The organism is Halomonas sp. HG01 (assembly GCF_000968715.2).
In the GTDB taxonomy this organism is placed as follows: Bacteria; Pseudomonadota; Gammaproteobacteria; order Pseudomonadales; family Halomonadaceae; genus Halomonas; species Halomonas halophila.
The window spans coordinates 2,755,206-2,812,327 of record NZ_CP022134.1; the positions used below are offsets into that span (position 1 = coordinate 2,755,206).

Annotated in this window: 49 protein-coding genes and 5 pseudogenes; 14 read left to right on the plus strand and 40 right to left on the minus strand. The window is 67.1% G+C overall.

Annotated features, from left to right (window positions below):
• Positions 1–49: 49 nt before the first annotated feature.
• Positions 50–346, minus strand: a complete 297-nt coding sequence (locus UN84_RS13075) for a GIY-YIG nuclease family protein (RefSeq protein WP_082090805.1) — start codon at positions 344–346, stop codon at positions 50–52.
• Positions 347–348: 2 nt separating this feature from the next.
• Positions 349–1,047 (minus strand): ribulose-phosphate 3-epimerase, encoded by a 699-nt coding sequence (gene rpe, locus UN84_RS13080; protein ID WP_016853796.1) that lies wholly within the window; start codon positions 1,045–1,047, stop codon positions 349–351.
• Between the two features lie 186 nt (positions 1,048–1,233).
• Between rpe and ggt the strand changes: the two genes are divergently transcribed.
• From ggt to UN84_RS13095, 3 genes and pseudogenes are all read left to right on the plus strand, one after another.
• Complete coding sequence (gene ggt, locus UN84_RS13085; protein WP_173835012.1) at positions 1,234–3,009, plus strand: gamma-glutamyltransferase; 1,776 nt, start codon at positions 1,234–1,236, stop codon at positions 3,007–3,009.
• 361 nt (positions 3,010–3,370) lie between these two features.
• Positions 3,371–4,085, plus strand: a pseudogene (locus UN84_RS13090) (integrase core domain-containing protein); the annotation flags it as partial.
• A 40-nt stretch (positions 4,086–4,125) separates the two neighbouring features.
• On the plus strand, positions 4,126–4,716 hold the full coding sequence (locus UN84_RS13095; protein ID WP_046078965.1) for a YajG family lipoprotein: 591 nt from the start codon (positions 4,126–4,128) through the stop codon (positions 4,714–4,716).
• A gap of 71 nt (positions 4,717–4,787) precedes the next feature.
• On the opposite strand, the gene UN84_RS13100 is transcribed toward UN84_RS13095, so the two are convergent.
• Complete coding sequence (locus UN84_RS13100) at positions 4,788–5,429, minus strand: thiopurine S-methyltransferase (RefSeq protein WP_107181584.1); 642 nt, start codon at positions 5,427–5,429, stop codon at positions 4,788–4,790.
• A 9-nt stretch (positions 5,430–5,438) separates the two neighbouring features.
• Positions 5,439–6,080, minus strand: coding sequence for a TIGR04211 family SH3 domain-containing protein (locus tag UN84_RS13105; protein WP_035598875.1), 642 nt, complete (start codon positions 6,078–6,080; stop codon positions 5,439–5,441).
• Positions 6,081–6,475: 395 nt separating this feature from the next.
• Between UN84_RS13105 and miaB the strand changes: the two genes are divergently transcribed.
• From miaB to lnt, 5 genes are all read left to right on the plus strand, one after another.
• The gene (gene miaB, locus UN84_RS13110) at positions 6,476–7,819 is read left to right on the plus strand and encodes a tRNA (N6-isopentenyl adenosine(37)-C2)-methylthiotransferase MiaB (RefSeq protein ID WP_046078961.1); all 1,344 of its coding nucleotides are present in this window, start codon (positions 6,476–6,478) and stop codon (positions 7,817–7,819) included.
• Between the two features lie 250 nt (positions 7,820–8,069).
• Positions 8,070–9,158: a PhoH family protein gene (locus tag UN84_RS13115; RefSeq protein ID WP_046078960.1), complete on the plus strand. Its 1,089-nt coding sequence runs from the start codon at positions 8,070–8,072 to the stop codon at positions 9,156–9,158.
• Positions 9,155–9,667 carry an rRNA maturation RNase YbeY gene (gene ybeY, locus UN84_RS13120; RefSeq protein ID WP_046078959.1) on the plus strand — a complete coding sequence of 171 codons (513 nt, stop codon included), beginning with the start codon at positions 9,155–9,157 and terminating at the stop codon, positions 9,665–9,667. Before UN84_RS13115 ends, ybeY begins: the two co-directional genes overlap by 4 nt.
• Positions 9,664–10,533 (plus strand): HlyC/CorC family transporter, encoded by an 870-nt coding sequence (locus UN84_RS13125; protein ID WP_035598886.1) that lies wholly within the window; start codon positions 9,664–9,666, stop codon positions 10,531–10,533. Before ybeY ends, UN84_RS13125 begins: the two co-directional genes overlap by 4 nt.
• Positions 10,534–10,584: 51 nt before the next feature.
• Positions 10,585–12,042, plus strand: coding sequence for an apolipoprotein N-acyltransferase (gene lnt / locus UN84_RS13130; protein ID WP_046078958.1), 1,458 nt, complete (start codon positions 10,585–10,587; stop codon positions 12,040–12,042).
• A 162-nt stretch (positions 12,043–12,204) separates the two neighbouring features.
• Here lnt and phaC read toward each other — a convergent pair whose 3' ends face one another.
• The 5 genes from phaC to prmB form a co-directional block, all read right to left on the minus strand.
• A complete protein-coding gene (gene phaC, locus UN84_RS13135) occupies positions 12,205–14,034 on the minus strand; it encodes a class I poly(R)-hydroxyalkanoic acid synthase (RefSeq protein ID WP_046078957.1) in 1,830 nt (609 codons plus the stop codon).
• An 86-nt stretch (positions 14,035–14,120) separates the two neighbouring features.
• Complete coding sequence (locus UN84_RS13140) at positions 14,121–14,624, minus strand: phasin family protein (RefSeq protein WP_046078956.1); 504 nt, start codon at positions 14,622–14,624, stop codon at positions 14,121–14,123.
• 132 nt (positions 14,625–14,756) lie between these two features.
• Positions 14,757–15,155, minus strand: a complete 399-nt coding sequence (locus UN84_RS13145; RefSeq protein ID WP_046078955.1) for a DUF6489 family protein — start codon at positions 15,153–15,155, stop codon at positions 14,757–14,759.
• 55 nt (positions 15,156–15,210) lie between these two features.
• The gene (gene aroC / locus UN84_RS13150) at positions 15,211–16,296 is read right to left on the minus strand and encodes a chorismate synthase (RefSeq protein WP_173835013.1); all 1,086 of its coding nucleotides are present in this window, start codon (positions 16,294–16,296) and stop codon (positions 15,211–15,213) included.
• Positions 16,297–16,315: 19 nt separating this feature from the next.
• On the minus strand, positions 16,316–17,272 hold the full coding sequence (gene prmB / locus UN84_RS13155) for a 50S ribosomal protein L3 N(5)-glutamine methyltransferase (RefSeq protein ID WP_046078952.1): 957 nt from the start codon (positions 17,270–17,272) through the stop codon (positions 16,316–16,318).
• Positions 17,273–17,462: 190 nt separating this feature from the next.
• On the opposite strand from prmB, the gene UN84_RS13160 reads away from it, so the two are divergent.
• The gene (locus tag UN84_RS13160; protein WP_046078951.1) at positions 17,463–18,038 is read left to right on the plus strand and encodes a Smr/MutS family protein; all 576 of its coding nucleotides are present in this window, start codon (positions 17,463–17,465) and stop codon (positions 18,036–18,038) included.
• Between the two features lie 4 nt (positions 18,039–18,042).
• On the opposite strand, the gene UN84_RS13165 is transcribed toward UN84_RS13160, so the two are convergent.
• From UN84_RS13165 to UN84_RS13210, 10 genes are all read right to left on the minus strand, one after another.
• Entirely contained in the window at positions 18,043–19,095 is a 1,053-nt protein-coding gene (locus UN84_RS13165; protein WP_046078950.1) for a patatin-like phospholipase family protein, read from the minus strand.
• A gap of 13 nt (positions 19,096–19,108) precedes the next feature.
• Positions 19,109–19,969, minus strand: a complete 861-nt coding sequence (locus UN84_RS13170) for an alpha/beta fold hydrolase (protein WP_046078949.1) — start codon at positions 19,967–19,969, stop codon at positions 19,109–19,111.
• On the minus strand, positions 19,966–20,781 hold the full coding sequence (locus UN84_RS13175) for an alpha/beta fold hydrolase (RefSeq protein WP_046078948.1): 816 nt from the start codon (positions 20,779–20,781) through the stop codon (positions 19,966–19,968). Before UN84_RS13175 ends, UN84_RS13170 begins: the two co-directional genes overlap by 4 nt.
• A 248-nt stretch (positions 20,782–21,029) precedes the next feature.
• Positions 21,030–21,758, minus strand: coding sequence for a FadR/GntR family transcriptional regulator (locus UN84_RS13180; protein ID WP_046078947.1), 729 nt, complete (start codon positions 21,756–21,758; stop codon positions 21,030–21,032).
• A gap of 114 nt (positions 21,759–21,872) precedes the next feature.
• Complete coding sequence (locus UN84_RS13185) at positions 21,873–22,898, minus strand: Ldh family oxidoreductase (RefSeq protein ID WP_046078946.1); 1,026 nt, start codon at positions 22,896–22,898, stop codon at positions 21,873–21,875.
• A 108-nt stretch (positions 22,899–23,006) separates the two neighbouring features.
• Positions 23,007–23,804, minus strand: coding sequence for an NAD-dependent epimerase/dehydratase family protein (locus UN84_RS13190; protein WP_046078945.1), 798 nt, complete (start codon positions 23,802–23,804; stop codon positions 23,007–23,009).
• Between the two features lie 136 nt (positions 23,805–23,940).
• Positions 23,941–25,083, minus strand: coding sequence for a mandelate racemase/muconate lactonizing enzyme family protein (locus UN84_RS13195; protein ID WP_046078944.1), 1,143 nt, complete (start codon positions 25,081–25,083; stop codon positions 23,941–23,943).
• 28 nt (positions 25,084–25,111) lie between these two features.
• The gene (locus tag UN84_RS13200; protein WP_046078943.1) at positions 25,112–26,392 is read right to left on the minus strand and encodes a TRAP transporter large permease; all 1,281 of its coding nucleotides are present in this window, start codon (positions 26,390–26,392) and stop codon (positions 25,112–25,114) included.
• A gap of 3 nt (positions 26,393–26,395) precedes the next feature.
• The gene (locus UN84_RS13205) at positions 26,396–26,929 is read right to left on the minus strand and encodes a TRAP transporter small permease (RefSeq protein WP_046078942.1); all 534 of its coding nucleotides are present in this window, start codon (positions 26,927–26,929) and stop codon (positions 26,396–26,398) included.
• Positions 26,930–26,991: 62 nt separating this feature from the next.
• Positions 26,992–27,996 carry a TRAP transporter substrate-binding protein gene (locus UN84_RS13210; RefSeq protein WP_046078941.1) on the minus strand — a complete coding sequence of 335 codons (1,005 nt, stop codon included), beginning with the start codon at positions 27,994–27,996 and terminating at the stop codon, positions 26,992–26,994.
• 614 nt (positions 27,997–28,610) lie between these two features.
• Between UN84_RS13210 and UN84_RS13215 the strand changes: the two genes are divergently transcribed.
• A complete protein-coding gene (locus tag UN84_RS13215) occupies positions 28,611–29,552 on the plus strand; it encodes an AEC family transporter (RefSeq protein ID WP_046078940.1) in 942 nt (313 codons plus the stop codon).
• A 108-nt stretch (positions 29,553–29,660) separates the two neighbouring features.
• Here the strand turns inward: UN84_RS13215 and UN84_RS13220 are convergent, their stop codons facing one another.
• From UN84_RS13220 to UN84_RS13255, 8 genes and pseudogenes are all read right to left on the minus strand, one after another.
• Positions 29,661–31,238 (minus strand): aldehyde dehydrogenase (NADP(+)), encoded by a 1,578-nt coding sequence (locus tag UN84_RS13220; protein ID WP_173835014.1) that lies wholly within the window; start codon positions 31,236–31,238, stop codon positions 29,661–29,663.
• 158 nt (positions 31,239–31,396) lie between these two features.
• Positions 31,397–32,722 (minus strand): enolase C-terminal domain-like protein, encoded by a 1,326-nt coding sequence (locus tag UN84_RS13225; RefSeq protein WP_046078938.1) that lies wholly within the window; start codon positions 32,720–32,722, stop codon positions 31,397–31,399.
• A gap of 43 nt (positions 32,723–32,765) precedes the next feature.
• On the minus strand, positions 32,766–34,334 hold the full coding sequence (gene garD / locus UN84_RS13230) for a galactarate dehydratase (RefSeq protein ID WP_046080340.1): 1,569 nt from the start codon (positions 34,332–34,334) through the stop codon (positions 32,766–32,768).
• Positions 34,335–34,360: 26 nt separating this feature from the next.
• The gene (locus UN84_RS13235) at positions 34,361–35,872 is read right to left on the minus strand and encodes a tripartite tricarboxylate transporter permease (RefSeq protein WP_046078937.1); all 1,512 of its coding nucleotides are present in this window, start codon (positions 35,870–35,872) and stop codon (positions 34,361–34,363) included.
• A gap of 13 nt (positions 35,873–35,885) precedes the next feature.
• A complete protein-coding gene (locus UN84_RS13240) occupies positions 35,886–36,329 on the minus strand; it encodes a tripartite tricarboxylate transporter TctB family protein (RefSeq protein ID WP_035593085.1) in 444 nt (147 codons plus the stop codon).
• Positions 36,330–36,430: 101 nt separating this feature from the next.
• Entirely contained in the window at positions 36,431–37,483 is a 1,053-nt protein-coding gene (locus UN84_RS13245; RefSeq protein ID WP_046078936.1) for an ABC transporter substrate-binding protein, read from the minus strand.
• Between the two features lie 54 nt (positions 37,484–37,537).
• A pseudogene (locus tag UN84_RS13250) lies at positions 37,538–38,402 on the minus strand (5-dehydro-4-deoxyglucarate dehydratase).
• Positions 38,403–38,680: 278 nt separating this feature from the next.
• Entirely contained in the window at positions 38,681–39,643 is a 963-nt protein-coding gene (locus UN84_RS13255) for a 2-hydroxyacid dehydrogenase (RefSeq protein ID WP_046078932.1), read from the minus strand.
• Positions 39,644–40,031: 388 nt separating this feature from the next.
• On the opposite strand from UN84_RS13255, the gene UN84_RS13260 reads away from it, so the two are divergent.
• Positions 40,032–40,991 (plus strand): AEC family transporter, encoded by a 960-nt coding sequence (locus UN84_RS13260; RefSeq protein WP_046078931.1) that lies wholly within the window; start codon positions 40,032–40,034, stop codon positions 40,989–40,991.
• A 74-nt stretch (positions 40,992–41,065) separates the two neighbouring features.
• Here UN84_RS13260 and UN84_RS13265 read toward each other — a convergent pair whose 3' ends face one another.
• From UN84_RS13265 to UN84_RS13285, 5 genes are all read right to left on the minus strand, one after another.
• On the minus strand, positions 41,066–41,386 hold the full coding sequence (locus tag UN84_RS13265) for an antibiotic biosynthesis monooxygenase family protein (protein ID WP_046078930.1): 321 nt from the start codon (positions 41,384–41,386) through the stop codon (positions 41,066–41,068).
• Positions 41,387–41,406: 20 nt separating this feature from the next.
• Complete coding sequence (gene sixA / locus UN84_RS13270) at positions 41,407–41,889, minus strand: phosphohistidine phosphatase SixA (RefSeq protein ID WP_046078929.1); 483 nt, start codon at positions 41,887–41,889, stop codon at positions 41,407–41,409.
• Positions 41,882–42,982, minus strand: coding sequence for an NAD(P)H-dependent glycerol-3-phosphate dehydrogenase (locus UN84_RS13275; protein WP_046078928.1), 1,101 nt, complete (start codon positions 42,980–42,982; stop codon positions 41,882–41,884). The genes sixA and UN84_RS13275 overlap by 8 nt, the downstream gene beginning before the upstream one ends.
• Before the next feature lie 106 nt (positions 42,983–43,088).
• The gene (locus UN84_RS13280; protein ID WP_046078927.1) at positions 43,089–44,531 is read right to left on the minus strand and encodes an NAD(P)(+) transhydrogenase (Re/Si-specific) subunit beta; all 1,443 of its coding nucleotides are present in this window, start codon (positions 44,529–44,531) and stop codon (positions 43,089–43,091) included.
• 16 nt (positions 44,532–44,547) lie between these two features.
• Positions 44,548–46,119 (minus strand): Re/Si-specific NAD(P)(+) transhydrogenase subunit alpha, encoded by a 1,572-nt coding sequence (locus UN84_RS13285; RefSeq protein ID WP_046078926.1) that lies wholly within the window; start codon positions 46,117–46,119, stop codon positions 44,548–44,550.
• Between the two features lie 208 nt (positions 46,120–46,327).
• Here UN84_RS13285 and UN84_RS13290 point away from each other — a divergent pair, with 208 nt between their 5' ends.
• On the plus strand, positions 46,328–46,474 hold the full coding sequence (locus UN84_RS13290) for a hypothetical protein (RefSeq protein ID WP_161796804.1): 147 nt from the start codon (positions 46,328–46,330) through the stop codon (positions 46,472–46,474).
• Here the strand turns inward: UN84_RS13290 and htpG are convergent, their stop codons facing one another.
• Both htpG and UN84_RS13300 read right to left on the minus strand, forming a co-directional pair.
• The gene (gene htpG, locus UN84_RS13295) at positions 46,475–48,379 is read right to left on the minus strand and encodes a molecular chaperone HtpG (RefSeq protein ID WP_046078925.1); all 1,905 of its coding nucleotides are present in this window, start codon (positions 48,377–48,379) and stop codon (positions 46,475–46,477) included.
• A gap of 87 nt (positions 48,380–48,466) precedes the next feature.
• Entirely contained in the window at positions 48,467–48,784 is a 318-nt protein-coding gene (locus tag UN84_RS13300; protein ID WP_046078924.1) for a YkvA family protein, read from the minus strand.
• A gap of 152 nt (positions 48,785–48,936) precedes the next feature.
• Between UN84_RS13300 and UN84_RS13305 the strand changes: the two genes are divergently transcribed.
• Both UN84_RS13305 and UN84_RS17450 read left to right on the plus strand, forming a co-directional pair.
• On the plus strand, positions 48,937–50,889 hold the full coding sequence (locus UN84_RS13305; protein ID WP_046078923.1) for a transglycosylase SLT domain-containing protein: 1,953 nt from the start codon (positions 48,937–48,939) through the stop codon (positions 50,887–50,889).
• Positions 50,890–51,011: 122 nt separating this feature from the next.
• A pseudogene (locus UN84_RS17450) lies at positions 51,012–51,327 on the plus strand (IS481 family transposase); the annotation flags it as partial.
• Here UN84_RS17450 and UN84_RS13310 read toward each other — a convergent pair.
• From UN84_RS13310 to UN84_RS13335, 6 genes and pseudogenes are all read right to left on the minus strand, one after another.
• Positions 51,325–51,726, minus strand: a pseudogene (locus tag UN84_RS13310) (dihydrodipicolinate synthase family protein); the annotation flags it as partial. The pseudogenes UN84_RS17450 and UN84_RS13310 sit on opposite strands and share 3 nt — an antisense overlap.
• Before the next feature lie 313 nt (positions 51,727–52,039).
• Positions 52,040–53,524, minus strand: coding sequence for a tripartite tricarboxylate transporter permease (locus tag UN84_RS13315; RefSeq protein ID WP_237022325.1), 1,485 nt, complete (start codon positions 53,522–53,524; stop codon positions 52,040–52,042).
• A 64-nt stretch (positions 53,525–53,588) separates the two neighbouring features.
• Positions 53,589–54,095: a tripartite tricarboxylate transporter TctB family protein gene (locus UN84_RS13320; RefSeq protein WP_046078934.1), complete on the minus strand. Its 507-nt coding sequence runs from the start codon at positions 54,093–54,095 to the stop codon at positions 53,589–53,591.
• A gap of 99 nt (positions 54,096–54,194) precedes the next feature.
• A complete protein-coding gene (locus UN84_RS13325; protein ID WP_052719329.1) occupies positions 54,195–55,136 on the minus strand; it encodes a tripartite tricarboxylate transporter substrate binding protein in 942 nt (313 codons plus the stop codon).
• Between the two features lie 84 nt (positions 55,137–55,220).
• Positions 55,221–56,561, minus strand: coding sequence for an enolase C-terminal domain-like protein (locus tag UN84_RS13330; protein ID WP_046078933.1), 1,341 nt, complete (start codon positions 56,559–56,561; stop codon positions 55,221–55,223).
• 91 nt (positions 56,562–56,652) lie between these two features.
• Positions 56,653–57,108: pseudogene (locus tag UN84_RS13335) on the minus strand (dihydrodipicolinate synthase family protein); the annotation flags it as partial.
• Positions 57,109–57,122: the final 14 nt, after the last annotated feature.

The window sequence follows — 57,122 nt, forward strand, 5'->3', positions numbered from 1 at the left end:
TGCCATGTCGGATGTCGCGCCGGCGCCCGGCCGGCACTATCGACACAGCCTAGGGGAAGGATTCCCCGCTTGCCTGAATGGCTCGCCGCTCGGCCAGCCAGCGGCGCTTGGCCGCGGCGGTGAGGCGCTTCATCGCCGCCTCGCGACGCAGCGCCTCGCCGTGTTCACCGATACATTCGTGATATACCAGATGCAACGGGCCCTTGCCACGCAGCGCCTTGGCGCCCCGCCCGGCGCGATGCTCGCCGAGGCGCCGCGTCACATCGGTGGTGATGCCGGTGTAGAGGGCCCCAGCGGCCGTCTCGATCACATAGAGATGCCAGCGAGGAGCGGCCTCGTCCGTCACGCTCAGGCCTCGGCCAGGGCGCGGCGGAAGTCGGCGATGACGCCGTCGTAGCGGTTCGGGTCGGCCTCGTTGCGGGCCTTGAACACCGCCGAGCCGGCGACGAAGGTATCGGCCCCGGCGCGGGCGATCTCGGCGATGTTGTCGACCTTGACCCCGCCGTCGATCTCCAGGCGGATCGGGCGCCCCGAGGCATCGATACGCCGGCGCGCCTCGCGCAGCTTGTCGAGGGTGCCGGGAATGAACGACTGCCCGCCGAAGCCCGGGTTGACGCTCATCAGCAGCACCATGTCGACCTTGTCCATCACGTAGTCGAGATACGACAGCGGCGTGGCCGGGTTGAATACCAGGCCGGCCTTGCAGCCGCCGTCACGGATCAGCTGCAGCGAGCGGTCGATGTGCTCGGAGGCCTCGGGATGGAAGGTGATGTAGCTGGCGCCGGCATCGATGAAGTCGCCGATCAGCCGATCCACCGGCTTGACCATCAGGTGGGCATCGATGGGGGCGGTCACGCCGTGCTTGCGCAGCGCCTCGCAGACCATCGGGCCGATGGTCAGGTTGGGCACGTAGTGATTGTCCATGACGTCGAAGTGCACGATGTCGGCGCCGGAGGCGAGGACGTCGTCGACCTCCGCACCGAGGCGGGCGAAGTCGGCGGAGAGAATCGAGGGGGCTATCTGGAAGTCGGTCGTCGAATCGCTCATGGAAAGAGGGTCCTGTCGGGTCACGGTCATGTGGACGGCATTCTAACAGCATCCCGCGCCCGCGCCTGCCGCTTCTCCCCTTGCCGCCTCAGCTTGTACATCCTCTTCTTACACCCTGTTCTTGCACCCCGGCCGCGGGCCTTCGATAGTGAAGGTTCCCCTTGCCCTCGAGACACGGAGACGTCCATGCGAATCCCCGCCCTGCCCCGTCGATCCCTGCCCTGCACCGCTTTGCCCCATCGATTTCTGCCCCGGGTCCTCGGCACCGGCGTGCTGGCCGCTGCGTTGCTGGCCCCACAGCTCGCCGTCGCCCAGTCCGCCATCCTCGAGGGCGAGCGCTTCCACCCCGAGGTCGGCGAGCGCGGCATGGTGGCGACCAGCCACTTCCTGGCCTCCGAGGTCGCCCATGACGTCTTGGCCGAGGGCGGCAACGCCGTGGACGCCGCCGTTACCGCCGGCTTCGCCCTGGCGGTCACCCAGCCGCGCTCGGGCAACATCGGCGGCGGCGGCTTCATGCTGATCTCCGACGAGGACAGCGACGAGGTGATCGCCATCGACTACCGCGAGACCGCCCCGGCCGCCGCCACCGAGACCATGTTCCAGGACGAGGACGGCAATGCCGTCGCCGAATGGTCGCGCTTCACTCATCGCGCCGCCGGCGTGCCGGGCACCGTGGCCGGCCTGGCGCTGGCGCTCAAGGAATACGGCACCCTGAGCCTGGCCGAGGCGCTGGCCCCGGCGATCCGCCTGGCCGAGGACGGTTTCACGGTGCCCCAGCGCTTTGTCGACGGCGTGGCCGAGGCCGGCGAGCGGCTGACGAAGTGGGAGGCCACCGAAGCGATGTTCTACAAGGCAGACGGCAGCGCCTATGTAGTGGGCGAGACCTTCCGCCAGCCGGACCTGGCGGCGACGCTCAAGCGCATCGCCGAGCAGGGCGCGCGGGAATTCTACGAGGGCGAGACCGCCGAGCTGATCGTCGCCGAGATGCAGCGCCACGACGGCCTGATCACCCGCGAGGACCTGGCCGGCTACCAGCCAGAGATCCGCGAGCCCAGCCACGGCAGCTACCGCGGCTACGACGTCTACGCCATGAGCCCGCCCTCCTCCGGCGGCGTCCATATCGTGCAGATGCTCAATATCCTCGAGGCCTACGACATCGGCACCATGGGCTTCGGCGCCGCCGACACCATGCATGTGATGGCGGAAGCCATGAAGCGCGCCTACGCCGACCGGGCCGAGTACCTGGGCGACACCGACTTCGTCGACGTACCGCTCGAGGGCCTGACTTCCGAAAGCTACGCCGACGAGCTGCGTGCCCAGATCGCCATCGACCGCGCCACGCCCAGCGACGAGATCGCCGCCGGCGACCCGGCGCCCTATGAGTCCAACGAGACCACCCACTTCTCGATCGCCGACGACGACGGCCTGGCCGTTTCGAACACCTACACCATCAACTTCAGCTACGGCTCGGGCATCGCCGTGGACGGCGCGGGCTTCCTGCTCAACAACGAGATGGACGACTTCTCCGCCAAGCCCGGCGTGCCCAACGCCTACGGCCTGATCGGCGGCGAGGCCAACAGGATCGAGCCCGGCAAGCGCATGCTGTCGTCGATGACCCCGACCATCGTCAGGCGCGACGGCGAGAACTTCCTGATCACCGGCAGCCCCGGCGGCTCGCGGATCATCACCACCACCCTGCAGGTGCTGATGAACGTCATCGACCACGGCATGAACGTTCAGTCGGCGGTGAGCGCCCCGCGCCTGCACCACCAGTGGCTGCCCGACGAGCTGCGCGTCGAGGCCGGTTTCAGCCCCGACACCCTGTCGCTGCTCGAGGCCCGCGGCCACACCATCAGCCAGCAGTCGGCCATGGGCGCCGCCCAGTCGATCGTGATCGACGACGGCCGCTTCTACGGCGGCGCCGACCCGCGCCGTTCCACCTCCTCGGCGATGGGGCTCTGAGAAAGGCGATGACGGCCGTAAAGTGGCAGGCCACACCGGGGAAAAATTACGCGAGGGCGCTGTAAACCCTTCCATGGGCGCTACTTTTGCCCTGCGGCGCTCTCACATCCTGCTTCGCTTGCAGGACCGGTGCTGGCCATCCCTGGGCCAGCCCGTTCGGCGAGAATCGCCTCACCCATGGCAAAAACCCCTCGCTCCAACTTTCCCCGGTGTTTCCAATCCCGCTGCGGAAAGCCTCATGCGTCGGCGCCGGCAAGAGAAGTCGCTATATGTAGGGTCCCGGATGATCAAATGAGCTATAGGAGTTATCCTCTGCTGGCAGCCAGAGAGCTTCTAAAGCAATTCATTCGGGAGCAGGTTCATGGACATCAAGCTGCATAAGCAGGCCACCACGACACCGAAGATCCGTGCTGAAATCCAGGCGGCACCGTCCAGCATCACGGATAGCGAGCTGGCCCGCCAGTATGGTGTCTCCCACGCGACCATCCGCCGCTGGCGGTACCGCAACGATGTCCATGACCGACCGCACACGCGTCACAACCTACTCGCCACCCTCTCGTCTGAGCAGGAGGAGGTGCTGATCGCCGCTCGTGAATTCCTGCGCCTCGGTCTGGATGATCTGCTCGTCGTGGCACGTGAGTTCCTGAACCCTCGACTGTCCCGCTCAGGCCTANTCACGATGGCTGCCGCTCACCAGATTGTTCCGAAGGTACTACGGCAAGTCGTTCACCGATCGCTTCACACGGGCAGGTGAGCGCAAGCCCAGCGGCCGCCACCCCTTCGACCAGGAGTGCCAGGCCCATGATATCGAACATCGCCTGATCAAGCCGGGAAGGCCACAGACGAACGGTATGGTGGAGCGGTTCAACGGCCGCATCAGTGACGTGCTGGCGACCCGGCGCTATACCTCAGGCGAGGATCTGGAGCAGACGCTCAAACGCTACGCTTGGCTGTACAATCACCACATCCCTCAGAAGGCGCTGCATCATCAATCACCGATTGCAGCGATGAAGGAATGGCAGGCCAAGCGGCCGGAGTTATTCACCAAGCGGGTAGTCAATCACACGGGACCCGACAGCTATACTCGGGCCTTTGCGATCGACAAGGAGACCGCCCATGACGACTCGACGCCTTCTCGGCCTCGGCCTGGTACTGCTGGCCACCAGCTGGCTCGCCGGCTGCGCCGGTCCCCACTATCTGACGCCGGACCCCAAGCGCAGCGTCCAGGTGCCGGCCGCCGGGCAGGGCCAGGAGGTCAGCGTGACCGCCCGGGACACCCGCCAGGACGCGGTGATCGGCACCCGCTCCGGCAGCGCCGGCTCCACGGCGGTGGTGATCGTCGATCCGGGCGAGCTGACGCCGCGCCTGCAGGCCGAGGCCGAGCGCGCGGTGCGCGACATGGGCTTCCGGCCGGTCGGCGACACCGCACCGGGCCGGCCGAGCCTGACGCTGACCCTGAAGCGGCTCGACTACGGCCGCGGCGACGCCCCGCCGATGGTCGGCAGCGTGCGCCTGACGGCGGTGCTGGAGGCCAGGGCCGAGAACGACGGCACCACCTACACCGGCAGCTACACCGCGCGTCGCACCCAGCAATACGCGGTGAAGCCGGATCGCGAGGCCAACCAGGCGATGATCGAGGAGCTGCTCTCCGACGCCCTGGACCGCGCCTTCCGCGACCCGGAGCTGGCCGGCCTGCTGGCGCGCTGATCACGCCGCACTCGCCAAAACACAGGCCCGCCGGCGCGACGCCGACGGGCCTGTGTGGGTGAACGGCGCGATCAGCCGCCCTGGGGACCGCGACGCGTCAGCGACCAGACGCTCTCGCGGAAGCCGCTGCCCGGCTCGGGCTCGCCCTCTTCCAGGTGCACCACCTCGAAGTTGGCCGCAAACAGCTCGCGAATCTCGTCGGCGTCGACGCTGAAGGGCGGACCGCCCTCGTCGCCGGGGGCGCGGGTCAGGCCGATCAGCAGCCCCTGGCTGCCGGGGGGCAGCAGCTGGGCCAGGTGGAAGGCGTAGCGCTGGCGGGTCGCCTCGGGCAGCGCGATCAGCGCCGCCCGGTCATAGAAGGCGCCCAGCTCGGCGGCGGCCTCGATGTGGAAGTGGAAGAAGTCGCCGCGCCACAGCTCCACGTTGCCCTGGCGGCTGATGTCGAAGCCGTCGCCCCGATAACGGGAGACCTCCCCCTCGCCCTCCGCCAGAAACTGCTCGATGGCCTCGTCGGCCAGCTCGATGCCCAGCACCGGATAGCCTTCGCCGGCCAGCCAGCGCATGTCCAGGCTCTTGCCGCACAGCGGCACCAACACCTTGGTGCCGGGTGCCACGCTCAGCGTCGGCCAGTAACGCACCAGGGCCGGATGCGCCTCGTGGCGATGGAAGCCGATGCGTCCCTCGCGCCAGCGCGCGAGCCATTCGTTGTCCATGGCCGGGCCTCAGAACCAGCGGTCGCGCTTGCGGCGACGACGCGGCAGGTGCGGCACGATCAGGCCCACCAGCAGCCCGGCACCGGCCACCCCGCCGCCGTACATGAAGTAGCGCATCAGCAGGTCTTCCTCTTGGGTATCCAGGCGTGCCTGAAGCTCGCGCACCCGTGCGCCGGCCTCCTCGCTCTCCGAGGCGAGCGCCTGATTGCGCCGCTCGAGTTCGGCGATGCGCTGCTCACGCACGTCGAGGGTCTCGGTGACCGAGGCCATGCGGCTCTCCCAGGTCTCGTTGATGCCGGAGAGCTCCTCGGACAGTTCTTCCACCCGCGCCTCCAGTTCGGGCAGCCGGACCTTGGCGCTGGGCTCGCCCTGCAGGTCGCTCGAGGGCACCCAGACCACGTCGCCGCTCTGGCTGCGCACGCGGCTGTAGTCGCCCTGGGTCTCGAGCAGCTCGACCGGGTCGCCGGCGGTCAGGGTACCGACGATGCGATAGCCGTCGGTGGGGCCGCTGCGCACGAAGGTGGTGAGGTCGCCGGACACCCAGCGTGCATCGGCGTTCTGAGCGTCGTCCTGCTGGGCCTGCACCGGCAGGGCCAGGGCCCCGAGCAGTGCGCCCAGCGTCATCAGTGTCTTGTATCGTTGCATCGTCATGCGTCGTCCTGGCTGTCCAAGGCTCTGTGTCCGCCGCTCGCGGCGATGGCGGTCGTGACCGGACCATCCCTGCCCGGTCCGCCGAGATGAGAGTGCGTCTCCGGATCATCCACAGCATCTGTGGACAAGTGCCGGGAAAACCGCTGGAAACCCGCGGCCAGGCGGCATGGCTGCCGATACGGCAACGTTTCGGTCATTTCCTGACCACCTCGCCGGCGCCTCCGAAGCCGCCAAGGGTACCACAGGCCCGCGCGCCGGGCGTTCCGGCACTCTGGCCCCGTCCCGACTGGGCGCGTATAATCTCCGCTCTCAATCGGACGGCCCTGCCGGCCGCCTCTCCTGCGAACGAATATCCACCGGTGCAACGTCGGGCCCAGGCGCCACGACCTATTCTTATGGCGAAGAAACTCTTCATCAAGACGCATGGCTGCCAGATGAACGAGTACGATTCCGCACGCATGGCGGATCTGCTCGGCGAATCCCACCAGCTGGAGCTCACCGACGACGAGCGTGATGCCGACGTCATCCTGCTCAACACCTGCTCGATCCGCGAGAAGGCCCAGGAGAAGGTCTTCCACCAGCTCGGCCGCTGGAAGAAGCTCAAGGACGCCAACCCGGATCTGGTCATCGGCGTGGGCGGCTGCGTCGCCAGCCAGGAAGGCGAAGCGCTGCGCAAGCGCGCGCCCCAGGTCGACATGGTCTTCGGCCCCCAGACCCTGCACCGGGTGCCGTCGATGCTCGACGCCCGCCAGGACAACCAGATCTCGGTGGTCGACGTGACCTTCCCCGAGGTGGAGAAGTTCGACCACCTGCCCAAGCCGAACTCCGATGGCGCCACCGCCTTCGTCTCGGTGATGGAAGGCTGCTCCAAGTACTGCACCTTCTGCGTGGTGCCCTACACCCGCGGCGAAGAGGTCTCGCGGCCCTTCGAGGCGGTGATGGACGAGGTCATCCACCTGGCCGACCAGGGCGTGCGCGAGATCAACCTGCTGGGCCAGAACGTCAACGCCTACCGCGGCGAGAACCAGCTCGGCGAGGAGATCGACCTGGCCGAACTGATCGCCTGCGTGGCGGCGGTGGAAGGCATCGACCGCATTCGCTTCACCACCTCGCATCCGGTGGAGTTCTCCGACAGCCTGATCGAGGCCTACGGCGAGATCCCGGAGCTGGTCAGCCACCTGCACCTGCCGGTGCAGGCCGGCTCCGACCGCATCCTGGCGGCCATGAAGCGCGGTCACACCGTCGAGGAGTATGTGGACAAGATGGAGCGCATCCGTGCGCTGCGTCCGGACATCAGCTTCTCCTCGGACTTCATCATCGGCTTCCCCGGCGAGACCGAGGAGGACTTCGCGAACACCATGGACCTGATCGGTCGCATCGGCTTCGACGTGTCCTTCAGCTTCGTCTACTCGGCCCGTCCCGGCACCCCGGCGGCCGGCCTCGAGGACGACACACCGGAAGCGGTCAAGAAGCAGCGTCTGGCGATCCTGCAGGAGCGCATCAACCAGCAGGCCATGCAGATCAGCCGCCGCATGGTGGGCACCACCCAGCGCGTGCTGGTTACCGGCTTCTCGCCGAAGGACCCGGGCCAGCTGTCCGGCCGCACCGAGAACAACCGGGTGGTCAACTTCCGCGCGCCGAACCCCACCGAGCTGATCGGCTACTTCGTCGACGTGGAAATCACTGAGGCGCTGCCCAACTCGCTGCGCGGCGACCTGGCCTCGCCGGAGCGTTTCTGAAGCGGTTAGAGACAACCTGTTCATCCCGCACTCGGGGCTGATCCGGCGACAGGTCTACGAGGAGGCGCTGTGAACCCATCCCTGGGCGCTACCGACGCCATCCCTGGCGTAGGACCTCCTCTGCGACCTGTCCCCGGCGCCCCTCGCCGGGGACAACCCACTTCGGCTTCCAGCCAACCCAACATTGCCCCAGTAAGCGCCGGGGCAGTAAGCTGACCCCGACATCCATCAACTCACGGACTTGCCCGTCTTGAGCCAGCCAGCAGCCTCCGCGGCCAACCGCGTCATCACCCTGAATCTCGAGCCCAACGATCCCCAGCGCCTGGCCAACCTCTGCGGTCAGCAGGACGAGCACCTCAAGCTGATCGAGGAACGCCTCGGCGTCACCCTGCGCAACCGGGGCAACGTCTTCCAGCTGGCCGGCCCCGGCCCCCGGGTCAAGGCCGCCTCCAACGTCGTCGAGCACCTCTATCGCGAGACCGAGGCCGGCGAGCTGACCCCGGACACCGTGCACCTCTTCCTGCAGGAATCCGGCCTCGAGGCCCTGGAGGAGGAAGAAGGCGGCAGCGGCGAGGCCGAAGTCCTGCTGCGCACGCCCAAGGCGCTGATCAAGCCCCGCGGGCTCAACCAGCAGAGCTATGTCTCGAGCATCCGCGACCACGACATCAACTTCGGCATCGGCCCGGCCGGCACCGGCAAGACCTACCTGGCCGTCGCCGCCGCAGTGGAAGCGCTGAACCAGCAGCAGGTGCGCCGCATCCTGCTGGTGCGTCCGGCGGTCGAGGCCGGCGAGAAGCTCGGCTTCCTGCCCGGCGACCTGGCACAGAAGATCGACCCCTACCTGCGCCCGCTCTACGACGCCCTGTACGAGATGATCGGCTTCGAGCAGGTCGCCAAGCTGATCGAGCGCCAGGTGATCGAGATCGCCCCGCTGGCCTACATGCGCGGGCGCACCCTGAACAACGCCTTCATCATCCTCGACGAGAGCCAGAACACCACCCGCGAGCAGATGAAGATGTTCCTGACCCGCATCGGCTTCGGCTCCACCGCGGTGATCACCGGCGACATCACCCAGGTCGACCTGCCCCGCGGCCAGGCCTCCGGGCTGATCCAGGTGCTCGACGTGCTCGACGGCACCCCGGGCATCGGCGTGACCCACTTCGCCGCCAAGGACGTGGTCCGCCACCCGCTGGTACAGCGCATCATCGAGGCCTACGACCAGTTCGAAGCCGAGGAAGAGGCCCAGGCCCGCGCCAAGCGCGAGGCCCGCGAGCAGGAACGCGAAGCCATCCGCCTGGAGCGCCTCGAGCGACAGAACGGCCGCGAGGACGAGGAATGAGCCTGGCCGAGGTCGACCGCCAGCAGGCCATCGACGCCGAGGGCCTGCCCAGTCAGGCCGAGCTCGAGGCCTGGGTGGGCGCCGTGCTGGCCCGCCTGCCCGACGAGACCCGTCAAGAACTGACGGTGCGCTTCGTCGACGCCGACGAGAGCCAGGCGCTCAACCGCGACTACCGCGGCAAGGACAAGCCCACCAACGTGCTGTCCTTCCCCTTCGAGTGCCCGCCGGGCGTGCCGCTGCCGCTGCTCGGCGATCTGGTGATCTGCCACCCGGTGGTGACCGACGAGGCCCGCGATCAGGACAAGGCGCTCGGCGATCACTACGCTCATATGGTGGTTCACGGCACCCTGCACCTGATGGGCTACGACCATATCGAGGACGACGAGGCCGAGGTCATGGAAGCGCTGGAGCGGGACATCCTCGCCGGCCTCGGCATCGGCGACCCCTACCGGGCCTCGGGCCCGCCGCATCGCGATTCCGACCCCGATGACGAGAGAGCCGACGCATGAGCGAAGACCGATCGACCGGCCAGGGCAACAAGTCCTGGTTCGACAAGTTGTTCAGCGCCCTGTCCAGCGACAGCGACGAACCGAGCTCGCGGGACGAGCTGCTGGCCTTTCTGCGCCAGGCGGCGACCCGGCTCAAGCTCGAGCAGGACGCCATGATGATCATCGAGGGCGCCCTGAACATCAGCGATCAACAGGTCCGCGAAGTGCTGATCCCGCGCTCGCAGATCACCGCCATCGGCCTCGACCAGCCCCTCGAGGAATACCTGCCGGTGATCCTCGAGACCGGCCACTCCCGCTATCCGGTGGTCGGCGAGAACCTCGACGAGGTGAAGGGCATCCTGCTGGTCAAGGACCTGCTGCCGCTGCTGCGCCAGGGCCAGGATAACGGCCATCCCTTCCAGCTCGAGGAGGTGCTGCGCCCGGCCATGTTCGTGCCGGAGTCCAAGCGCCTGAACAGCCTGCTCAAGGAATTCCGCGATACCCACAACCACATGGCTGTGGTGGTGGACGAGTATGGCGGCACCGCCGGCATCATCACCATCGAGGACATCCTCGAGGAGATCGTCGGCGACATCGAGGACGAGCACGACACCGACGAGGAAGAGGACATCCGCGCGCTCGGCGAGTCACGCTTCGCGATACGCGCCCTGACCCCCATCGAGGACTTCAACGAGCGCTTCGGCACGCGCTTCTCCGACGAGGAATTCGACACCCTCGGCGGCCTGGTCATGCAGCGTTTCGGCCACCTCCCCGGCCGCGGCGAGCACACCGAGATCGGTGGCTGGCGCTTCACGGTGCTCAACGCCGACAACCGACGCATCCGCCTGCTCGAGGCCGAGCCGGCCTCGGCGTCCGGCGAGGACTGATCCCGCCTCTCACCCTCTTTACCTCTGGCCATCTTCACCAAGGACGGTGCCATGACGCCCTCTCGCCTTCATCGGTTCCTCGGGCCCCTGGCGGCGATCGCCGCCGGCGTGCTCACCACCCTGTCCGCCGCCCCGTTTCAGCTCTGGTGGCTGGCCCCGGTGGCGGCCGGCCTGCTCTACGCCGGGCTGCCATCGCTCAATGCCCGTCAGGCCGCCTGGCGCGGCTGGTGCTACGGGCTCGGCCTGTTCGGCGCCGGTGCCTCCTGGGTCTATGTCTCGATCCACGACTACGGCTACACGGGGGTGCCGCTGGCGCTGGCGCTGACCGTGCTGTTCGTCGCCGCCCTGTCGCTGTTCTTCGCCGTCACCCTGGGCCTCTACCGGCGCCTGTGCGGGCCGCGGCTGTCGGTGCTGACCTTCGCCGGCGCCTGGGTGCTCGGCGAGGCGCTGCGCACCTGGCTGTTCACCGGCTTCCCGTGGCTGCTGCTGGGCAGCGGCCAGGTGGATTCCCCGCTGGCCCCCTGGGCGCCGGTCGGCGGCGTCTATCTGCTGTCGCTGATCGTGGCCCTCACCGGCGCGCTCGGCGTGTCGCTGCTGCGCCGGCGCTGGTGGGCCACCCTGCCGCTGGCCGTGCTGTGGCTCACGCCGCTGGCGCTGCCTGCCCAGTGGACGACGCCCGCCGGCGATCCGCTGCGCGTCGCCCTCCTGCAGGGCAACCTGCCCCAGCTGATCAAGTGGACGCCGGAGGGCCGGCGCCAGGCCGCTAACACCTATCTGTCGCTGACCGCCGAGCTGGACGAGGCCCCGGACCTGGTGATCTGGCCCGAGGCGGCGCTGCCGATGTTCGCCGACCAGGCCCGGCCGATCCTCGAGCGCGCCCAGACCCTGCTGCCGCCGGAGAGCACGCTGCTCACCGGCATTTTGACCCGCGAGGACGGCCGCTACTACAACGGCGTGCTCGACGTCGCCGACGGCGAGCGCTATCTCAAGCGCCATCTGGTGCCGTTCGGCGAGTACCTGCCGCTGGAAAGCCTGCTGCGCGGCGCCATCGCCTTCTTCGACCTGCCGATGCCGGCCATGACCCCCGGGCCGGCCCGGCAGGCACCGCTGGTGGCGGCCGGCACCCGCATCGGCAATGCCATCTGCTACGAGATCATCTACGCCGATCTGGTCGCCGAACAGGCCAGGCGCTCGAACGTGATCCTCACGGTCTCCAACGACACCTGGTTCGGCGCCTCCATCGGTCCGCTGCAGCACCTGCAGATGGCTCGCCTGCGGGCGCTGGAGAACGGCCGGCCGGTGATCCGCGCGACCAGCAACGGCGTCACCGCGCTGATCGATGCCCAGGGCCGCGTGACCGAGCGGGCACCGCAGTTCGAGGTCGCCACGCTCACCGGCGAGGTCACGCCGATGGCCGGCCTGACACCTTTCTCGCATATCGGCAGCTGGCCGATCTGGCTGCTCGGCGCGCTGCTGGTGCTGCCGGGGCTGCGACGCCGGAAGTCGTAAGCTGGAAGCTGGAAGCTGGAACGCAGCGTAAAAAGAACCGCCCCCAGGCAAGGTACCTGGGGGCGGTTTTCTTCCAGCTTCCAGGCGCGAAGCGCCGCTCTTAACTCTTCTGGCGTCAGGCGAAGCCCGGTGCTTCCCGCCGCGAAGCGGCGCTCTTCCCACTCAGGCCTGGTGCTCGCCCAGCACCTCGGGAATGGTCATCTTCACGTAGCGCCCGGGCGCCGGCTCGAGGATATCCAGCTCGCCGTCGCCGGGCTGGCGGGCCGGCACCATCTTCTCGGCGTCGGCGTAGCCGTTGTCGGTCATCCAGGCCTGCCAGTGCGGCCACCAGGAGCCCTCGTGGGCCTTGGCCCCTTCCAGCCACTCCTCCGGGGTCGGAGGGAGCTCGTCGTTGGTCCAGAAGCCGTACTTGTTCTTGTGCGGCGGGTTGACGATGCCGGCGATATGGCCGGACCCGCCCAGCACGAACGTGACCGGCCCCTTGGGCAGCAGCGCCCCGTGGTAGGTGCTGTTCCACTTGGCGATGTGGTCGTCGCGGGTGGAAACGAAGTAGCTCGGCACCGAGATCTTGCGCAGGTCGATCTTCACGCCATCGAGCTCGATGCCGCCGGGCTCGACCAGGCGGTTCTCGACGTAGAGGTGGCGCAGATACCAGCCGTGGGTCGCCGCCGGCAGGTTGGTGCCGTCGGTGTTCCAGTACAGCAGGTCGAAGGGGGCCGGAACGTCGCCCTTGAGGTAGTTGTTGATGTAGAAGGACCAGAAGAGGTCGTTCTCGCGCAGCAGGTTGAAGGAGTAGGCCATGATCCGGCCGTCCAGGTAACCGTCCCGCTCGAGCTTGGCCTCGATGCCGCTGAGCACCGGCTCGGCGAGGAAGACGCCGATCTCGCCGGGATCGCGAAAGTCCCACAGGCTGGTCATGTAGGTCGCCGACTTGACCTTGCGCCCGCGTCGGGTGCTGGTCAGGTAGGCCACCGTGGAGCCCGCCAGGGTGCCGCCGACGCAGTAGCTCAGCAGGTTGACCGACTTCTCGCCGGTGGCCTGCTCGATCGCCTCCATGGCGCTGATCGGGCCCAGCTGCATGTAGTCGGCCCAGGTCAGGTCGCCCTGCTCGGGGCCGGGGTTGCGCCAGGAGATCAGGAACACGGTGTGCCCCTGGTCCACCAGCCACTTGACCAGCGAGTTGTCCTGGCGCAGGTCGAGGATGTAGTACTTGTTGATCCAGGGCGGCACGATCAACAGCGGCGTCTTGTAGACCTGCTCGGTGCTCGGCGCATACTGGATCAGCTGGATCAGCTCGTTCTCGTACACCACCGAGCCGGGCGTCACGGCGATGTTCTCCCCCACCGCGAAGGCGCTGCGGTCGGTCATGGTGACGTTGAGCCCCTCGGCGGAGTTCAGCAGGTCCTGGCGCAGCCGGGCCAGCCCCTCGACCAGGTTCTCGCCGCGGGTCTCGAGGGTGCGACGCATCACCTCGGGATTGGTGGTGACGAAGTTGGTCGGCGCCATGGCGTTGACCAGCTGGCGCGCGTAGAAGGCCAGGTTGCGCTTCTGCTCGGCGGAGAGCCCGTCGAGCCGCTCGATCAGCTCCTCGACCCAGCGCGAGAACAGCAGGTACTGCTGCATGATGGCGAGATAGTGAGGATCGGTGGTCCAGGCCTCGTCCTGGAAGCGGCGGTCGCCCCTGGCAGGCATCACCAGCGGCTCCACCGCCTCGCCGGCCAGGGCGCGCATGCCGTTCTGCCACAGCTGGAACTGATCCTGCACCAGGCGTGACTGGGTCTCCCACAGCAGGGTCGGGTCCTGCATCAGCGACTCCGCCCCGGCCTGGAAGGCCTCGCGCATGTGCCCATAGACGGACTGGGCCGCATCGTCCGGCACCATCCGCGGAATCAGGTCCTCCAGGAGGGCCTGGTACTCCTCGCCGATCGCCTGGAACTGGGCTTGCCAGGCCTGCATGTCGGCCTGCGAGAATGCTTCACTCCCTGACTGCATTGACACCTCCTGTCGCGCTGCCATGAACGCAGGACCACCGCCCCTGGTACCACGAGGCGGTGGCCATCACATGCCGGGTCGAACGGTCAGCTGGCGCTGCCGCCGCTGCGCTTGCGCGTCGCCTGGCTGGTGGACTTGGCCGGCGCCGGCTTCTCGGCGGCTTCGGACTTTTCCGCCGTCGGCTTGGCGGCAGCGGCCGGCTTGGCGGCAGCGGCCGGCTTGGCTGCCTCGGCCGCCTGGCCGGCCTGCTCGGCAAAGGCCTGGCCGGATTCGGTGTAGAGCTGCTCGAGCTCGGCCTTGAACTGCAGGCTCATCTCGCCGAGCGTGCGGGCGTCCTCCAGCATCTGCTGAGAGAGCGCGTTCATCATCTCGGCCTGGCGGGTGCCGAAGTCGCGCAGGCTTTCGGCATCGGTGACCTCGGTGGCGTCGCGAAGGCGCTCGGTCCCCATCTGGCTGTAGCGCTTGAGAGACTCCATCTGATACTCGCTGACGCGCTCCATGTTCTGGAGCATCAGGGAATTCAGCTTGCGCATGGGCTCGAAGAACTGGCGAGTCTGTTCGTTGAAGGCATCGAACGTCTTGTCCTGCATGGTCACTCCTCCCGAAGGAATACTGACGAAAGCCGTGCTGCACTGCACAAAGACTAGTCTCGCACGCCTGTCGTTGCAAGCGCATGACAGGCGTCAAGCCCCGCAGGAAAAACGCGCGAGCCACGCGCGTGATCAGCCCTCGCGCTTGCTCCGGGAGCGGGCGCTGGCCGCCGAGGCGCCACCGCCCGAGCCGCCCTCGGCACCACCGCTCGTGTTACCTCCGGCGCTGCCGCCCTCCTCGCCGCCACGGTTTCCCGCGGCGGCCTTGCTGAGCATGTCGAGCATCATCTGCTGGTAGCTGCCGAAACTGGCCAGCCCCTGTGACAACCCCTGCTGGAAGCCGGGCTGCTGGAACATCGACTGCTGCAGGAAGGGCTGCATCAGGCTCATCGGGTCGTAGCCCTCGACGCCGGATTCCATCTGCTTCTGGATGCGCGCCAGCAGGTCCTGCTGGAAGGCCTCCACGTCGGGCAGGCCCAGGGCGCGGCGAAACTCGTCCGGGGTCAGGTCGAACTCGACGTTGATCTTCATATGACCGCCTTGTCGAAGATGGGTGGCTGTGCCGATCAGTGTAGCAGTCGCGGCCTCAGGACAGCCGCGGCGTGCTCACGCTGACGTCGGCGTTCTGGCCGCGATGGCGCAGCAGATGATCCAGCAGGGTCAGGGCCATCATCGCCTCGGCGATCGGCGTGGCGCGAATGCCCACGCAGGGATCGTGGCGCCCCTTGGTGACCACTTCCACCGGATTGCCCTCCAGGTCGATGGACTGCCCCGGCGTGGTGATGCTGGAGGTCGGCTTGAGCGCCAGATGCACAACGATCGCCTGGCCGCTGGAGATGCCGCCCAGCACGCCGCCGGCGTGGTTGGAGAGAAAGCCCTCCGGGGTCATCTCGTCGCGATGCTCGCTGCCGCGGCTAGCCACCGAGACGAAGCCGTCGCCGATCTCCACGCCCTTGACCGCGTTGATGCTCATCAGCCCGTGGGCCAGCTCGGCGTCCAGTCGGTCGAACACCGGCTCGCCGAGCCCCGGCGGCACGCCTTCGGCGACCACCGAGACCTTGGCGCCCACCGAGTCCTGATCGCGGCGCAGCTGGTCCATGTAGGCCTCGAGCTCCGGCACCCGGTCCGGATCGGGGCAGAAGAAGGGATTCTGCTCGACGGCGTCCCACTGCTTGAAGTCGATGGCGATGGGGCCGAGCTGGCTCATGTAGCCGCGGATGGTGATGCCCTGGCTCGCCAGGTATTTCTTGGCGATGGCCCCGGCCGCCACGCGCATGGCGGTCTCGCGGGCGCTGGAGCGTCCACCGCCGCGATAGTCGCGGATGCCGTACTTGTGCTGGTAGGTGTAGTCGGCGTGGGCCGGGCGGAACTGGTCCTTGATCTTCGAGTAGTCCTTGGAGCGCTGGTCGGTGTTCTCGATCAGCAGGCCGATCGAGGTGCCGGTGGTCACGCCCTCGAAGACGCCGGACAGGATGCGCACCCGGTCAGCTTCCTGGCGCTGGGTGGTGTGACGCGACGAGCCGGGGCGGCGACGGTCGAGATCGCGCTGCAGATCCTCCTCGGTCAGCCGCAGGCCCGGCGGGCAGCCGTCGACGATGGCGCCGAGCGCCGGGCCGTGGCTCTCGCCGAAGGTGGTGACGGTGAACAACTTGCCGAAGGTATTGCCGGACATGGGCGTGCCTCTTGACTGCTCAGCTGAAGGACGCCGCATGGGCGTCGAGTTCCGCGGCGGTGAGGGCGAACACGCCCTGGCCGCCGCGCTCGAATTCCAGCCACAGGAAGGGCACCTCGGGGAAGGCGGCCTCCAGGTGGCGATCGGAGTTGCCGACCTCGACGATCAGCACGCCGTCGTCGGTCAGGTGGTCGCGGGCCTCGCGCAGGATGCGCCGCACGATATCCAGGCCGTCGTCGCCGGCGCCCAGCGCCAGGCCCGGCTCGTGACCGAACTCAGCGGGCATGGTGGCCAGGTCGCGCTCGTCCACGTAGGGCGGGTTGGAGACGATCAGGTCGTAGCGCTCGCCCTCGAGACCGGCGAACAGATCCGACTCGACGGCGCGCACCCGGTCGGCGACGTCATGGCGGGCGATGTTCTGCCGCGCCACGGTCAGCGCCTCGGAGCTTATGTCGGCCAGGTCGACCTCGCAGGTCGGCAGGTACAGGGCGGTGGCCAGGCCGATGCAGCCCGAGCCGGTGCACAGGTCGAGCACCCGGGCCGGTGGCTCCATCGGGAACCAGGCGCCGAAGCCGTGCTCGATCAGCTCGGCGATGGGCGAGCGCGGGATCAGCACCCGCTCGTCGACGCTGAACGGCAGGCCGGCGAAGAAGGCCTCGCCGAGCAGGTAAGGCAGCGGGCGACGGCTGGTGATGCGCTCGCGCACCAGGGCCACGATGCGCGCACGCTCCATGGGCAGCAGCCGCGCCTCCTGCACGCCGGGGTCGACGTTCCACGGTAGGTGCAGGGCGCCGAGCGTCAGCGCCACGGCCTCGTCCCAGGCGGAGTCGGTGCCGTGCCCGTAGTGCAGGCCGGCCAGGTGAAACTCGCTGGCGGTCCAGCGCAGGCAGTCCCTGAGTGTGATCAGCCCCTCGACGAGGGCCTCATCGGTGAGCGTCAGGGTCGAAGCGGACGAGGAAGCGGAAGGTTCGGCCACGAGACATCCTGTGGTTGACGGTGGGGAAATCGGCAAGGCCCTGATTGTACCCGCGGCGGCGGTTCACAGCCACGTCAGGGCCGGTATACTCGGATGGCTCGAGAGGCGCCTGCCCGGCAGGGCATCGCCTCGGACCGTGTCTCCGTCACCTCTTCCACCGCCATCGCCAGCCGACCTCCGAGAGAGCCCCATGAGCCGACGCCGCCACCGCCCCGACGACGACGAGATCAGCGCCTTCCGCCAGGCCCTGAGCGACGCCGGCGTGCGTCCGCTGAGCAGCAACCGTGCCGACCCGGGTCGCCCGCGACGCGCCGACGAGGCCGCCCGGGCGCGGCGCGAGGCCGCCACCTCGGCCGGCGAGGACGCCGCCAGCGGTCGCACCTCCGACGGCCGGGTGGAGGCGGTGCGCCCCTCGGAGTATCTGGATTTCTTCCTGCCGGACATGCCCTATCGCGACCGCCAGCAGCTCAAGCGCGGCCAGCTCGCCTGGGAGGCGGGACTCGACCTTCACGGCTACACCCTGGAAGAGGCCCGCGCCGAGCTGGAAACCTTCCTCGCCGATGCCGCCGCCAACCGCGCCCGCTGCGTGCTGGTGGTACATGGCAAGGCCTGGACCGGCCAGGCCGATTACCCGGTGATCAAGAGCCACGTCAACGCCTGGCTGCGCGAATGGCCCAGCGTGCTGGCCTTCTGCTCGGCCACCGAGGCCGACGGCGGCACCGGCGCCGTCTACGTGATGCTGCGCCGTCAGCGCGACGGACGCTGAGGCGCTACGCCTCCTCGCCGGAACCCTCGGCGGAGACCGGCCGCGCTTCCACCACCTCCGGTCCGGACACCCGCCCGAGCCCCTGCTCGCGGCGGTCCAGCGCCTCACGGGCCAGATGCCGCCCTAGCGCGATCAGCGCCTCGGCGCGATGGAATTCGTAGGCGCCGCAGACCGTCTTCGGCACCTCGATCAGCACGTCCGGCGGATAGCCCGCCACCTTGTACTTGGCCAACGCCGCCTGGGCGATGTCGAAGGAGGCCAAGATCATGTCCAGCCGCCCCCAGGCGCGGCGCCCCGGCTCTGACTCCGCGGCCTCGGCGGGCTCGCCCTCGCTGCCGTTGCCGAACAGCCGCCGGGTGGCCCCGCGCACGCCTTCCATCCAGCCGCCGAAGTCGACCGCGCCCTTGTCCCGCGCCACTTCGCGAGCCTGTTCCTCGGCCGCCTCGTCGGGCGGCAGCAGAGCCTCCAGGGTGACCGGCTGGGAACTCTGGGCGGTGACGTTGACCGCCATCACCAGGTCGGCGCGGGTGGACACGGTCGGCATGATCGGCAGCGGATTGAGCAGCCCGCCGTCGACCAGCACCTGGTCACCGCGATGGACCGGGGTGATCACCCCGGGCACGGCGATGGAGGCGCGGATCGCCTCGAGCAGCGGGCCGTGCTGGAACCATACCTCGCGCTGACGGATCAGGTCGGTGGCCACCGTGGTCACCGGGATCGACAGGTCCTCCAGGCGGATATCGCCGATCAGCTCGTCGAGCTTGTTCATCACCTTGCTGGCCTTCATGGCCCCCATCGGGCTCCAGGTGACGTCCACCAGCCGCAGCACGTCGAAGTAGTCGAGCCGGCACACCCACTCCTTGTAACGGTCGAGCTGCCCGGCCGCGTAGACGCCGGCCACCAGCGCGCCCATGGAGCACCCCGACAGCGCCACCACCTCGTAGCCGCGCGCCTCCAGCTCCTCGATCACGCCGATATGGGCATAGCCCCGGGCGCCGCCACTGCCCAGCGTCAGCGAGACGCGCCGCCCCTGTCCGGTCTCCTGCCTCGCCTTCATCGCTCGCCTCCCGTCACGCCTGGCCGGCCACGATCGCCTCGGCCACCGCCGCCACCCGGCCCGGCTCCAGGTGCAGGTGATGCCCGCCCGGCAGCACGCGCCGCTGCAGGTCGACCACCGCGGCGCGGGCCCGCTGCGCCCGTTCCCGCTCGCCGAGGATCCCCGTCTCCCCCTCCACGCAAAGCACCGGGCAGCGGATCGCCGCCAGCATGGCCATGGCCTGCTCGGGCGTGAAGCGCACCGGCGACGCCCGCAGCAGGCGCGGGTCGGTGCGCAGGCGCAGATGGCCATCGCCCTCCTCGGCCAGGTTGCGCCTCACCAGCGGGCGGACGGTCTCGGCGTCGATCGGGGTGACGCCGCCGGCCACCCGGGCCGCCACGGCACTCTCTTCATCAGGATAGCGTGGCGCCCGCGACATCGGCCGCCGATGGGCCCGCAGCCCCTTGCGCAGTTGCCCCGGTGCATCCGAGGCTTCGGTGGTCAGCACCCCAAGCCCGTCAATCAGGCGCAGCGCCGCCACGCGCTCCGGCATGGCGGCGGCCAGCAGGCAGGCCACGCCAGCGCCCATGGAGTGGCCGAGCAGCGTGGTCCGCTCGAGGTTCAGGGCCTCCATGACATCGAGCACATCGTGGCAGTAGTCCCAAAGCGCCACGTCGGCCGCGCCCGGCTGCGGCGACGAATAGCCGTGGCCGGCGAAGTCCAGCGCCACCAGGCGAATGCCCAGGCGCTCGACCAGCAGCGGGCCAAGCCGCGAGAAGCTGGCGGCGTTGTCGAGCCAGCCGTGCAGCGCCAGCCAGGTCGGCGCCGACGCGTCTCCCCAGGCCAGGGCGGCGAGGCGGCCGTCGGCCAGCCGCAGCGCTTCCGGCGCCGTCATGGCGAGGCCTCCAGCATCTCGTCGACCATCGTCGTCAAGGCACGCCGGGTGGCGTCGGGATGCTCCATGGGGAACATGTGGCCACCCGGCACCTCGGCCAGACGCACGCCGCGCCGCTTCAGCCGTCGGCAGCGGTGCGGCGTCAGCAGGTCTGACTCGCCGCCGGCCAGCACGCCCACCGGGACCTGCAGCGTGTCCGGCAGCTCGTCCAGGTGGTCGGGCAGATGGCGGAACACCGCCACCTCGATGTCGGGGTCGAACAGCAGCACCACACGGCCGTCATCCAGGGTGCGGGTACCGCCCTCCACGTAGTCGTCGAGGGCCTGGTCGGTGAAGCGCCGGAACAGCCGACGGCGCCGCAGGTAGTCGCGCATCGCCTGGGGGCTCGACCAGCTGTCGCGTCGGCCGACGGTGCGGCCCGCGGGCGTGAAACGGTCGGTCAGCCCCAGACGCTTGACCGCCTTCATCGCCAGGGCATCGAACCCCAGCATCAGCGGCGGGTCGAGCATCACCACGCAGCGGAAGCGCTCCGGCGCCTGCTCCGCAGCCATGGCCATCAGCACGCCGCCCATGGAATGGCCGACGCCGATCACCGGGACATCGAATTCGGCCAGGTGCTCGAGCAGTTCGTCGCGCAGGGCCAGCCAGTTGTGGCCAACGGGGAAGTCGGGGTGGTGGCCGAGCCGGTCCAGGGGATGGATGTCGAAGCGCTCGGCCAGCGGCGCCAGCAGGCTGCGGTAGCTCTGGCCCGGGAAGCCGTTGGCATGGGCGAAGACCAGCGGCTGGGGGGCATCGGGGGCGTGTCGGCGCATGGCATCATCCGTGTCGAGGCGCGAGTGGCCATGGCAGGCTAACGAGAATACCATGGGCCGCCAAGTCGTCTTTTGGCCACCCTGCCCAACGGAGCCCCGCGTGAATCCCCACAAGCCGTCCCGCGATACCCGCCTGCGCAACCGCCTGTTCTTCGCCACCGTGATCGCCGCCGTGGTGGTCGGCCTGTGGCTGACCCGCTGACGCGGCACGCCTTCCCCGTCCCACCGAACGCCGCCTCGGGCGCTCCTCAACTCTCGCGATAGCGGGCGTACATCGCCCGGGAACGCTCGAGATGCTGCTGCATCGCCTCGCGCGCCGCCGGGCCGTCCCGGTCGAGGATGGCCTCCAGAATCCGCACGTGCTCCTCGTTCACCCGCTCCAGATAGCGCGCCGTGCCGCGCGGGTCGATATCGCCGCTGAGCAGCTTGGCCCGCGGAATGACACTGTCGCTCAGCGGCTCGTAGAGACGGTCGAAGCAGTCGTTGTGGGTCGCCTTGATGATCGCGTGGTGGAAGGCGAAGTCCTCGCGCCGAGCCTGGGAGTTCGCCGCCTGGGCGGCGATGAACTCGGCGTGACGCGCCTCCAGCCGCCGACGATCCTCCTCGTCGTGCCGCTCGGCAGCCAGCTCGGCGGCCCGCGGCTCCAGGGTCAGCCTCAGCTCCAGCACCTGCAGGATGTCCTCCACGGTCCGCGGGCTGACATGCACCGCCGGACGCGCCTCGGCCGCCTCGTTGCGCAGCACCGTAGTGCCGACCCCACGACGGGTCTCGACCAGCCCCAGCGACTTGAGATGGGTGATCGCCTCCCGAATCACGGTGCGACTGACGCCGAAGGCGTCGCACAGCTCGCTCTCGGTGGGCAGCTTGCTACCCACCGCGACCTCACCGGAGGTGATGCGACGCTCGAGCTGCTCCACGACAGCCTGGGACAGGCTGCCCGTACGTTTGACTCGCTGAACCTCCCACGATCTCGCCATTTCCGAATCCTTTACCAACTGTTTCACCGCATGACCGACATGATACCGACGACAGACGCAGGCGCCACCAGCATTCATCATACATCATACCAATAGACCTTCCGCCTCGCCGCCTCAGCCTCGAGCGCCATCCCGCAGCCGGACCAGCTCCTGATAAAGGCCTCGGGGGATCGTCACGCCTTGCTCCCGGCTGCGTCGACGGGCCTCATGACGACGCCGTGACGGAAGCCGAGCGCCCTGCTCCAGCACGCCTGCGAAGAGCGCCTCGGCATGCTGGAGATGACGCGCCGCCTCATCGCCAAGCAGCCTGTGCGGATCGATCACCACGATCAACTCCCCATGCCAGGGCCGTCCGGCCCTCTCCTCGTTGGCCGGCGACGTCTCATGACCCAACAGATCGCCAATCAACGGGCCTGCGAGCAGCTCTATCATGATCGACAACGCCGATCCCTTGTATCCTCCGAACGTCAGCATGGCGCCATTCAGCGCTGCGTCAGGATCGAGGGTGGCGCGCCCTTGCGCATCCAGCGCCCAGCCCTCGGGAATCGTATCGCCGGCCCGACGGTGCAGCTCGATTTCGCCGCGGGCCACCACGCTGGTGGCGAAATCGAAGGTAAAGGGCATCCCATCGGGACGCGGCCATGAAAAAGCGATGGGGTTGGTGCCGAGCAACGGCCTCTGCCCGCCCGCCGGCGCGACGAAGGCATGACTGGGCGTCATCGCCAGCGCCACCAACCCGGCGTCCGCCAGAGACTCCACCTCGGGCCATAGCGCCGAGAAATGGAAGGCGTTGTTGAGCGCCAGAAGCGCCACGCCGTGCTCGCGGGCCTTGTCGATGAGCGCCGGGCGGGCGCGTTCGAAGGCCAGCAGCGAACAGCCCTGGCCGGCATCGACGCGCACGATGCCGGGCGAGACATCCAGGACGTAGGGCGTCGCATCGGGGCTGACGCCTCCTCGACGCAGCGTCTCGACGCAGTCGATCAGCCGATAGACCCCATGGGAGTGACACTCGTCACGCTGCGCCGCGACGACGCTGCGCGTGATGGCATCGGCATGCGCCTCGTCGAATCCGTGCCGGGTCAACAGCTCCCGACTCAGCGTTTCCAGGGCGCCCAGCGACAGGGTGACGGTCTTGTCCATGACAGCTCCCCCTCTTTGGTTGGTTGGCGCCTCATGCGCGGCGCCCGCCCCAGGACAAGTGCCGGCGGTCTGCCGCGTCGATCGGGCGAGGCGCCAGCGAGGCATCGCTCAGTCGTCGGGATGGCCGAGGGTCACGAACTTGCCGCCCTGGTAGACCACCGCCGGGTCGTCGGGCTCGATCTCGCCGGCCTCGGCCTCGACCTCCACGCGCCAGGGTTCAGAGCTGTCGCGGGGCGTCCAGCCGAGGAACGCGGCCTGGCTGTTGTCCCACCAGCGCTCGGCGTTGGCGGAGGCACCATAGACCACCGTGTAGGCCAGCTTCGGGGCGGCGAAGGCGCGCTCGAGCAGGGCGACGAAGTCCTCCACGCTCAGCCAGGTCGCCAGCATTCGGGTGTCCGCCGGCTTGGGAAAGCAGGAGCCGATGCGCACGCTCAGCGTCTCGACGCCGAACTTGTCGTGATAGAGGCTGGCCAGGTCCTCGCCGAAGCACTTGGAGACGCCATACAGGGAGTCGGGACGGTGCGGCACCCGACTGTCGATGCGCGTGGTGCGCGGATAGAAGCCGATCGTATGGTTGGAACTGGCGAACACGATGCGCGGCTTGCCCAGGTCGCGCGCCGCCTCATAGAGGTTGTAGACCCCGATGATGTTCGACTGCAGGATCCCCTCCCAGGGCTTCTCCACCGACACGCCGCCTAGGTGAATCACGCCATCGCAGTCCGCCATCAGCGCCTTGACCGCCTGAGCGTCGGCCAGGTCGCAGGGCACGAGTTCCTCGTGCTCGGCCGCTTCGCCCAGGTCGGCGACGTCCGACAGGCGCACTCGATGAGCCAAGCGCGAGAGATGGGGGCGAATGGCCTTGCCTACGCCGCCGGCGGCGCCGGTGACCAGAATCCGATTCAACATCTGTTACCTCCTTCGCGTTCGAGTCGCTACCGGCCCTCTTGGACACGGAAGCGAATGGAAAAACAGGATCAGCGTCGCTCCGCTGTCAGGCGGAGTCGAAGCCTTGCAGCGCGCCGCGTGCCGGCGGGCAACCCGGTCATGCGCCCTCCTCCACTAGCGCGAACCGCTGCAAGGCATCACGGTCGATGGCGATGCCCAGCCCCGGCCCGTCGGGAATGCGCATGACGCCGTCCCGATGCTCGAGCGGCGCCTCGACCACGGCCTGACGGAAGGGGTTGGTGGTGCGATCGAACTCCATGATCGGCTCGATGGGGCGACGCCGCGGCGGATTGGGCGGCAGCGCGGCCATGCACTGCAGGCTGGCGGCGATGCAGACCGCCGTGCCCCAGACGTGCGGCACCAGGCGCACGCCGAACATCGCCGCCATGTCGGCCACGCGGCGCATCTCGCTGACGCCACCGACGCCGCAGACGTCGGGCTGGACGATGTCCACCGCCCGGGTCGCCAGCGGCTCGAGCATGGCGTAGCGGCCGTGCCAGTTCTCGCCGCTGGCGACGGGGATCGGCTGGCCCTGGCGCACGGCACGATAGGCCTCGAGCTGCTCGGGCAACACCGGCTCCTCGAACCAGTCGATGCCGAAGCGCTCGGCGCGCTTGCCGACCTCGATCGCCTCCAGCACGTCATAGCCGTGGTTGGCATCGATCATCAGCCGCCGCTCGGGGCCGATGGCCTCGCGCACGGCGGCGATGACGCGCAGGTCCTCCTCGACGTCGAAGCCGATCTTGATCTTGACGCCGTGGAAACCCTCCCGGGCATGGCCGGCCACCTCCTCGGCGACATCCTGCACCCGGTCCACGCCGTCACGGCGGAACGAGCCGGTGGCGTAGGCGCGAATCTCCTCGCGGAAGCGCCCGCCGAGCAGCTCGCTGACCGGCGCACCGTAGCGTTTGCCCTTGATGTCCCACAGCGCGATGTCGATGCCGCTCAGGGCCGTCATGGTCAGGCCGCGCTGCCCCTGGTCGCGCAGACGGTGGTAGAGGTCGAGCCAGAGCTTCTCGGTCTCGAGGGGATCGGCCCCGACCAGGGCGTCGGCATAGAGCCTGACGATGGTGGCGTTGGCCCTGGCCGGTCCCAGGCATTCTCCCCAGCCCACGGTGCCGTCGTCGCAGACGATCTCGACCAGACAGTGCTGGCGCCGCTCGAAGCGCATCGAGGCGCTCTCGAAGGCCTGATCGAGCCGATCATCGAGAACATGCGTCTGCACGCGTTCGATCTTCATCGAGGAATCCTTTCGTGTACGAGAAGCCTTACTGGAAGAAGGACGGCAGCAGCAACGACACCGCCGGCACGTAGGTGACCAGCATGAGCACCGCGAACAGCGCCAGGTAGAAGGGCCAGATGGTGCGGACCGCCTGCTCGATCCGGATCTTGCCGATCACGCTGCCGACGAACAGGCAGGACCCCACCGGCGGAGTGCACAGCCCGAGCCCCAGGTTGATCATCAGAATGATGCCGAACTGAATCGGATCCATGCCGAACTGGGTGGCGACCGGCAGGAAGATCGGCGTACAGATCAGGATCAGCGCCGCCATGTCCATGATCATGCCCAGGCCGAGCAGCAGCAGGTTGAGCATCAGCAGGATCACGTAGGGATTGTCGGAGATCGCCAGCAGCGCGTGGCTCAGCATCTCCGGCACGCTGTACAGCGCCAGCAGGTAGGAAAACGCCGAGGCACAGCCCACCAGAATCATCACCAGCGAGGTCGTGCGCACCGACTGGTAGACAGCCTGCTTGAACGATGCCCAGCGCAGTTCACGATAGACCAGCCCCGTGATCACGATGGCGTAGATGGCCCCGAAGGCGCCGGACTCGGTCACCGTCAGGATGCCGGACAGCACGCCACCGACGATGATCACCGCCGTCAGCAGGCCGGGCAGCGCCGCGGCGAAGCTCACGGCCAGCGCCTGCCAGCCCGGAAAGGCCTCGCCGGCGTAGCCCCGCTTGACGGCCACCACGTAGGCCGCGACGGCCAGGGCCAGGCACATCAGGATGCCGGGGACGATGCCCGCGATGAACAGCTGGGTCACCGAGATGCCGCCACCGGCGGCCACGGCGTAGAGGATCATGTTGTGGCTGGGTGGAATCACCACCCCGGCCACCGAGGAGGTCACGGTGACGTTGACCGCATAGTCGGCATCGTAGCCCTTCTCCTTCATCACCGGCACCAGGATCGAGCCCAAGGCCGAGGTATCGGCGACCGCCGAGCCGGAGATGCCGCCGAACAGCATCGACGACGAGACGTTGACCATGCCGAGCCCGCCACGCATGCGCCCCACCGCCGCCGAGGCCAGCCGTACCAGCCGGTTGGAGATGCCGCCGTGAAGCATCAGCTCGCCGGCGAAGATGAAGAAGGGAATCGCCAGCAGCGAGAACACCGAGATGCCGGAGAGAATGCGCTGGAAGCCGACGAACAGAGGGAAGCCTTCATAGAGAAAGGTGACGACCGACGCCAGGCCCACGGCGAAGGCCACCGGCGCGCCGGCGATCAGCCCCAGAAAGAAGACGCCGAAGAGAATCGCGAGTCCCATGGATCACCTCCCGGTAGGCGCGACGAGGCGCTGGACGATGTTGACGGCGGCGAACAGCATCATCAGCCCACCGCTGATGACCAGCGGCAGCGCACGCCAGCTCTCGGAGAGCCCGATCATCGGGATCGGCCGCTGGAGGTTGTCCAGCACCATGATCCCGCCCTGCCAGGCCATGAAGACCCCGAACAGAGCCACGAAGAGATCGGCCACATGGCACATCAGCGCACGAGGCAGGGCCGGCAGCCCGTCGCGAATGAACTCGATGCTGAGGTGGCTCTTGTTGCGCACCCCGGCGGCGGCCCCCAGGCAGGTCACGTAGACCACGATCAGCAGCGATGACTGCTCCACCCAGGTCGGCGTGTCGTTGAGCACGTAGCGGCCGAAGACCAGCCAGCCGAAGGACGCGATCAGAAAGACCAGCAGCACGCCCGACACGACGATGCAGGCGTGGGCGATACCGTCCAGCCCCACATCGATCACCGAACGAGCACCGCCGTCCTCCCCGGCTTCCTGCGTGTGATCAGAGTAAGCGCTCACGTTGTCGGATCCTTTCGGGGAGCCCCGGCCTGACGCCGGGGCCCTCGTGGGAGAGGACAGGATCATTCCTGGGCGGCCTGAACATCCTCGACCAGCGCCTCGAGGTCGGGATGCGAGGCGACGAAGTCGTCGTAGATCGGCTGCATCTCGGCCTGGAACGCCGACTTGTCCGTCACCTCGTTGATCTCCACGCCGTCATCGAGCACCCGCTGGCGGCTGGTCTCGGCCCGCTCTTCCCACAGCCGACGCTGCTCCACGGCCGCGTTCTGCGCCGCTTCACGCACGATGCCCTGATCCTGCTCGGACAGCTCGTCCCAGCTCGACTTCGCCACGCACAGGCATTCCGGCAGGATCAGGTGCTCGGTGAGGGAATAATACTTCGCCACCTCGTAGTGGCCGCTGGACTCGAAGGAGGGGTAGTTGTTCTCGGCGCCGTCGATGACACCGGTCTTGAGCGACTGATAGACCTCGCTGTAGGCCATCGGCGTGGCGTTGCCACCCAGTTCATCGATCATCTGCACGTAGAGGTCATTGTTCATGACTCGGACCTTGAGCCCCTCGACGTCCCCGGGCGTTGTCACCGGATGATCGGTGTTGTAGAGGCTGCGCGCCCCCGAGCCGAACCAGGAGAGAGCCACCAGGTTCTTCTCTTCCAGCGCCTCGGCGAAGCGTTCGCCGATGTCCCCGTCCATCACCCGATACATGTCATCCGGGCTCTGGAAGATGAACGGCAGCGAGAGGATGTTCGTCGCCGGCACGATCGGCCCCATCGGGCCCATGTTGAAGTTGGCGAAATTCAGGGCCCCGTTGCGGGTCTGCTCGATGGCATCGGGCTGAGCGCCCAGTACGCCATTGTGGTACACCTTGGGCTCGATCCTGCCATCGGTGTTCTCCGCCACCTCCTCGGCGAAGCTCTCCAGCGCCATGCTGTTCGGATAGGACGGCGGATGGATGTTCCAACCGCGCCACTGCTCGGCCTGTACCGACATCGAGACGGCCGACGCGATGCCGGCCAGGGCGAACACTTTCAGGGTTCTGCTGGTCTTGATGATCTTGTTGGTCAGCATGGCAAACTCCTCGAGTGCAGGATGAGATAGCGTATTGTGGTTTTTTGTCTTGCCGTCGCCGGACGACATGCAACAGCTTCATCGGCTGTTCTGTTGCTTCCTGACAGATCCCCTCCAGCAAGATGCGCCGTCAGAAACATGCGCCATGCGCCGGTGATCGAACCCAATGCCGAGGGCACTGGGCAGGAAGCCATCTGGCCATTGAGGATTCCACTCAGGGTGTGGCGAAGCGGCCTCTCCCGACGACATTCACCGATGACAACGCCGAGATACCGGCTTGATTCATCAAGTTTAAAGAGGCCCTTTTTATTACGATTCTTCACGAAACCGAGAGGGAAACACTCCAAGTAATACATAATATGAATGACAAGCTAGTCGGGGCGCATATGACTGACAAGCGTTTCCAAGGTCATTTATACCAAAGTGCTAAAAGACAGCTTCGACTCCGAAACGACGCAAAACAGCATCCTTCTCTGACGATTCGAACATGATCCTCAATCGATCAGACACTTGCCGCCCCTTCTTATGTAATACATCATACAAATAAGACACATAAATAACGCCCGCAAAGCTCTGGCCGGCGTATCAAAAGCAAACAGGGAGGAAACAGCAAGATGGGCGACGTTCTACACGGGACACTGGAAGTCAGCCTCCCCGTTTTCGCCATGGTGTTCATCGGCGCACTCCTGAAACGCCTGGGCTGGATCGATCAGGCCTTCGTGAATACCGCCTCGAGCCTGGTGTTCAAGGCCACCATGCCGACGCTATTGTTCCTGAGCATCCTGCGCGCGGAGCCGGGCCGCACGCTCAACCTCGAACTGGTCGGCTTTTACCTGGGCATCTCGACCCTGGCCTTTGGGCTGATATGGCTATGGGCACTCCCCCGCTGCCGGCACGAGGACCGTGGCGTCTTCGTCCAGGGCGCCTTCCGCGGCAACTGCGGCATCGTCGGCCTGGCGCTGGCGGCGAGCATGTACGGCGATCTCGGCCTGTCCCTCGGCGGCCTCATGGCCGGCGCCATCATCGTGCTCAATCTGGTGCTGTCCGCGATCGTGCTGGCGGTCTACAGCCCCACCATCAGCTCGCATCCGCTCGCCATTCTCAAGGATGTCGCCACCAACCCCCTCATCCTCGGCATCCTGGCAGCACTCCCCCTCACCTATATGCGTGTGGAACTGCCGGCCTGGCTGATGACCTCGGGCGACTACCTGGCCTCACTGTCGCTGCCGTTGGCGCTGATCTGCATCGGCGGCGGCCTCAGCGTGTCCGCCGTCAAGCAGAGCAGCGCACTGTCCCTCGAAGCCAGCCTGTGGAAGGTCCTGCTGATGCCGGCTCTCGGCGTCCTGCTGGCCCTGCCGATGGGCTTTCGTGGCCCCGAACTCGGCATCCTCTTCCTGTTCCTGGGCAGCCCCAGTGCCGCCGTGGCCTACGTCATGGCCCGTGGCGCCGGCGCCAATGCGGAGCTGGCCGCCAGCATCATCGTGGTCAGCACCCTGATCAGCCTCTTCACCATCAGCACGGGCGTCTTCGCGCTAAAGGCTCTCGGGCTCGTCTGACCCTCTGTATCTGGGCCTCATGTCAGTCAGCGGTACGGCACCGGCCTACAAAAAAGGCGGCCCGAGGGCCGCCAAGAAACTACTGCTTGCCAATCAGAGTGATGCGACTCAGGCCTCGCGCTGGCCGTCGACCAGGCGGCTGACGCCGGCCGGGTTGCCGTCGCGCAGGGCCTCGGGCAGCAGGCCCTGGGGCAGGTTCTGGTAGCACACCGGGCGCAGGAAGCGATGGATCGCCGCGCTGCCCACCGAGGTGGTGCGCGCGTCGGAGGTGGCCGGGTACGGGCCGCCGTGGACCATGGCGTGGCACACCTCGACGCCGGTGGGCCAGCCGTTGGCCATCACCCGGCCGGCGCGACGCTCGAGCGTCGGCAGCAGCGCGCGGGCCGCGTCCAGGTCGGCGTCGTCCATCTGCAGGGTGGCGGTGAGCTGGCCTTCCAGCGATTCGGCCACGCGCTTGACCTCGTCCAGGTCGGCGCACTCGACCACCAGCGAGGTGGCGCCGAAGACCTCGGCCTGCAGCGCTTCATCGCTCATGAAGTCCTCGGCGGAGGCCACGAACAGCCCGGTCTGGCAGGCGTTGGGGCCGTCGCCGGCGTTGCCGCGGGCGATCTCGCGGGCCTTGCTGCTGGCGACCAGGCCGTCGACGCCCTGCACGTAGGCGTCATGGATGCCCGGGGTCAGCATGGTCTGGGCCGCGGAGCCCTTCACCGCCTCGGCGGCGGACGCCACGAAGGCATCCAGCGCCTCGCCCTTGACGGCGATCACCAGGCCGGGATTGGTGCAGAACTGGCCGGCGCCCATGTTCAGCGAGCCGACGAAGGCCTCGCCCAGCGCCTGGCCACGCGCCTGGAGCGCTTCCGGCAGCAGGAACACCGGGTTGATGGAGCTCATCTCGGCGTAGACCGGGATCGGCTCGGGGCGCTCCTGGGCGGCCTGCATCAGCGCGGTGCCGCCGCCGCGGGAGCCGGTGAAGCCCACGGCCTTGATGCGCGCGTCGCGCACCAGCGCCTGGCCGACCTCGCGGCCGGAGCCGTAGAGCAGCGAGAACACGCCCTCGGGCAGCTCGCATTTGGACACGGCGCGCTGCACGGCGCGGCCGACCAGCTCGGAGGTGCCGGGGTGGGCGGAGTGGGCCTTGACCACCACCGGGCAGCCGGCGGCCAGCGCCGAGGCGGTGTCGCCGCCGGCCACGGAGAACGCCAGCGGGAAGTTGGAGGCGCCGAACACGGCCACCGGACCCAGGGCGATGTGGCGCTGGCGCAGGTCGACGCGGGGCATCGGCTGACGCTCCGGCAGCGCCGGATCGAGGCGCACGTCGAGCCACTCGCCGGCGCGCACGACCTTGGCGAACAGGCGCAGCTGGCCGCAGGTGCGGCCGCGCTCGCCTTCCAGGCGGGCCCGCGGCAGGCCGGACTCGGCCATGGCGCGAGTGATCAGCTCATCGCCGATGGCCTCGATCTCGTCGGCCACGGTCTCGAGGAACGCGGCGCGGGCCTCGAGGCCGGTCTCGCGGTAGGCATCGAAGGCGGCCCAGGCCAGCTCGCAGGCGCGCTCGACCTCGGCCTGGCCACCCCCGGGATAGACCGGGGACAGGGTCTCGCCGGTGGCGGGATCGACGGCCTGGATCGCCTTGCCGTCGCTGAGCACGGCCTGCTGGCCGATCAGTTGCTTGCCTTCCAGGGTCATGCGGCTTCTCCTGTCGTAGGGCGCCGGATCGGCGCCGTTCGGGTCAGACGGGGCGACATCCGTCGCCACGCCGTCTAGCAGTGTAAAACGTTAGCATGCTAAATCTACATGCCATACCATCGAGCCGCTTGCCGCCGGCTCTCGTCGACGCTCGCGCCTCAGCGCACCAGGGCCGGACGCTTGGGATCGAATTCCCAGCCCTTGATCAGGTACTGCATCGCCATGGCGTCGTTGCGCTGGGTGACGTCGAGGCGCTTGTACTTCTCGTGGGCTTCCATGAGCTTGTCGTCGTCCAGCTCGATGCCGAGGCCCGGTGCCTTCGGCACGCTCAGCTTGCCGTCGCGGATCTGGAGCGGATCCTTGGTGATACGCTGGCCGTCCTGCCAGATCCAGTGGGTGTCGATGGCGGTGATCTCGCCCGGGCAGGCAGCGGCCACGTGGGTCATCATCGCCAGGGAGATGTCGAAGTGGTTGTTGCTGTGCGAGCCCCAGGTCATGCCCCACTCGTTGCACAGCTCACCCACGGCCACGGCGCCCTGCATGGTCCAGAAGTGGCAGTCGGCCAGCGGGATGTCGACCGAGTTGAGCTGCACGGCCAGCTGCAGCTGCTTGTAGTCGGTGGCGATCATGTTGGTGGCGGTGGGCAGCCCGGTGCGCTTCTTGAACTCCGCCATGGTCTCGCGGCCGGAGAAGCCGCCTTCCTGGCCGCAGGGATCCTCGGCGTAGCTGAGCAGGTGCTTGATCGGCTCCAGCACGCGCACCGCCTCGTCCAGCTTCCAGGCCCCGTTGGGGTCCAGGGTCAGGCGCGCCTCGGGGAAGGCCTCGTGCAGCGCACGGATGCAGTCGGCTTCTTCCTCGCCGCGCAGCACGCCGCCCTTGAGCTTGAAGTCCCTGAAGCCGTAGCGGTCGTAGGCGGCCTTGGCCAGGTTGGCGATGGCATCCGGCGTCATGGCCTCGCGATAGCGGACCTCGTCCCAGGCATCGACCGGGTCGGTCACGCGCGGGTACGGCAGGTCGGTCTTGTCCGGGTCGCCGAGCAGGAACAGGTAGCCCAGGGCCTCGACCTCGTCGCGCTGGCGACCGTACTGGCCCAGCAGGTCGGCGACCGGCATGCCCAGCGCCTGGCCGAAGAGATCGAACAGCGCCGACTCGATGGCGGTGATGACGTGTACGGCCACGCGCAGGTCGAAGGTCTGGCGACCGCGCTCCTCGGGGCCGCCTTGAGCCAGCAGGTCACGGCAGCGGCTGAGCACCTGCTTGACCTCGTTGACGCGCGCGCCTTCGACCAGGCCGCGGCACTTGTCCAGGCCCTTCTGGATGCCCTCGCTGGTGGGAATCTCGCCCACGCCGCGGTTGCCGGACTCGTCCTCCAGCACCAGCACGCAGCGGATGAACCAAGGCGCATGGCCGCCGCTCAGGTTGAGCAGGAAACCGTCTTCGCCGGCGACCGGCACGATGTTCATCTTGGTGATCTTGGGAAACATGGCATTGCCTCTTCTTGTAACGGTCGAAATAACCATCAGACGGTCAGGTCACCGGCGCGGGATTGAACAGCACCAGGTCGTTGTAAAGGCCCAGCCGGTCGGCGGCGACCCGGCGGCGGCCGCTGGCCACGTCGAGGATCAGGTGGAACAGCTCCCAGCCCATCTCCTCGATAGTGGCGTCGCCGGTGGCGATGCGCCCGGCGTCGAGATCGATCAGGTCGTGCCAGCGCTGCCCCAGGGTGGAATTGCTGGCGACCTTGATGACGGGCGTCATCGGCAGGTTGTAGGGCGTGCCGCGGCCGGTGGTGAAGACCTGCAGGTTCATGCCCGCGGCGGCCTGCAGGGTGCCGCAGATGAAGTCGCTGGCCGGGGTCGCGGCGAAGGTCAGGCCGCGCCTGCGCACCCGTTCGCCAGGACCGATGACGTCGACGATCGACGAGTCGCCGGACTTGATCACCGACCCCAGGGCCTTCTCGACGATGTTGGAGAGCCCGCCCTTCTTGTTGCCCGGCGAGGTGTTGGCACTGCGATCCGCCTGGCCCTGGGACAGGTAGTCGTCGTACCAGGCCATCTGGTCGATCAGCGCCTGACCGACCTCGGGATCCACGGCCCTCGGCGTGAGCAGATGGATGGCGTCGCGGACCTCGGTGACCTCGGAGAACATCACGCTGCCCCCGGCGCGCACGATCAGGTCGGTGGCGAAGCCCACTGCGGGGTTGGCGGTCAGCCCGGAGAAGGCATCGCTGCCGCCGCACTGCATGCCGACCACCAGCTCGGAGGCCGGGCAGGTCTCGCGGCGGCGACGATCGAGGCGCTCGAGATGACGTTCGGCCATCGCCATGATGCCCTCGATCATCTCGCCGAAACCCTCGAAGGACTCGTCCTGCAGGCTGAGGACGTTGGCCTCCGGGTCGGCCGCCGCGGTGTTCTCATAGAGCTTCACCGGGCGATCATCGACCAGGGTCGAGGGCTGCAGCTTCTCGCAGCCGAGCCCGATGACCATCACCTCGTTGCCGAAGTTCGGGTTCCGGGCCAGGTTCTTGAGGGTGCGGATCGGCACCACCGCGGCCGGCGCGTTGATCGCCACGCCGCAGCCGTAGCTGTGGTTGAGCCCCACCACGTCGTCGACGTTGGGGAAGCGCGGCAGCAGCTCGCGCTTGATGCGCTGGACCACGTGATCGACGGTGCCGGCCACGCACTGCACGCTGGTGGTGATGCCGAGCACGTTCTTGGTGCCGACGCTGCCGTCGGCATTGCGGAAGCCCTCGAAGGTATAGCCCTCGAGCGGCGGCGTCTCGGGCGCAGGGCGCGTCGCGAGCGGCAGGTCTTCCAGGGCCGGCGGCGTGGGCATGTGCAGGTTGGTCTCGTTGACGTGACCGCCCTGGGGAATCCCTACGGCGGCGGTACCGATGACCTCGCCGTAGCGGATCACGGCGTCGCCCTCCGACAGCGCCACCAGCGCGACCTTGTGGCCCTGTGGCACCGGCTGGCAGAGCACGATACCGCCCTCGATGCGATCCCCGTCCGCCAGCCCGCCCTGGCGGACGACGACCGCCACGTTGTCACCGGGATGGACACGAATCACGCGGGGAGCGTTCGTCGATGATGTCATGCGGCCGTCCGACGTCTGCGTGGCACTCATTGGGGGCTCTCCATGCGGCGGTGGGCGCGACTCTTCAGGCTCATGATCACCGAGAAGGCCACGGAGGCGGCGATCAATCCCCACAACACCACGGCGATCGGGCTCTTGGTGAAGAAGATGCCGTAGCTACCGGCCGATTCCAGGCTCTTAACGAAGTAGATCTCCGCCTGGCCACCGAGGATGAAGCCGATGATCAGCGGGGCGACCTCGAGGCCGACCTTCTGGATCAGGTAGCCCAGCACGCCGAAGATCAGCAGGGTCCAGACGTCGAACATGATGCCGTAGTTGATCGCATAGGCACCGACCACGCACATCATCACGATGATCGGGTAGAGGATGTACTTGGGCACCAGCACCACCTTGGCGATGTGCTTGATGGCATAGAACATCAGGAAGAACATCACGATGTTGGCGAACACCAGGGCGGTCATCATCACGTACCAGGTATCGGCGTTCTCCGGGATGAACAGCGGCCCGACCTGGATGCCCTGGAGCGTGAAGGCGCCGATCAACACCGCCGTGGTGGAATCTCCCGGAATGCCCAGCGACAGCAGGGGGATCAGCGCACCGCCGGTCAGGGCGTTGTTGGCCGACTCGGAAGCGATCAGCCCCTGGGGAGCGCCCTTGCCCATCTCGTCGGAGTCGCGCGAGAGGTTCTTCTCCTGGGTGTAGGCCAGCACCGAGGCGGCGCTGCCGCCGACGCCCGGCAGCATGCCGACGAAGGTCCCGATGAAGGAGGAACGCACCAGGTTGGTCAGCCGGCCCCTGAAGATACCGAAGGAGAAACCGCCGCCCTTGCCGAACTTGACGTGCTTGCCGCCCAGGCCGCCCTTGATGCCCTCCTCCGCCTCGAGAAGGATGGTGGCGATGCCGAAGATGCCGATCAGCACCGGCAGCAGGGAGAAGCCCTCGAAGAGGTAGGGCTCGAGGAAGTCGAACATCAGACGGGTATGGCCGTTGCCGCCGTCGGAAATGCTGTAGGTACCGATCAGGCTCAGCCAGATGCCCAGCACACCGCTGAAGATGCCCACCAGCATGTTGCGCGACATGGAGGCGATGACGGTCAGCGCCAGCAGGATGATCAGGAACTTCTCGACGTAGGAGAACTTGATCGAGAACTCGGCCAGCAGCGGCGCGAACAGGAACAGCACGGCGGCGCTGATGAGTCCGCCGACCAGCGAGGCCACCACGCAGACCCGCAGGGCGCGTTCGCCCTCACCCTTCTGGGCCATGGGGAAGCCGTCGAAGGTGGTGGTGATGGACGACGGCGTGCCCGGAATGTTGAGCAGCACGGCCGGCACCATGCCGCCGGAGATGCCGCCCACATAGAGGCCCAGCAGCAGCGCCAGGCCGTGGTTGAGCCCGAGCGCGTAGGTAAGCGGCAGACACACCGCCACGGCCATGGTCGCGGTCATCCCGGGGATGGCACCGAAGACGATGCCGACCAGGGCCCCCAGGGCCGCCAGCAGGAAGAAGGTGATATCGAGTAGCGACAGGATATCGAGCATGGGAAGGACTCCGCTACGGCAGGGTGATCTGGAACAGCTTGGCGAGGATGAACCACGCCAGCGTCGGTGCCACGAGCGCGTTGATGCCGGCCGTGAGGACCTTGCGCCGGGTCCTGGTGTGCATGTACATCAGCGACATCAGGAAGAGAAAAGGCATCGACACGAACAAAAAGCCGTAGCCCGTATAGGGGAAGACGTTGCCGACCACCGCCATCAGATAGAAATAGGCGGAGATCAGCGCCAGGGTGCCGAAGAAGCGGAACTTGTCCATGGACTCGCCGAGGATCGGCAGCGTCCTGTCACCTCGCCTGACGGCGGCGAGGAAAGGCACGACGTTGAGCACCAGGACCAGGGCGAAGAGGATGCCCATCACCCAGTGAATGATATGGGGGAAGAACAGATGGGAGGTCTCGAAGTCGATCGAGACACTCAGCAGGGATGACAGTCCTGATTCCATGGCGGCTCCGGTGAAGGCTCTCGTCAGGCGGCCTTTCGATCGTTATGGGAATGAAGCAGCAGCCGCGAGCGCCGGCGGGCTTCCCCGCCGGCGACCCTGCCTTACTGGATGTTGGTGATGATGTCCTCGTAGACGGACATCTTGGTCTCCAGATACTGGGCGGCTTCGTCGGACGGCTTGAAGTTGGGAATGAAGAAGGAGTTCTTCTGGGTCTCCTGGATCTCACCTTCGGCATAGATCTCGGCGAGCGCCTGGTCGATCTGGTCGACGATGGCCTGATCCATGTCCTTGTTGTAAAGGAAGAAGAATTCCTTATCGAAGGTGAAGTTGTTGCCGTTGCCCATCGGCACGGACACATTGGGCTCGACGTACTGCAGCAGCTGCTCGCGAGTGGTCTGGCCGAGACCGTCTTCCGGCGCCTGTTCGATGGTGCCCTGACGCGCGGTCAGCCACAGGAAGCGCATGGCCTTCTGGTCGTCTTCCGGCAGGCGCGTGTACTGCTCGTTGGCCTGCACGGTGCCATTGATCATGTCGGCCTGGTCATCGAAGAGCTGCTGGTTCTTGTCGGCCTGAGAGCCGGTGTTGACGGCCACCAGGTTGTCTTCCATGCCCGGATGCTCGATGGCGATGGCATTCTTCAGGGCGCTGAAGCCGATTTCCGAGACGCCGCCGGGCTGGATGGCGACACGCACTTCCTCACCGTTACCGACCGCCGCGATCACGTCGTCCAGGGTCTCGTAGGGCGAGTCCTTGGGCACCAGGTAGGCATTGCCCGGGTTGATGGCGACGGTCGGCCCGATGGTGTACTTCTCGAAGATGTCGTCGTACCCCTGAACGCCGTACAGGTTTCCGAGGTAGGACTGATCGTGGAAGATCATCAGGGTGTTGCCGCGCGCATCGCGATCCAGAAAGCGGAAAGCCGAGCTCGCACCGACGGCATCCACCTTCATGTTGATGTCGAGGTGCTCGGCCAGGGCATCGGCGACGATGCTGGAGTTCTGGTAAGTATCACCGCCCGTGGAGGTCGAGCCGATCACCACGCGCACGTTGCCGCGCAGCGGACCGTCGGCGGCCATGGCGGCGGCACTGCCGAACGCCATGCCGGCCATCAGGACGGAGGTTCCGAGTGTCTTGCAGATGCTGGGCATGCTCATGTTTCACCTCTTCGCTGTCATTGTTGAGAGTGGGTGAAGTTCGGGCTCTTGCTCTTAGTAGCCCTTGGCGGTCTCGACCAGCGTAGCCAGTCGTTCCCGTTCCTCGGCATTCGGCATCTCGAGCGGCGCGCGAACGCTGCCGGCGGGACGCCCAATGATCTCGGCACCGGCCTTGATCAGGCTGACCGCATAGCCGGACTTCTGGTCGCGCAGATCGACGAAGGGCAGGAAGAAGTCGCGGGAAATGCGCCGCACGGTGTCGCTGTCGCCGGCCCGCAGCGCCTTGTAGAAGGTCACCGCCATGTCGGGCACGAAGTTGAACACCGCGCTGGAGTAAGTGTTCACACCCACGGCCAGATAGGCCTCGGCCATGATCTCGGCGGTGGGCACGCCACCCACGTAGGCCAGCCGGTCGCCCACGGTGCGGATGATCCGGTTGAGGGCCTGCATGTCGCCCTTGCCATCCTTCAAGCCGATCAGGTTGGGGCAGGCATCGGCCAGGCGCTTCACCGCGTCNGTCACAGATCTGGCGCGCGTACTCCACCAGACCGTCCTGGGGGCACTCGGTCAGGTACGGCGGCATCAGCAGGATGCCGTCGGCGCCCTCTTCCTCGGCGATCTTCGCGAAGGCGCTGCCGGTGGCCACGCTCAGACCGGCGCTGGCGATGACCGGGAGCTTGCCGTCGACGACCTTCACCGCCAGACGCACGATCTCGCGGAACTCGTCCTGGGACAGGTTGAAGAACTCCCCGGTGCCGCCGGCGACGAACACCGCCGAGATCTCGTGGCTGATGAACCACTCCAGACGCTGCCGATAGCTCTCGGCATCGAAACGCCCTTCGGCGTCGAAATCGGTGATCGGGAAGGACAGCAGTCCATCGCTGATCGCTTGTTTGACATCTTCGCGGGTAAAGGTCACCGATACATCCTTGTCTCTGGTTCAAGACGACCGAAGCAGACGGCTTCATGTCATACATCATACAAAATAGAAAGCTATCCGGCCGACGCCGGCCTGACAATAAGCCCAAAGTCGTGCGTCGACCAAAGTCTTAGGCGCGTATGCGGACCTGAAGCGCCGCTTCATCCTTCGTTACACCGCCGACGCATGACGGGCGGGAAGTGTCCATGAAAAAAACCGGGCAGACCGAAGATCGGTCTGCCCGGCAGTAGAAAAAACAGCGCCACGCATCGTCTTGCTCAAACGGCGGTGATCGCTCCCTCGCCGGCCAGCACCCGCTTGACGTTGTCCACCGCCAGATCGCACATGGCATTACGCGTCTGGAAGGTCGAGGAACCGATGTGGGGCAGGCACACGGCATTGTCGAGCGTCATCAGGGGCGACGCCGTGGACAGCGGCTCCCGCTCGTACACGTCCAGTCCCGCACAGTGGAGGGTACCGTCCTGCAGGCAGGCGACGAGCTCATCCTCGCGCACCACCTTGCCGCGGGAGATGTTGACGAAGACGGCATGCGGCCGGGTCAGCGCGAAGTGCTCGCGTCCGATCAGCCCTTCGGTCTCTGCCGACAGGGGGACGGTCACGCAGATGAAGTCGGACTCGCGGAACAGGGTCTCGAGATCGACACGACGGGCCTCGAGCGCGTCTTCCACCTCCGGCTTGGCCGAGCGGTTGGTATAGTTCACCGACATGCCGAAGCCGTCGTGGCCGCGCCGTGCCACCGCCTGCCCGATGCGTCCCAGGCCCACGATGCCCAGGGTCTTGCCGTGGACGTCGACGCCGAAGTCCTCGCGCGAGAGCGAGGCCGTCCATTCATGACCGCGAACCTTGCGCAGCATCTCGCCGGCGCGACGCGCCGCCATCATCAGCAGCAGGAAACCGGTATCGGCCGTGGATTCGGTCAGCACGTCCGGCGTGTTGGTCAGCACGATGCCACGCTCGCGCATGGCCTCGATCGGGTAGCTGTCGACACCGACCGAAACGCTGGCCACCACCCTGAGGCGGGGCGCCTTGTCCAGCAGTGCCTCGGTGAACGCCACGTTCGACCCCAGATAGGCATCGGCCTGGGCCATGGCCTCCTCGAAGGCGGCGCGGTCCTGATCGTCGACCAGCCGCGTGAAATGCGTCAGATTGAACGCGTCGGAGAGGGCCTCGACGAGCGCCGGATACAGCTCGTGCACGACCACCAGGTTTTGCGTTTTCATCACTGCGGGCTCCACCACATTGTCGATCGACGGAACGCTTGGCGCATCCGGGCAACTCATCCAGGCACGGCCAGGAAGGCCGCCGGGGTGGCAGGCTGACGGTCGCCGATGCCTCCTTGCGTCCGGCTCATGGCGACACGAGGCACAGGGCTCATGTCATACATCACACAAAATAGAAAACTATCGAGCCTCCTAATGGTAGGGCAAGTCAGTCGGCATGAGTCGAGACTAAAGTGCAAGCGCCCTGCCGGCGCCGTTTCGGGCAATGAGACTTGAACGTGCGTCATGAGACATGCATTCAATAGCGGGAAATTATTAGCCAACACATCGATTTGGCGACACCATATACGACTTTAGTTTAACAACCGCCGCCACCCCCGGACGCCTCATGCCCCTGATCGATATCTTCCTCTCGACGCTGAACATCACCCTGCCAGTCTTCGCCATGGTCTTCATCGGCATCGGGCTGAAGCGTCTTCGCTGGATCGATCAGGCCTTCGTCGACACGGCATCGAAGCTGGTCTTTCGGGGCACCCTGCCGACCCTGCTGTTTTTCGGCCTGGCCGGGACCGATCTGGAGGCGACGCTCGACCCCTGGATGCTGGCGTTCTTCACCCTGGCCACCCTGCTGAGCTTCGCCGCGGCCTGGGGCTGGGCCCTGCTGCGGGTGCGGCGCCCGCTGCGCGGAGTCTATGTTCAGGGCGCGTTCCGCGGCAACTGCGGCATCGTGGGGCTGGCCCTGGCCGCCGGCATGTACGGCGATGCCGGCATCTCGCTGGCGGGGCTGCTGCTCGGCGTGGTGATTCTCAGCTACAACGTGCTCTCGGTCATCGTGCTGGCCACCTACCAGCCCCGCGAAACGGGAGGACGAGGCGTCGACTGGGCCCATATCGTGCGCCACATCGTGACCAACCCGCTGATCCTGGCCGTGCTTGCCGCCACGCCCTTCGCCATCTTCGAGGTGCCGCTGCCCGACTGGCTGACCACCACCGGCGACTACTTCGCCTCGTTGACCCTGCCCCTGGCCCTCATCTGCATCGGCGCCACCCTCTCCACCCGCGCCCTCAGGAAGGGCTATCGCACCACCGTCAGCGCCAGCCTGGCCAAGATGGTGGCCGTGCCCGCCGTGGCGACGCTGCTGGCGGTGGCGGCGGGCTTCACCGGGCCGGCACTGGGCGTGATGTTCCTGTTCTTCGCCAGTCCCACGGCGGCGGCGGCCTTCGTGATGGCCAAGGCCATGGGCAACGACGAGACCCTGACCGCCAACATCATCGCCATGACCACGCTGATGGCCAGCGTGACCGTGACCCTAGGCGTCTTCGTGCTGAGGCTGGCCGGACTGATCTAGCCGAGGCGGCCGCCCGAGACGACGACGGCGCCCCTGGGGCGCCGTCGTGATGCTGGCATGGCAGGCATCGCGGATCAGCGATAGCCGCCGGCCACGGTGCCTTCGACCACCGCGAACTGCTCGATGCCGCCGCCCTCGGCGGTGGCCTCCGCCGGCAGCGGATTGGCGTGGGCGCGCTTGAAGTCGTCGCTGCCGACCCAGGCACGGAAGGCCTCCTGGCTTTCCCACTCGGTCTCCACCACGTAGGGGGCCTGGTTGCCCTGAGGGCGCAGCACGCGCATGGCGACGAATCCCGGCTGCTTGTCGATCTCCCCGGCGCGGGCCCGGAAGCGCGCCTCGAACGCGTCCTCGAAGCCCGGATTCACATGGATGCGGTTGTTGACGATATAGCTCATGGTTTCAGCCCTTCCTTCACTCAAGCGATGTCGGCGGGTGACGTGAAACGGGCCAGTCGCGCGCAGCCGGCGGCCCGCACCTCGGCGTCGAGCTCTGCGACGGCGGCGGTGGGAAAGCCGAGACCGCGATCGCCGCGCCCCTCGACCAGCAGCCCCGTGAGCGCGCCGACCAGCGGCATATGGCTGACCAGCAGCAGCGGGCGGTCGTCGTCCTGCTCGAGCAGCCAGTCGACCACGGCCTGGGGCGGATCGTCCGGGGTGATGCAGGGCAGCGTCTCCGCCGGCACGCCGAGAGCCTCGCCCACGCGCTCCGCGGTCTGCTGGGCGCGGCGATAGGGGCTCGCCACCAGCCGCAGGCGCGCGAGGTCGAGATCCGTTCGCCCCGCCAACCAGGCGCCCATGCCCGCGGCCTCTTCCTGGCCGCGGACGGTCAGCTCGCGGGCCGCATCGGGGCTGCCCGGCCCCGCTTCGCCATGGCGCATGATCAACAACGGTTCAGCCATGCGGGCCTCCGGTGTCGCGATGGTCCTGCTGGACGTTCTCGCGCGAGAGCACGAACTCCACGTCGCTGCTCTGTTCGCCACGCATCAGCAGACGCGCCATCTCACGCGCGGGCACGCCCTCGAACAGCACCTGATAGAGCCCCTCGGCGATCGGCATGTAGACGCCCTCCTCGCGGGACTTGTCGCGCACCAGGCGCACGGTATTGACGCCTTCGGCGACCTGGCCCAGTGCCTCGACGGCCTCGTCGAGGGTGCGCCCCTCGCCCAGCGCGAAGCCGACCCGGTAGTTGCGCGAACGGCTCGACGAGCAGGTGACGATCAGGTCTCCGACCCCGGCCAGGCCGAGGAAGGTCATGGGATTGGCGCCCTGGGACACGGCGAAGCGGCTCATCTCGGCCAGCGCCCGGGTCATCAGCATGCTGCGGGTGTTCTCGCCCATGCCCAGCGCCGCGGCCATTCCGGCGGCGATGGCATAGACGTTCTTGAGCGCCCCGCCCAGCTCGACGCCGTAGCGGTCGTTGCTGGCATAGACGCGGAAATAGTCACAGCCCAGCGCCGTCTGCACCCGGGTGCGGGTCAGCGGGTCGTCGCTGGCAATCACCGTGGCGGTGAGCTGGCGCTCGGCGACCTCGGTGGCCAGGTTGGGGCCGGAGAGCACGCCGATGTGCGCGAAGCCGGTCTCCTCCTCGAGCAGCTGGCTCATCAGCTTGAAGCCGTCTTCCTGGATGCCCTTGGTGGTGCTGACCAGTATCTGGGACGGCGTCAGCCAAGGCAGCGCCTGACGCACCACCTGACGGAAGGCCTGGGACGGAATCGCCACCAGCACCAGGCCGGCGCCGGGCAGCACGTCCTCGAAGGCGCTCGAGGCCTTCACGGCGGGATTGATGGCATAGTCGGGCAGGTAGCGGCCGTTGCGATGCTCGCGGTTGATCTGCTCGACCAGCGCGGGGTCGCGCAGCCACTGGCGCACCTCGAAGCCGTTGTCGGCGGCGATGCTGGCGAGCGCGGTGCCGAAGCTGCCGCCCCCGAGCACCGCCACCCGCTGACTGCGATCATCGCTGCTGCGATCAGGATTGCTGCGATCGTCGGACATGGTCGCCCCGGGAGTGGAAATGGTCCGGCGATTGTAACGAAAAACGCCCCCAGTGGGGGCGTCCTGACGGCTGGTGTCGGGCCGCCGGAGCGGCCCGCAGGGCGGATCAATCGATCAGCGGCACCAGGGTGTCGATGCTCGAACGGGCATCGCCGTAGAGCATCCGGGTGTTCTCCTTGAAGAACAGCGGGTTCTCGATGCCGGAGTAGCCGGTGCCCTGGCCACGCTTGCAGACGAACACGTTCTTGGCTTCCCAGACCTTCAGCACCGGCATGCCGGCGATCGGGCTGTTGGGGTCTTCCTGGGCGGCCGGATTGACGATGTCGTTGGAGCCGATGACGATCACCACGTCGGTGCTGGCAAAATCGTCGTTGATCTCGTCCATCTCGAGCACGATGTCGTAGGGCACCTTGGCCTCGGCCAGCAGCACGTTCATGTGCCCCGGCAGGCGGCCGGCGACCGGGTGGATGCCGAAACGCACTTCCTTGCCGGCACTGCGCAGCTTGCGGGTCAGCTCGCTGACCGCGTTCTGCGCCTGGGCCACCGCCATGCCGTAGCCCGGCACGATGACCACGCTGTCGGCATCGTTCAACGCGCTGGCCACGCCGGCGGTGTCGATCGCGACCTGCTCGCCCTCGATCTCCGCCGCCGGGCCCTGGCTGCCGCCGAAGCCGCCCAGGATCACGTTGACGAAGTTGCGATTCATCGCCTTGCACATGATGTAGGAGAGGATCGCACCGGAGGAGCCCACCAGGGCACCGGTGACGATCAGCAGGTCATTGGACAGCGTGAAGCCGATGGCCGCCGCGGCCCAGCCGGAGTAGCTGTTCAGCATCGACACCACCACCGGCATGTCGGCGCCGCCGATGCCCATGATCAGATGCCAGCCGATGAAGAACGCCAGCAGGGCCAGCAGCAGCAGCGTCCAGACGCCCGCCCCGTTGAGGTAGAGCACCGCCAGCCCCACGGAGGCGGCCGCGGCGGCGGCGTTCAGCAGGTGGCCGCCGGGCAGCTGCTTCGGCTTGCCGTCGACCTTGCCGGCCAGCTTGCCGAAGGCGATCACCGAGCCGGTGAAGGTCACCGCGCCGATGAACACGCCGAGCACCACCTCGATCTGCAGGAAGGTGAGCTCCGCCGGGGTCTTCTTCGCCACCAGGGCGGCGAAGGCCGAGAAGCCCTCGGTGCCTTCCCCGGCCAGCTGGCTGGCCAGTACGCGGCGGCGCTCCAGGTCGGCGTTGAGGCCGACGAACACCGCGGCCAGGCCGACGAAGCTGTGCAGGGCCGCGACCAGCTGCGGCATCTCGGTCATCTCGACCTTCTTCGCCAGGTAGGCACCGATGACGGCGCCGATGGCCATCATCGGCAGCATCCACCAGTAGCCGCCGATGCCCGGCCCGAGGCCGGTGAAGAAGACGGCCACGCCCATGCCGATGATGCCGTACCAGACGGCGCGCTTGGCCTTCTCCTGGTTGCTCAAGCCCCCCAGCGAGAGGATGAACAGTACGCTTGCCGCGATCGAGGCGGCGGATACGAATCCTTGACTCAACATCTCTTGATCTCCGGCCTCAGGACTTCTGGAACATGGCGAGCATCCGGCGCGTGACCTGGAAGCCCCCCACGATGTTGATGGTGGCGATCAGCACCGAGATGCCGGCGAGCAGGCTCACCAGGGCACTGCCGGAGCCGATCTGCAGCACCGCGCCGAGCACGATGATGCCGGAGATGGCGTTGGTCACGGCCATCAGCGGGGTGTGCAGCGAGTGGCTGACGCCCCAGATCACCTGGAAGCCCACGAAGCAGGCCAGGGCGAAGACAATGAAGTGCGACATGAACGACGCCGGGGCCACCTGGCCGAGCAGCAGCATCAGCGCGCCGCCCACGCCCAGCAGCGTCGCCTGACGCTTGGTCTGGGAGACGAAGGCGGCGTGTTCGGCGGCCTTCTTCTCCTCCGGCGTCGGCTCGGGCTCCTTCGGCTTCGGCTTGGCCGCGGCGATCGCCTGCACCTTGGGCGGCGGCGGCGGGAAGGTGATGTCGCCCTCGAAGGCCACCGTGGACCCACGGATGACGTCGTCATCCATGTCATGGTGGATGACGCCATCCTTCTCCGGCGTCAGGTCGGTCAGCATGTGGCGGATATTGGTGGCGTAGAGCAGCGAGGCCTGGGTCGCCATGCGCGACGGGAAGTCGGTGTACCCGACCACGATCACGCCGTTGTCGGTGACGATGCGCTCGTCGGGCACGGTCAGGTCGCAGTTGCCGCCCTTCTCGGCGGCCAGGTCGACGATCACCGAGCCCGGCTTCATGGCCTTGACCATGTCCTCGAGCCAAAGCTTGGGCGCCGGGCGGCCGGGGATCAGCGCGGTGGTGATGACGATGTCGACGTCCGGGGCCTGCTCGCGGAACAGCGCCAGCTGCTTCTCGCGGAACTCGGGGCTGGAGGGCGCCGCATAGCCGCCGCTGCCCGAGCCGTCCTGGCTGTCCTCGAAGTCGAGGAACAGGAACTCGGCACCCATGGACTCGATCTGCTCGGCCACCTCGGGGCGCACGTCGAAGGCGCGCACCACGGCGCCCAGGCTGGTCGCGGTGCCGATGGCGGCGAGACCCGCGACGCCGGCGCCGACGATCAGCACCTTGGCCGGCGGCACCTTGCCCGCGGCGGTCACCTGACCGGTGAAGAAGCGCCCGAACTGGTTGCCCGCCTCGATCACCGCGCGATAGCCGGCGATGTTGGCCGTGGAGGACAGGGCGTCCATCTTCTGAGCCCGCGAGATGCGCGGCACCATGTCCATGGCGATGACGTTGGCGCCGGTGTCGCGGCAGCGCTCGAGCAGCGGCTCGTTCTGGGCGGGCCAGAAGAACGAGATCAGGGTCTTGCCCTTGCCCAGGTAACCGACCTCATCCTCGACGGGCTCGCGGACCTTGACCACCACCTCGGCGGCGTTCCACAGCGCCTCGGCCCCGTCGACGACGGTGACGCCGACCGAACGGTAGGCGTCGTCATCGAAACCGGCGGCCGCACCGGCGCCGGCTTCGATCAGGCATTCGTGTCCCAGCTTCTGGATCTGTTGCGCGCTTTCCGGGGTCAGCGCAACACGCGCCTCCCCGGAGGCATGCTCCTTGGGTGCACCAATCTTCACGTTGGATCTCCCGTTTTGGCGTTATTGAAACTTTCGAAACACCGCAGTCTTGCCTAGGCATGCGGGAATCTCAACCCGCATGACGGCCATGACAGCGTCGCTGTCGGAAACGATATGTCCTTGAAAATCCGTCGATCCAATTGACGTGGACGTCAAGGTCAAGCGACGAGGCGCGAGGCCACGGCGCCTGTCATCGAGCGCTCCGGTCATGTCCGTGGTGGACGGCATCGGGGAAGACTGGAAGGAAAAAAGAGAGGAAAAGGAAAAAAAGCACGAAACGAAACGCGCCGATCACCTTGCGGAGATCGGCGCGTCCGGCATGCCGCCCTTCAGGGCGACGACAATGGCACCGTGATCAGGCGCCGAGCAGCGCGTTCAGGCGCTTGACGTAGGCCGCCGGGTCGTCGAGATGGCCGCCCTCGGCGATGATCGCCTGGTCGAGCAGGATCCGCGACAGATCGGCGAAGCCATCCCCCTCGGCGCTCTCGAGGCGCGCCACCAGGGCGTGCTCGGGGTTGAGCTCGAGGATCGGCTTGACCTCCGGCAGCGGCTGGCCGGCGGCTTCCATGATGCGGCGCATCTGGTAGCCCATCTCGTGCTCCGGCAGCACCACGCAGGCCGGAGAATCGGTCAGGCGATGGGTCACCTTGACCTCCTGGACCTCATCACCGAGCGCTTCCTTGACGCGCTTGACCAGCTCTTCCTTGGCCTTGGCGGTCTCTTCCTGGGCCTTCTTCTCGTCCTCGTCCTCGACCTCGCCGAGGTCCAGGTCGCCCTTGGCCACGTCGACGAACGGCTTGCCCTCGAACTCGGTGAGGTGGCTCATCAGCCACTCATCGATGCGGTCGTGGAGCAGCAGGACCTCGATGCCCTTCTTGCGGAAGATCTCCAGGTGCGGGCTGTTCTTGGTCGCGTTGAAGCCGTCGGCGACGATGTAGTAGATCTTCTCCTGACCTTCCTTCATGCGCCCGATGTAGTCGGCCAGCGACTGGTCCTGGGTGGCGCTGTCGGTGTGGGTGCTGGAGAAGCGCAGCAGGCCGGCGATCTTCTCGCGGTTGGCGTGATCCTCCGCCGGGCCTTCCTTGAGCACGCTGCCGAAGGTGTTCCAGAAGGTCTGGTAGGCCTCGGGATCCTTGGCCAGCTTCTTGAGCATGTCGAGGGAGCGCTTGGTCAGCGCGCTCTTGATCTTCTCGACCTGCGGGTCCTGCTGCAGCAGCTCGCGGGACACGTTCAACGACAGGTCGCGGGTGTCCAGCACGCCCTTGATGAAGCGCAGGTAGAGCGGCAGGAACTGCTCGGCGTCGTCCATGATGAAGACGCGCTGAACGTAGAGCTTCACGCCGCGGGCGCCGTCACGCTCGTAGAGATCGAACGGGGCGCGGCCCGGCACGTAGAGCAGGCTGGTGTACTCGAGCTTGCCCTCGACCTTGTTGTGGCTCCAGGTCAACGGATCGCTGAAATCGTGGGCCACGTGCTTGTAGAAGGCCTTGTACTCGTCGTCGGTAAGTTCGCTCTTGGGGCGCACCCACAGCGCGGTGGCCTCGTTCACGGTCTCCCAGCTGACGGTCTCGCTGCCCTCGATCTCGTTGCCGTCCTCGTCGCGGGCGGTCTCGGTCTTGGGCATGCGCACCGGCACTTCGATGTGGTCGGAGTACTTGCGCACCAGGTTCTGCAAGCGGAAGTCGTCGGCGAACTCGCCGGCGTCTTCCTTGAGGTGCAGCACGATCTCGGTGCCATGGGCCTGGCGCTCGATGTCGGCGACGCTGAACTCACCCTCGCCGCGGGAGTGCCACTCGACGCCCTCGCCCTGGTCGGTGCCCGCCTTGCGGGTACGCACCGTGACCTCGTCGGCGACGATGAAGCCGGAATAGAAGCCGACGCCGAACTGGCCGATCAGGCGGGCGTCCTTCTGCTGCTCGCCGGAGAGCTGCTTGAGGAACTCGGCGGTGCCGCTGCGGGCGATGGTGCCGAGGTTCTCGATCACTTCGTCACGATTCATGCCGATGCCGTTGTCGCGCACGGTCACGGTGCCGGCCTCGGCGTCATGCTCGATCTCGATGCGCAGCTCGCTGTCGCCCTCGTAGAGAGCGTCGTTGTCCAGCGCGGCGTAGCGCAGCTTGTCGCAGGCGTCGGCGGCGTTGGAGATCAGCTCGCGCAGGAAGATTTCCCTGTTGGAATACAGGGAGTGAATCATCAGGTGCAGCAGTTGCTTGACCTCGGTCTGGAAGCCGAGGGTCTCTTCACGAGTAGCAGTGGTCATCTCTTGCGGACCCTTTGTCGACGGTTCGGCGGTGGCGAGGCCACCCGTTGCTTGGATACCGTCGATATGGGGACCGGCGAAGGTTTTTCAACCGTCGTTCTCGCGCCAGGCGCGATAGCCCTCCAGTGCACGGTCGACCCGGGTCAGCAGCCAGCCGACGATCATCGCATCATCGACCAGCCCCACCACCAGCAGCACGTCCGGAATCAGGTCCAGCGGCGAGATCAGATAGACCAGGGCGACCAGCATCCACAGCAGCGCCGACCAGGGCACCGGTCGATAGCGTCCGCGCACCACGTCGGCCAGCATCGGCGGGAACCAGCGCAGGGCGCGGCGCATGCGCAGGAAGACGCCGGCGCGGCGCTTGATGCGCGTGAGCGGCGGGGAACCATCGGGGCGGGCCATGAGCGCTCTCCTTGCCGAGTGTCGGATTCACCGCTACAGAATGAGGAGAGTGCCGGCGGAATGCCAGCCGTCGGCCCCGAGCGACACTACTCAAGCGCCGCGCCATGGGCGACCATGGGAGCCCGCTCCACGCACCCTCGAGAGGCGACACGATGCCCAACACCCCGTTCCGCATCCCCTGGAAGCCCCTGCTGACCGCCGCCCTGCTGTGCCTGCCGGCCACCGGCCAGGCCCAGCCCGGCGACGGCGCCATGCGCGATGCCCTCCAGGCCGCGCGGGCCAAGGACTGGTCCGCCATCGACCGGGCCGCCATCGCCGATCACGCGCTGGCCGGCTACGTCGACTATCACCGCCTCAAGGCGCGGCTGCCCGGCACCTCGCCGAACGAGGTCAACGCCTTCATCGACGCCAACGCCGATTCCCCGCTGGCCGGCTGGATGCGCGGTCAGGCCATTTCGGCCTACGGCGAGGCCGGCCGCTACCGGGACCTGCTGGCGGTGGCCGATGGCGAGCCCCGCGACACCGCGCGCCAGTGCCACTACTATGCCGCCTTGCTCGGCAGCGATCCGGCCACCGCCGCCGAGGGCGGCCGCGAGCTGTGGCGGGCCGGCCACTCGCAGCCGGATGCCTGCGACCCGCTGTTCAACACCCTGCGCGCCCGCGGCGAGATCGGCCCGGAGCAGGTCTGGGAGCGTCTCACCCTGGCCTGGCAGGCCGGCGAGACCGGCATGGTCGGCTACCTCGGCCGCCAGCTCGGCGACGACTGGGCCGGCGCCCGGGCCGCCCTGGAACGCCTCGACGACGATCTATCGGCGATCACCCGGGTGCCGAGCTGCATCGGACCGGACTGTCGCGGTAGCGGGGCGCTGTTCGCCGCGGCCATGCACGACTACACCCGCGCCGACACCCAGGCGGCGCTGGCGGCCTGGCGCCGGCTGTCGCCACAGCTGGCCATCGACGAGGCCCATCGTCACGAGATCGAGCATGATCTGGCCTTCTATTCGCTGGTGCGCGACGTCTCGCCCAACCGCGACTGGGTCGACGGCGTGCTGCCGCGCCTCGACGACACCGACCTCACCGTGCTGCGCATCCGCGTCGCCCTGGCCGACCGCGACTGGGCCGACGTGCTGGCCTGGGCCGATCGTCTGCCCGCCGAAGAGGCCAGCGATGCCCGCTGGCAGTACTGGCAGGCCCGCGCCCTGGAACAGCTCGGCGACGACGCCGGCGCGAATGCGGCCTACGCCCGTGCCGCCGAGCAGCGCAGCTTCTACGGCTTCGCCGCCGCCGATCATCTCGGCCAGCCCTACGCCCTGAACCGGGCCGACACCTCGGTCGACGAGGCCCGCCGCCGGGACATCGCCGCCATGCCGGCGGTCCAGCGCACCGAGGCGCTGCTGCGCATCGGCGAGCCGGGCCTGGCCAGCAGCGAGTGGTATGCCGCCGCGGCCCGTGTCTCCTCCGACCGGGCCATGGCGATGGCCGACTACGCGGCGCGCCGCGACTGGCCCGCCCGGCTGGTCCAGACCACCATCGCCGCCCGGCTGTGGGACGCCCTGGAATGGCGCTTCCCCGAGGCCTATCGCGATGACTTCCTGCACTGGGGCCGGCGCCACGACGTCGACCCCTATCTGCTGATGGGCATCGCCCGGCGCGAGAGCGCCTACAATCCGGAGGCCCTGTCGCCGGTCGGCGCCCGCGGCCTGATGCAGCTGATGCCGGGCACCGCAAGCCAGGTCAGCCGCCAGCTCGGCATGGCCGATCCGGGCCGCTACGGCGTCCTCGAGCCCTCGGTCAACATCCGCCTCGGCAGCGCCTACATCGGCGAGATGATGGACCGCTATCGCGGCAACCGTCTGGCCGCCACCGCCGCCTACAACGCCGGCCCCGGCCGCGTCGACCGCTGGCTGCGCGACGCCCCGCAGCAGTTCGACCTGTTCGTCGAGTCGATCCCCTTCCGCGAGACGCGCCGCTACGTGCAGGCGGTGATGGCCTACCGGGTGATCTTCGAGAGCCTGGCCAATGGCGGCGACACTCGCGGCGTGGCGATGCTGACGCCGGCGGAGCGCCAGGGCGACTACGACCGCTCGCTGCTGGCACGCCGCTGACCTTCGTGCCCTGCCCCAGCCGTAGAGTAGATGTAGGGTCCCGGATGATCAAATGAGCTATAGGAGTTATCCTCTGCTGGCAGCCAGAGAGCTTCTAAAGCAATTCATTCGGGAGCAGGTTCATGGACATCAAGCTGCATAAGCAGGCCACCACGACACCGAAGATCCGTGCTGAAATCCAGGCGGCACCGTCCAGCATCACGGATAGCGAGCTGGCCCGCCAGTATGGTGTCTCCCACGCGACCATCCGCCGCTGGCGGTACCGCAACGATGTCCATGACCGACCGCACACGCGTCACAACCTACTCGCCACCCTCTCGTCTGAGCAGGAGGAGGTGCTGATCGCCGCTCGTGAATTCCTGCGCCTCGGTCTGGATGATCTGCTCGTCGTGGCACGTGAGTTCCTGAACCCTCGACTGTCCCGCTCAGGCCTANGTCACAGATCTGGCGCGCGTACTCCACCAGACCGTCCTGGGGGCACTCGGTCAGGTACGGCGGCATCAGCAGGATGCCGTCGGCGCCCTCTTCCTCGGCGATCTTCGCGAAGGCGCTGCCGGTGGCCACGCTCAGACCGGCGCTGGCGATGACCGGGAGCTTGCCGTCGACGACCTTCACCGCCAGACGCACGATCTCGCGGAACTCGTCCTGGGACAGGTTGAAGAACTCCCCGGTGCCGCCGGCGACGAACACCGCCGAGATCTCGTGGCTGATGAACCACTCCAGACGCTGCCGATAGCTCTCGGCATCGAAACGCCCTTCGGCGTCGAAATCGGTGATCGGGAAGGACAGCAGTCCATCGCTGATCGCTTGTTTGACATCTTCGCGGGTAAAGGTCACCAGATCGTCCTCTTGTCAGACTCGGGATAACACGAGGAGGCGGGTTCCTCATGTCATACATCATACAAAGTGAGAAATTAGTCACCCTGCGCCGGCCTGGCAATAAGCCCAAAGTCGTGTATAGACTAAAGTCGCATCACCTGCAGCATCGCACCAGCGCCCCTCGAGCCGCCTGATGCCGACCCTCACGCCGGGAAAGGCTCCCCCAAGAAAAACGGGCAGACCGAAGATCGGTCTGCCCGTTCTTGCCAGGGTGACGTCCCCTGGATCTCATACGTACCGAATCGAGGTTCTGGCTACCCGGTTCGCCGCGTCACACGCTGGCATCCCGCGAGACCGACGCTTGTCGACCGGCACGGTAATTCTGCCATAGCGTCAGCGCCAGCAGTCCCAGGGCGATGACCAGAAAGGTCACACTGATCGGACGCGTGAAGAACGGCGTCCAATCTCCCTGGAAGGACTGCAGGCCACGTCTCAGGTTCGACTCGGCGATCGGCCCCAGGATCAACCCGAGGATGACCGGGGCCGTCCCGAAATCGTAGCGATTGAGGAAATATCCCAACACACCGAACCCGAGCATCAGATAGAGATTGAAGACATCGCCATCGACGCCGTACACGCCGATGAAACAGAACACCAGGATCGTGGCGAGAAGCTGCTTGCGCGGTACGGTGAGCACGCGAATGAACAGCTTGATGCCCAGGCACATGATCAACAGCATGAAGACATTGGCGACGAGATAGGCCAGGAAGATGCCATAGACCGTTCCGCTCTGGTCGTCGAACAGCAGCGGCCCAGGCGTGATGCCCTGGATCATCAGGCCACCGAGCAATACCGCGGTGGCGGCTTCCCCGGGAATGCCCAGCGCCAGGGTGGGAATCAGCGCGCCACCCAGCAACGCATTGTTGGCACTCTCCACCGAAATGATGCCCGGCGCATGCCCCGTACCGAACTTCTCCGGCGACCGGGAAAAACGCCGCGTTTGATCGTAGGCCACCAGCGAGGCGATGCTCCCTCCCGCTCCGGGGACGGGGCCGACGACCGAGCCTGACAGCACACCGGTCACGATCGCCTTCCAGTGCCGAAGCGTCTCGACGAAACGCGGTCGAGCAATATCGATGCGGTGAGCACTCCCCTGCAGTCGCTCATAGGGGTCGTACTCCAGCGTATCCTTGAGGACCTGAGACACCGCGAACAGCCCGATCAACGCCGGCAGCAGATTGACACCGGTCAACAGCGACAGCTCGTCGAAGGTGAAACGCCCCACCCCGGTGATCGGGTCGGTGCCGATGGTCGAGATGAAGAAACCGATCAGGCCGGCTATCAGCCCCTTGAGCAGTGATTTCCCCGCCACGGAAGCGATGATCACCAGGCCGAAGATGCTCAGGGAGAAGTATTCGGCGGGGCCGAAGCGCAGCGCGAATTCGGCAATGGGCGGTGCCAGCAGACTCAGGATGACCATGCTGGCCACGCCACCGAAGAAAGAGGCCACGATCGCCAATCCCAGCGCGCGGCCGGCCTCTCCCTTCTTGGCCATGGGATAGCCGTCGAAGGTGGTCGCTACCGATGAAGGCGTGCCCGGGATATTCAGCAGGATGGCCGGTATGGAACCACTGGCACCGGCACCGCACAGCGCCCCCAACAGCATGCCCATGCCGGCCACCGGCGGCATACCGAACGTGACAGGAAGCAGCAGGGCAATCGCCATGGCCGAGGTCAGCCCCGGCAACGACCCCATGATGATGCCCAGCAGGGTACCGCCGGCAATGGCCAGCAGGGTGCCGAACTGCAGCACCATGCCAAGGCCATCGAGATAACCGGAAATCATGTGCATCTCCTCAACCGCAGGTTACACCGCCCTCTCAAGCCGGCAGCGGAATTTCGAATAGATCGTTGAAGACATAAAACACCGCTACCGCCAGCACGACCGCAAACACGAGCGCGCCGAGCACGGACTTGCCGCGCTGTGCCATCGACTGCTCCCCCCAAACTCCGCTCAGGACAACCAGCCCCAGCACACAGCAGAACGTGAATGACGCCGTGCTGACGACGTAGCCGAGGCGCTCGAACGCCAGCATGTAGCCGATCAGCAGCGCCACGATGAACAACCACTGGGCGACGCTACGCACCTTGACCGACCTCGGCGTCGTGGAGACGGCGCTGCGGACGCTCCACCATTCACGAAAGTCCTTGATCAGACAGGGAATCGCGAACAGGAATATCAATCCCGACAGAAGCTTGGGGAAGAATGCGGGCGAAAGGTCGCCAACGATCTCGATACTCGGAAGCGCGGTCGCGGCAACGAAAGCGGCCGCCGAGGTGATCAGCAGGAACAGATCGAAAAGCGGCTTTCCGATATCACGTTGCATAGGTCCAGTCTCCAGCCACTTGCCACTGTGTGGTGGCCGTGCAAACCACCCTTGCGAATCGTCGTCGCGCCGCCGGACGGCGACGCGACGAGCATCGCGTTACTTCGCCAGGTCGCCGGCGGCTTCGCGCATGATGACGGAGGACTCGTCGATGAACGCGTCGAGGTCGTCGCCGAACAGCGGTGACAGCTTGGTGCCCAGGTTGCTGGCGGTCTCCTCGTAAGAGCCGTCGTCGACGATCTGCTGAACCGCCGCGACCCACTCTTCCTTCACTTCCTGCGGCAGTCCCTTCGGCGCTGCAATGCCGCGCCAGACCGACAGCACGAGGTCATAGCCGGACTCCTTGAAGGTCGGCACCTCCGGCAGACTCTCGCCGCGCTCTCCGTAGGTCGTCGCCAGCGCTTCGAGGCGGTCGGATTGCAACGCCGAACGCAGCTCGGCGCCGCCCAGCACGACGGCGTCAACGTGCCCGCCCATCGCCGCGGAGATCGCCTCGGAGCCGCCGGGATAGGGAATCGGGTTCAGATTCGCACCGGTCCGGTTGGCGATGGCGCTGGTGGTGATGTAGGCCGAGGAGCCCACCCCGGAGGTCCCCACCTTGATCGGCCCTTCGGCGGAGGCCTCGACCAGAGCCTCGAGATCCTGGTAGGGGCTGTCTTCTCCCACCGCCAGGAGGTAGGGCTCATCGACGACCTTGGCGATGAAGTCGAAGTCATCATGGGTGAACGGCACGTTACCCATCGCCTCGAGCGTCAGCATCGCATTGCTCGCCGCCAGCAGGGTGTAACCATCCGGCTCGGAGGCGACGGCACGGGACATGCCCACGGCACCGCCACCGCCGGCAATGTTGCGGATCACCAGGCTCTCGCCCAGCTGCTCCTCGAGCAGTGGCTGCAAGGCCCGCACGAAGGTGTCGTTTCCGCCGCCGGCGGAAAACGGCACGATCATGTTGACGCTCTTGGTGGGATAGTCATCCGCCATGGCATGACCGCCGATAGCGAAGGTGGCGGTCACCGCCAGCGTGCTCAGCAGTTTTTTCATTGTATTCACCTCTTGGCTTGCCTGAGTGGAGATCAAGGTTGCACCCCGGCGGACACCTGCCGGAGCCACGACCGAAAGGCGCGCCTAGCGCACCAGGGCCGGACGTTTGGGATCGAAGGTCCAGCCATCGATCAGGTACTGCATCGCCATCGCATCGTTGCGTCCCCCGGCCGGCAGGCTGCGGTAGAGGGCGTTAGCCTGCTCTACCTGCGCCATGTCCAGCTCGACGCCCAGCCCGGGGGCATCGGTGACCGCCACGCGGCCCGCCTCGATTTGCGGCGGGTTGCGGGTCAACCGAGCATCGCCTTCCTGCCAGATCCAGTGGGTATCGAGCGCGGTGGTGCGCCCCACGGCGGCGGCACCGACCTGAGCGAACATGGCGAGCGACACATCGAAGTGATTGTTGGAGTGCGAGCCCCAGGTCATGCCGTGGTCCTGGCAAAGCTGAGAAACCCGTACCGCTCCGGAGAGCGTCCAGAAGTGCGGATCGGCCAGCGGAATGTCGACCGAGCGCAGCATCAGCGCATGAGCCATCTCGCGCCAGTTGGTCGCGACCATGTTGGTGGCGACCGGCAGCCCGGTGGCGTGGCGGAACTCGGCCAGGATCTCGCGCCCCGAGAACCCCTGCTCGGCGCCGCAAGGGTCCTCGGCATACGCGATCACGCCATGAAGGTCCTTGCACAAACGGATCGCTTCATCGAGCGACCAGGCTCCGTTGGGATCGATGGTCGTACGGGCCTCGGGAAAGGCATCGTGCAGCGCCGTGACCGCCTCGACTTCCTGCTCGCCGGGCAGGGCGCCCCCCTTGAGCTTGAAGTCCTTGAAGCCATAGCGGTCATGGGCGGCGCGGGCGAGCTCGACGACACGCTGCGGGTTCATCGCCGCTTCATCGCGCAGCCGATACCAGTCATGCGTCATGCCTTCGGTGCCGCGCCGATAGTCCAACGGCGTAGTGTGGCCGTCGCCGATGAAGAACAGGTAGCCCAGCACCTCGACGCTGTCGCGCTGCTTTCCGTTGCCCAGCAACTCCGCCACCGGCACGCCCAGGAACTTGCCCATCAGATCCAGCAGCGCCGCTTCCAGCGCGGCCACGGCATTGATGCGCAGCTCGAAGGTCCAAGATCCCTTGCCGAAATCCTCGAAGTCGGCACGCTGCCCGGCTCCCTGGAGAGACGACACCATGGAGCGCAGCTTGCCGATGGACTGGCCGACGACCAGAGGGCGGGCCTGCTCCAGCGAACGCTGGATCGTTTCGCCCCCGGGCGACTCGCCCACGCCGACATTGCCGGCACTGTCCTCGAGGATGATCAGGTTGCGAGTGAAGTAAGGCGAGTGCGCCCCGCCGATGTTCAGCAGCATGCTATCGCGGCCGGCGACCGGGATGACACGCATGTCGGTGATCGTGGGCGTGCTATGGCTCAGCATTGAGGTTCTCCAGCAGGATTCGCGAGGTGCCCTCCCCGTCAGTAAACGATCGAGGGCGACCCGTGGCACTCACGTGCAGCGATGGAAGGAATCAGTGCGCCTTGGCTTTCTCGATGAGCGCCGCGAGCCTGTTGTGCTCTTCGACACTGGGCATCTCGAGCGGCGCGCGAACGCTGCCGGCGGGACGCCCAATGATCTCGGCACCGGCCTTGATCAGGCTGACCGCATAGCCGGACTTCTGGTCGCGCAGATCGACGAAGGGCAGGAAGAAGTCGCGGGAAATGCGCCGCACGGTGTCGCTGTCGCCGGCCCGCAGCGCCTTGTAGAAGGTCACCGCCATGTCGGGCACGAAGTTGAACACCGCGCTGGAGTAAGTGTTCACACCCACGGCCAGATAGGCCTCGGCCATGATCTCGGCGGTGGGCACGCCACCCACGTAGGCCAGCCGGTCGCCCACGGTGCGGATGATCCGGTTGAGGGCCTGCATGTCGCCCTTGCCATCCTTCAAGCCGATCAGGTTGGGGCAGGCATCGGCCAGGCGCTTCACCGCGTCNTCACGAT

Excerpts from the sequence above, each read along its gene's own strand:
- rpe (WP_016853796.1), bottom strand. The coding sequence starts at position 1,047 with ATGAGCGATTCGACGACCGACTTCCAGATAGCCCCCTCGATTCTCTCC.
- ggt (WP_173835012.1), top strand. The coding sequence starts at position 1,234 with ATGCGAATCCCCGCCCTGCCCCGTCGATCCCTGCCCTGCACCGCTTTG.
- UN84_RS13095 (WP_046078965.1), top strand. The coding sequence starts at position 4,126 with ATGACGACTCGACGCCTTCTCGGCCTCGGCCTGGTACTGCTGGCCACC.
- UN84_RS13100 (WP_107181584.1), bottom strand. The coding sequence starts at position 5,429 with ATGGACAACGAATGGCTCGCGCGCTGGCGCGAGGGACGCATCGGCTTC.
- UN84_RS13105 (WP_035598875.1), bottom strand. The coding sequence starts at position 6,080 with ATGACGATGCAACGATACAAGACACTGATGACGCTGGGCGCACTGCTC.
- miaB (WP_046078961.1), top strand. The coding sequence starts at position 6,476 with ATGGCGAAGAAACTCTTCATCAAGACGCATGGCTGCCAGATGAACGAG.
- ybeY (WP_046078959.1), top strand. The coding sequence starts at position 9,155 with ATGAGCCTGGCCGAGGTCGACCGCCAGCAGGCCATCGACGCCGAGGGC.
- UN84_RS13125 (WP_035598886.1), top strand. The coding sequence starts at position 9,664 with ATGAGCGAAGACCGATCGACCGGCCAGGGCAACAAGTCCTGGTTCGAC.
- lnt (WP_046078958.1), top strand. The coding sequence starts at position 10,585 with ATGACGCCCTCTCGCCTTCATCGGTTCCTCGGGCCCCTGGCGGCGATC.
- phaC (WP_046078957.1), bottom strand. The coding sequence starts at position 14,034 with ATGCAGTCAGGGAGTGAAGCATTCTCGCAGGCCGACATGCAGGCCTGG.
- UN84_RS13140 (WP_046078956.1), bottom strand. The coding sequence starts at position 14,624 with ATGCAGGACAAGACGTTCGATGCCTTCAACGAACAGACTCGCCAGTTC.
- UN84_RS13145 (WP_046078955.1), bottom strand. The coding sequence starts at position 15,155 with ATGAAGATCAACGTCGAGTTCGACCTGACCCCGGACGAGTTTCGCCGC.
- aroC (WP_173835013.1), bottom strand. The coding sequence starts at position 16,296 with ATGTCCGGCAATACCTTCGGCAAGTTGTTCACCGTCACCACCTTCGGC.
- UN84_RS13160 (WP_046078951.1), top strand. The coding sequence starts at position 17,463 with ATGAGCCGACGCCGCCACCGCCCCGACGACGACGAGATCAGCGCCTTC.
- UN84_RS13165 (WP_046078950.1), bottom strand. The coding sequence starts at position 19,095 with ATGAAGGCGAGGCAGGAGACCGGACAGGGGCGGCGCGTCTCGCTGACG.
- UN84_RS13170 (WP_046078949.1), bottom strand. The coding sequence starts at position 19,969 with ATGACGGCGCCGGAAGCGCTGCGGCTGGCCGACGGCCGCCTCGCCGCC.
- UN84_RS13175 (WP_046078948.1), bottom strand. The coding sequence starts at position 20,781 with ATGCGCCGACACGCCCCCGATGCCCCCCAGCCGCTGGTCTTCGCCCAT.
- UN84_RS13180 (WP_046078947.1), bottom strand. The coding sequence starts at position 21,758 with ATGGCGAGATCGTGGGAGGTTCAGCGAGTCAAACGTACGGGCAGCCTG.
- UN84_RS13185 (WP_046078946.1), bottom strand. The coding sequence starts at position 22,898 with ATGGACAAGACCGTCACCCTGTCGCTGGGCGCCCTGGAAACGCTGAGT.
- UN84_RS13190 (WP_046078945.1), bottom strand. The coding sequence starts at position 23,804 with ATGTTGAATCGGATTCTGGTCACCGGCGCCGCCGGCGGCGTAGGCAAG.
- UN84_RS13195 (WP_046078944.1), bottom strand. The coding sequence starts at position 25,083 with ATGAAGATCGAACGCGTGCAGACGCATGTTCTCGATGATCGGCTCGAT.
- UN84_RS13200 (WP_046078943.1), bottom strand. The coding sequence starts at position 26,392 with ATGGGACTCGCGATTCTCTTCGGCGTCTTCTTTCTGGGGCTGATCGCC.
- UN84_RS13210 (WP_046078941.1), bottom strand. The coding sequence starts at position 27,996 with ATGCTGACCAACAAGATCATCAAGACCAGCAGAACCCTGAAAGTGTTC.
- UN84_RS13215 (WP_046078940.1), top strand. The coding sequence starts at position 28,611 with ATGGGCGACGTTCTACACGGGACACTGGAAGTCAGCCTCCCCGTTTTC.
- UN84_RS13220 (WP_173835014.1), bottom strand. The coding sequence starts at position 31,238 with ATGACCCTGGAAGGCAAGCAACTGATCGGCCAGCAGGCCGTGCTCAGC.
- UN84_RS13225 (WP_046078938.1), bottom strand. The coding sequence starts at position 32,722 with ATGTTTCCCAAGATCACCAAGATGAACATCGTGCCGGTCGCCGGCGAA.
- garD (WP_046080340.1), bottom strand. The coding sequence starts at position 34,334 with ATGACATCATCGACGAACGCTCCCCGCGTGATTCGTGTCCATCCCGGT.
- UN84_RS13235 (WP_046078937.1), bottom strand. The coding sequence starts at position 35,872 with ATGCTCGATATCCTGTCGCTACTCGATATCACCTTCTTCCTGCTGGCG.
- UN84_RS13240 (WP_035593085.1), bottom strand. The coding sequence starts at position 36,329 with ATGGAATCAGGACTGTCATCCCTGCTGAGTGTCTCGATCGACTTCGAG.
- UN84_RS13245 (WP_046078936.1), bottom strand. The coding sequence starts at position 37,483 with ATGAGCATGCCCAGCATCTGCAAGACACTCGGAACCTCCGTCCTGATG.
- UN84_RS13255 (WP_046078932.1), bottom strand. The coding sequence starts at position 39,643 with ATGAAAACGCAAAACCTGGTGGTCGTGCACGAGCTGTATCCGGCGCTC.
- UN84_RS13260 (WP_046078931.1), top strand. The coding sequence starts at position 40,032 with ATGCCCCTGATCGATATCTTCCTCTCGACGCTGAACATCACCCTGCCA.
- UN84_RS13265 (WP_046078930.1), bottom strand. The coding sequence starts at position 41,386 with ATGAGCTATATCGTCAACAACCGCATCCATGTGAATCCGGGCTTCGAG.
- sixA (WP_046078929.1), bottom strand. The coding sequence starts at position 41,889 with ATGGCTGAACCGTTGTTGATCATGCGCCATGGCGAAGCGGGGCCGGGC.
- UN84_RS13275 (WP_046078928.1), bottom strand. The coding sequence starts at position 42,982 with ATGTCCGACGATCGCAGCAATCCTGATCGCAGCAGCGATGATCGCAGT.
- UN84_RS13280 (WP_046078927.1), bottom strand. The coding sequence starts at position 44,531 with ATGTTGAGTCAAGGATTCGTATCCGCCGCCTCGATCGCGGCAAGCGTA.
- UN84_RS13290 (WP_161796804.1), top strand. The coding sequence starts at position 46,328 with ATGTCCGTGGTGGACGGCATCGGGGAAGACTGGAAGGAAAAAAGAGAG.
- htpG (WP_046078925.1), bottom strand. The coding sequence starts at position 48,379 with ATGACCACTGCTACTCGTGAAGAGACCCTCGGCTTCCAGACCGAGGTC.
- UN84_RS13300 (WP_046078924.1), bottom strand. The coding sequence starts at position 48,784 with ATGGCCCGCCCCGATGGTTCCCCGCCGCTCACGCGCATCAAGCGCCGC.
- UN84_RS13305 (WP_046078923.1), top strand. The coding sequence starts at position 48,937 with ATGCCCAACACCCCGTTCCGCATCCCCTGGAAGCCCCTGCTGACCGCC.
- UN84_RS13315 (WP_237022325.1), bottom strand. The coding sequence starts at position 53,524 with ATGGTGCTGCAGTTCGGCACCCTGCTGGCCATTGCCGGCGGTACCCTG.
- UN84_RS13320 (WP_046078934.1), bottom strand. The coding sequence starts at position 54,095 with ATGCAACGTGATATCGGAAAGCCGCTTTTCGATCTGTTCCTGCTGATC.
- UN84_RS13325 (WP_052719329.1), bottom strand. The coding sequence starts at position 55,136 with ATGAAAAAACTGCTGAGCACGCTGGCGGTGACCGCCACCTTCGCTATC.
- UN84_RS13330 (WP_046078933.1), bottom strand. The coding sequence starts at position 56,561 with ATGCTGAGCCATAGCACGCCCACGATCACCGACATGCGTGTCATCCCG.